Origin of the sequence: Maricaulis virginensis (assembly GCF_027922185.1) — a bacterium.
In the GTDB taxonomy this organism is placed as follows: Bacteria; Pseudomonadota; Alphaproteobacteria; order Caulobacterales; family Maricaulaceae; genus Maricaulis; species Maricaulis virginensis.
The window spans coordinates 223,923-278,218 of the sequence record NZ_BSFE01000002.1 but is presented as its reverse complement, the minus strand read 5'-3'; the positions used below and the strand labels follow the sequence as shown (position 1 = coordinate 278,218).

Annotated in this window: 60 protein-coding genes, 1 other RNA gene and 1 pseudogene (2 of these 62 cut by a window edge); 36 read left to right on the top strand and 26 right to left on the bottom strand. The window is 65.3% G+C overall.

What is annotated here, in order from left to right; all coding sequences use genetic code 11:
- Both PKE71_RS04775 and PKE71_RS04770 read right to left on the bottom strand, forming a co-directional pair.
- Positions 1–413 carry the 5' end (the start) of a DUF1254 domain-containing protein gene (locus tag PKE71_RS04775; RefSeq protein WP_271185819.1) on the bottom strand. The gene continues 994 nt to the left of window position 1, outside the view, so only the first 413 of its 1,407 coding nucleotides appear in the window; it begins with the start codon at positions 411–413; the stop codon falls past the left edge of the window.
- Positions 414–453: 40 nt separating this feature from the next.
- Complete coding sequence (locus tag PKE71_RS04770) at positions 454–1,125, bottom strand: outer membrane protein (protein ID WP_271185818.1); 672 nt, start codon at positions 1,123–1,125, stop codon at positions 454–456.
- Positions 1,126–1,267: 142 nt separating this feature from the next.
- Between PKE71_RS04770 and PKE71_RS04765 the strand changes: the two genes are divergently transcribed.
- The 5 genes from PKE71_RS04765 to PKE71_RS04745 all read left to right on the top strand — a co-directional run bounded on the left by PKE71_RS04765 (position 1,268) and on the right by PKE71_RS04745 (position 4,536).
- Positions 1,268–2,104, top strand: coding sequence for a metal-dependent hydrolase (locus PKE71_RS04765; protein WP_271185817.1), 837 nt, complete (start codon positions 1,268–1,270; stop codon positions 2,102–2,104).
- On the top strand, positions 2,005–2,808 hold the full coding sequence (locus PKE71_RS04760) for a TetR/AcrR family transcriptional regulator (RefSeq protein WP_271185816.1): 804 nt from the start codon (positions 2,005–2,007) through the stop codon (positions 2,806–2,808). The genes PKE71_RS04765 and PKE71_RS04760 overlap by 100 nt, the downstream gene beginning before the upstream one ends.
- Positions 2,809–3,023: 215 nt before the next feature.
- Positions 3,024–3,398: a transfer-messenger RNA gene (gene ssrA / locus PKE71_RS04755) on the top strand.
- A 155-nt stretch (positions 3,399–3,553) separates the two neighbouring features.
- On the top strand, positions 3,554–4,051 hold the full coding sequence (locus PKE71_RS04750) for an SspB family protein (protein ID WP_271185815.1): 498 nt from the start codon (positions 3,554–3,556) through the stop codon (positions 4,049–4,051).
- Positions 4,051–4,536, top strand: coding sequence for a PaaI family thioesterase (locus PKE71_RS04745; protein WP_271185814.1), 486 nt, complete (start codon positions 4,051–4,053; stop codon positions 4,534–4,536). The genes PKE71_RS04750 and PKE71_RS04745 overlap by 1 nt, the downstream gene beginning before the upstream one ends.
- 1,059 nt (positions 4,537–5,595) lie before the next feature.
- Here PKE71_RS04745 and PKE71_RS04740 read toward each other — a convergent pair.
- Positions 5,596–5,934 carry a RusA family crossover junction endodeoxyribonuclease gene (locus PKE71_RS04740; RefSeq protein WP_271185813.1) on the bottom strand — a complete coding sequence of 113 codons (339 nt, stop codon included), beginning with the start codon at positions 5,932–5,934 and terminating at the stop codon, positions 5,596–5,598.
- A 172-nt stretch (positions 5,935–6,106) separates the two neighbouring features.
- On the opposite strand from PKE71_RS04740, the gene fumC reads away from it, so the two are divergent.
- Complete coding sequence (gene fumC / locus PKE71_RS04735) at positions 6,107–7,501, top strand: class II fumarate hydratase (protein WP_271185812.1); 1,395 nt, start codon at positions 6,107–6,109, stop codon at positions 7,499–7,501.
- Here fumC and PKE71_RS04730 read toward each other — a convergent pair whose 3' ends face one another.
- Positions 7,502–7,738 (bottom strand): DUF3892 domain-containing protein, encoded by a 237-nt coding sequence (locus PKE71_RS04730; protein ID WP_271185811.1) that lies wholly within the window; start codon positions 7,736–7,738, stop codon positions 7,502–7,504.
- Positions 7,739–7,832: 94 nt separating this feature from the next.
- Here PKE71_RS04730 and PKE71_RS04725 point away from each other — a divergent pair, with 94 nt between their 5' ends.
- On the top strand, positions 7,833–8,015 hold the full coding sequence (locus PKE71_RS04725; protein ID WP_271185810.1) for a DUF4169 family protein: 183 nt from the start codon (positions 7,833–7,835) through the stop codon (positions 8,013–8,015).
- A 177-nt stretch (positions 8,016–8,192) separates the two neighbouring features.
- Here PKE71_RS04725 and PKE71_RS04720 read toward each other — a convergent pair whose 3' ends face one another.
- Both PKE71_RS04720 and PKE71_RS04715 read right to left on the bottom strand, forming a co-directional pair.
- Positions 8,193–8,498 carry a hypothetical protein gene (locus PKE71_RS04720; protein WP_271185809.1) on the bottom strand — a complete coding sequence of 102 codons (306 nt, stop codon included), beginning with the start codon at positions 8,496–8,498 and terminating at the stop codon, positions 8,193–8,195.
- A gap of 99 nt (positions 8,499–8,597) precedes the next feature.
- Entirely contained in the window at positions 8,598–9,266 is a 669-nt protein-coding gene (locus PKE71_RS04715) for a DNA-3-methyladenine glycosylase I (RefSeq protein WP_271185808.1), read from the bottom strand.
- Positions 9,267–9,371: 105 nt separating this feature from the next.
- Here PKE71_RS04715 and PKE71_RS04710 point away from each other — a divergent pair, with 105 nt between their 5' ends.
- Positions 9,372–10,385: a ribbon-helix-helix domain-containing protein gene (locus PKE71_RS04710; RefSeq protein WP_271185807.1), complete on the top strand. Its 1,014-nt coding sequence runs from the start codon at positions 9,372–9,374 to the stop codon at positions 10,383–10,385.
- Positions 10,386–10,391: 6 nt separating this feature from the next.
- Here the strand turns inward: PKE71_RS04710 and PKE71_RS04705 are convergent, their stop codons facing one another.
- The 3 genes from PKE71_RS04705 to PKE71_RS04695 form a co-directional block, all read right to left on the bottom strand.
- Entirely contained in the window at positions 10,392–11,006 is a 615-nt protein-coding gene (locus PKE71_RS04705) for a hypothetical protein (protein ID WP_271185806.1), read from the bottom strand.
- Between the two features lie 62 nt (positions 11,007–11,068).
- Positions 11,069–11,503, bottom strand: a complete 435-nt coding sequence (locus PKE71_RS04700) for an SRPBCC family protein (protein ID WP_271185805.1) — start codon at positions 11,501–11,503, stop codon at positions 11,069–11,071.
- Positions 11,496–11,810 (bottom strand): ArsR/SmtB family transcription factor, encoded by a 315-nt coding sequence (locus PKE71_RS04695; RefSeq protein ID WP_271185804.1) that lies wholly within the window; start codon positions 11,808–11,810, stop codon positions 11,496–11,498. The genes PKE71_RS04700 and PKE71_RS04695 overlap by 8 nt, the downstream gene beginning before the upstream one ends.
- Before the next feature lie 116 nt (positions 11,811–11,926).
- On the opposite strand from PKE71_RS04695, the gene PKE71_RS04690 reads away from it, so the two are divergent.
- The 9 genes from PKE71_RS04690 (at position 11,927) to PKE71_RS04650 (ending at position 20,354) form a co-directional block, all read left to right on the top strand.
- Positions 11,927–13,558: a chloride channel protein gene (locus PKE71_RS04690; RefSeq protein ID WP_271185803.1), complete on the top strand. Its 1,632-nt coding sequence runs from the start codon at positions 11,927–11,929 to the stop codon at positions 13,556–13,558.
- Between the two features lie 87 nt (positions 13,559–13,645).
- Positions 13,646–14,155, top strand: coding sequence for a hypothetical protein (locus tag PKE71_RS04685; RefSeq protein WP_271185802.1), 510 nt, complete (start codon positions 13,646–13,648; stop codon positions 14,153–14,155).
- A 124-nt stretch (positions 14,156–14,279) separates the two neighbouring features.
- Positions 14,280–14,687 carry a bacteriohemerythrin gene (locus PKE71_RS04680; RefSeq protein WP_271185801.1) on the top strand — a complete coding sequence of 136 codons (408 nt, stop codon included), beginning with the start codon at positions 14,280–14,282 and terminating at the stop codon, positions 14,685–14,687.
- Positions 14,688–14,967: 280 nt separating this feature from the next.
- Complete coding sequence (locus tag PKE71_RS04675; protein WP_271185800.1) at positions 14,968–17,253, top strand: ATP-dependent helicase; 2,286 nt, start codon at positions 14,968–14,970, stop codon at positions 17,251–17,253.
- 192 nt (positions 17,254–17,445) lie between these two features.
- A complete protein-coding gene (locus PKE71_RS04670; RefSeq protein ID WP_271185799.1) occupies positions 17,446–17,787 on the top strand; it encodes a GIY-YIG nuclease family protein in 342 nt (113 codons plus the stop codon).
- A gap of 373 nt (positions 17,788–18,160) precedes the next feature.
- A complete protein-coding gene (locus PKE71_RS04665; RefSeq protein WP_271185798.1) occupies positions 18,161–18,739 on the top strand; it encodes a DNA-3-methyladenine glycosylase I in 579 nt (192 codons plus the stop codon).
- A gap of 307 nt (positions 18,740–19,046) precedes the next feature.
- Positions 19,047–19,493, top strand: a complete 447-nt coding sequence (locus PKE71_RS04660) for a peptidase S1 (protein WP_271185797.1) — start codon at positions 19,047–19,049, stop codon at positions 19,491–19,493.
- Between the two features lie 2 nt (positions 19,494–19,495).
- The gene (locus tag PKE71_RS04655; protein WP_271185796.1) at positions 19,496–19,987 is read left to right on the top strand and encodes a peptidase S1; all 492 of its coding nucleotides are present in this window, start codon (positions 19,496–19,498) and stop codon (positions 19,985–19,987) included.
- 142 nt (positions 19,988–20,129) lie between these two features.
- On the top strand, positions 20,130–20,354 hold the full coding sequence (locus PKE71_RS04650; RefSeq protein ID WP_271185795.1) for a hypothetical protein: 225 nt from the start codon (positions 20,130–20,132) through the stop codon (positions 20,352–20,354).
- Positions 20,355–20,603: 249 nt separating this feature from the next.
- On the opposite strand, the gene fghA is transcribed toward PKE71_RS04650, so the two are convergent.
- The 4 genes from fghA to PKE71_RS04630 all read right to left on the bottom strand — a co-directional run bounded on the left by fghA (position 20,604) and on the right by PKE71_RS04630 (position 23,276).
- Complete coding sequence (fghA, locus tag PKE71_RS04645; RefSeq protein WP_271185794.1) at positions 20,604–21,443, bottom strand: S-formylglutathione hydrolase; 840 nt, start codon at positions 21,441–21,443, stop codon at positions 20,604–20,606.
- 32 nt (positions 21,444–21,475) lie between these two features.
- A complete protein-coding gene (locus PKE71_RS04640; protein ID WP_271185793.1) occupies positions 21,476–21,880 on the bottom strand; it encodes a type II toxin-antitoxin system VapC family toxin in 405 nt (134 codons plus the stop codon).
- Positions 21,877–22,104, bottom strand: coding sequence for a FitA-like ribbon-helix-helix domain-containing protein (locus tag PKE71_RS04635; RefSeq protein WP_271185792.1), 228 nt, complete (start codon positions 22,102–22,104; stop codon positions 21,877–21,879). The genes PKE71_RS04640 and PKE71_RS04635 overlap by 4 nt, the downstream gene beginning before the upstream one ends.
- 62 nt (positions 22,105–22,166) lie before the next feature.
- Positions 22,167–23,276 (bottom strand): S-(hydroxymethyl)glutathione dehydrogenase/class III alcohol dehydrogenase, encoded by a 1,110-nt coding sequence (locus PKE71_RS04630; protein ID WP_271185791.1) that lies wholly within the window; start codon positions 23,274–23,276, stop codon positions 22,167–22,169.
- A gap of 185 nt (positions 23,277–23,461) precedes the next feature.
- On the opposite strand from PKE71_RS04630, the gene PKE71_RS04625 reads away from it, so the two are divergent.
- Entirely contained in the window at positions 23,462–24,817 is a 1,356-nt protein-coding gene (locus PKE71_RS04625; protein WP_271185790.1) for an OmpP1/FadL family transporter, read from the top strand.
- Positions 24,818–24,911: 94 nt separating this feature from the next.
- Positions 24,912–26,027 (top strand): beta-ketoacyl-ACP synthase III, encoded by a 1,116-nt coding sequence (locus PKE71_RS04620; protein ID WP_271185789.1) that lies wholly within the window; start codon positions 24,912–24,914, stop codon positions 26,025–26,027.
- 17 nt (positions 26,028–26,044) lie between these two features.
- Here the strand turns inward: PKE71_RS04620 and PKE71_RS04615 are convergent, their stop codons facing one another.
- Together PKE71_RS04615 and PKE71_RS04610 are read right to left on the bottom strand one after the other, a co-directional pair.
- On the bottom strand, positions 26,045–27,457 hold the full coding sequence (locus PKE71_RS04615; RefSeq protein ID WP_271185788.1) for a serine hydrolase domain-containing protein: 1,413 nt from the start codon (positions 27,455–27,457) through the stop codon (positions 26,045–26,047).
- Between the two features lie 73 nt (positions 27,458–27,530).
- Positions 27,531–28,085: a MarR family winged helix-turn-helix transcriptional regulator gene (locus PKE71_RS04610; RefSeq protein ID WP_271185787.1), complete on the bottom strand. Its 555-nt coding sequence runs from the start codon at positions 28,083–28,085 to the stop codon at positions 27,531–27,533.
- 100 nt (positions 28,086–28,185) lie between these two features.
- Between PKE71_RS04610 and PKE71_RS04605 the strand changes: the two genes are divergently transcribed.
- Together PKE71_RS04605 and PKE71_RS04600 are read left to right on the top strand one after the other, a co-directional pair.
- Complete coding sequence (locus PKE71_RS04605; RefSeq protein WP_271185786.1) at positions 28,186–28,731, top strand: carboxymuconolactone decarboxylase family protein; 546 nt, start codon at positions 28,186–28,188, stop codon at positions 28,729–28,731.
- A gap of 56 nt (positions 28,732–28,787) precedes the next feature.
- Complete coding sequence (locus PKE71_RS04600; protein WP_271185785.1) at positions 28,788–29,327, top strand: peroxiredoxin family protein; 540 nt, start codon at positions 28,788–28,790, stop codon at positions 29,325–29,327.
- 190 nt (positions 29,328–29,517) lie between these two features.
- Here the strand turns inward: PKE71_RS04600 and PKE71_RS04595 are convergent, their stop codons facing one another.
- Entirely contained in the window at positions 29,518–30,729 is a 1,212-nt protein-coding gene (locus PKE71_RS04595) for an ammonium transporter (protein ID WP_271185784.1), read from the bottom strand.
- Positions 30,730–30,969: 240 nt separating this feature from the next.
- Between PKE71_RS04595 and PKE71_RS04590 the strand changes: the two genes are divergently transcribed.
- Genes PKE71_RS04590 through PKE71_RS04580 form a run of 3 tightly spaced genes read left to right on the top strand, consistent with a single transcriptional unit; the run spans position 30,970 to position 34,144 of the window.
- A complete protein-coding gene (locus PKE71_RS04590; RefSeq protein WP_271185783.1) occupies positions 30,970–32,085 on the top strand; it encodes a beta-ketoacyl-ACP synthase III in 1,116 nt (371 codons plus the stop codon).
- Complete coding sequence (locus PKE71_RS04585) at positions 32,085–33,074, top strand: TolB family protein (RefSeq protein WP_271185782.1); 990 nt, start codon at positions 32,085–32,087, stop codon at positions 33,072–33,074. The genes PKE71_RS04590 and PKE71_RS04585 overlap by 1 nt, the downstream gene beginning before the upstream one ends.
- 14 nt (positions 33,075–33,088) lie before the next feature.
- The gene (locus PKE71_RS04580; RefSeq protein ID WP_271185781.1) at positions 33,089–34,144 is read left to right on the top strand and encodes an acyltransferase family protein; all 1,056 of its coding nucleotides are present in this window, start codon (positions 33,089–33,091) and stop codon (positions 34,142–34,144) included.
- Positions 34,145–34,159: 15 nt separating this feature from the next.
- On the opposite strand, the gene PKE71_RS04575 is transcribed toward PKE71_RS04580, so the two are convergent.
- Together PKE71_RS04575 and PKE71_RS04570 are read right to left on the bottom strand one after the other, a co-directional pair.
- Positions 34,160–34,534 (bottom strand): TAXI family TRAP transporter solute-binding subunit, encoded by a 375-nt coding sequence (locus PKE71_RS04575; protein WP_271185780.1) that lies wholly within the window; start codon positions 34,532–34,534, stop codon positions 34,160–34,162.
- Between the two features lie 134 nt (positions 34,535–34,668).
- On the bottom strand, positions 34,669–36,552 hold the full coding sequence (locus PKE71_RS04570; RefSeq protein ID WP_271185779.1) for a CocE/NonD family hydrolase: 1,884 nt from the start codon (positions 36,550–36,552) through the stop codon (positions 34,669–34,671).
- Between the two features lie 189 nt (positions 36,553–36,741).
- On the opposite strand from PKE71_RS04570, the gene PKE71_RS04565 reads away from it, so the two are divergent.
- From PKE71_RS04565 to PKE71_RS04525, 9 genes are all read left to right on the top strand, one after another.
- Positions 36,742–37,362 carry an HD family hydrolase gene (locus PKE71_RS04565; protein WP_271185778.1) on the top strand — a complete coding sequence of 207 codons (621 nt, stop codon included), beginning with the start codon at positions 36,742–36,744 and terminating at the stop codon, positions 37,360–37,362.
- Complete coding sequence (locus PKE71_RS04560; RefSeq protein WP_271185777.1) at positions 37,362–38,333, top strand: NUDIX hydrolase; 972 nt, start codon at positions 37,362–37,364, stop codon at positions 38,331–38,333. The genes PKE71_RS04565 and PKE71_RS04560 overlap by 1 nt, the downstream gene beginning before the upstream one ends.
- Positions 38,334–38,412: 79 nt before the next feature.
- Entirely contained in the window at positions 38,413–38,736 is a 324-nt protein-coding gene (locus PKE71_RS04555) for a hypothetical protein (protein ID WP_271185776.1), read from the top strand.
- Positions 38,737–38,891: 155 nt separating this feature from the next.
- The gene (gene nadA / locus PKE71_RS04550) at positions 38,892–40,031 is read left to right on the top strand and encodes a quinolinate synthase NadA (RefSeq protein WP_373878789.1); all 1,140 of its coding nucleotides are present in this window, start codon (positions 38,892–38,894) and stop codon (positions 40,029–40,031) included.
- Between the two features lie 10 nt (positions 40,032–40,041).
- Positions 40,042–41,676, top strand: a complete 1,635-nt coding sequence (locus PKE71_RS04545) for an L-aspartate oxidase (RefSeq protein WP_271185774.1) — start codon at positions 40,042–40,044, stop codon at positions 41,674–41,676.
- Positions 41,677–41,682: 6 nt separating this feature from the next.
- Positions 41,683–42,531, top strand: a complete 849-nt coding sequence (nadC, locus tag PKE71_RS04540; RefSeq protein WP_271185773.1) for a carboxylating nicotinate-nucleotide diphosphorylase — start codon at positions 41,683–41,685, stop codon at positions 42,529–42,531.
- Between the two features lie 14 nt (positions 42,532–42,545).
- Positions 42,546–42,938, top strand: coding sequence for a VOC family protein (locus PKE71_RS04535; protein ID WP_271185772.1), 393 nt, complete (start codon positions 42,546–42,548; stop codon positions 42,936–42,938).
- A gap of 77 nt (positions 42,939–43,015) precedes the next feature.
- A complete protein-coding gene (locus PKE71_RS04530) occupies positions 43,016–43,261 on the top strand; it encodes a CopG family ribbon-helix-helix protein (RefSeq protein ID WP_271185771.1) in 246 nt (81 codons plus the stop codon).
- Positions 43,258–43,533, top strand: coding sequence for a type II toxin-antitoxin system RelE/ParE family toxin (locus tag PKE71_RS04525; RefSeq protein WP_271185770.1), 276 nt, complete (start codon positions 43,258–43,260; stop codon positions 43,531–43,533). The genes PKE71_RS04530 and PKE71_RS04525 overlap by 4 nt, the downstream gene beginning before the upstream one ends.
- 3 nt (positions 43,534–43,536) lie before the next feature.
- Here the strand turns inward: PKE71_RS04525 and PKE71_RS04515 are convergent.
- A pseudogene (locus PKE71_RS04515) lies at positions 43,537–44,093 on the bottom strand (phosphoribosyltransferase).
- 92 nt (positions 44,094–44,185) lie between these two features.
- On the opposite strand from PKE71_RS04515, the gene PKE71_RS04510 reads away from it, so the two are divergent.
- Complete coding sequence (locus tag PKE71_RS04510) at positions 44,186–45,196, top strand: alpha/beta hydrolase (protein WP_271185767.1); 1,011 nt, start codon at positions 44,186–44,188, stop codon at positions 45,194–45,196.
- Positions 45,197–45,201: 5 nt separating this feature from the next.
- Here the strand turns inward: PKE71_RS04510 and PKE71_RS04505 are convergent, their stop codons facing one another.
- The 6 genes from PKE71_RS04505 to PKE71_RS04480 form a co-directional block, all read right to left on the bottom strand.
- The gene (locus tag PKE71_RS04505; RefSeq protein ID WP_271185766.1) at positions 45,202–45,684 is read right to left on the bottom strand and encodes a hypothetical protein; all 483 of its coding nucleotides are present in this window, start codon (positions 45,682–45,684) and stop codon (positions 45,202–45,204) included.
- An 89-nt stretch (positions 45,685–45,773) separates the two neighbouring features.
- Positions 45,774–46,421 (bottom strand): hypothetical protein, encoded by a 648-nt coding sequence (locus tag PKE71_RS04500; protein ID WP_271185765.1) that lies wholly within the window; start codon positions 46,419–46,421, stop codon positions 45,774–45,776.
- Positions 46,422–46,520: 99 nt separating this feature from the next.
- A complete protein-coding gene (locus PKE71_RS04495) occupies positions 46,521–47,003 on the bottom strand; it encodes a response regulator (protein WP_271185764.1) in 483 nt (160 codons plus the stop codon).
- An 18-nt stretch (positions 47,004–47,021) separates the two neighbouring features.
- Positions 47,022–47,993, bottom strand: a complete 972-nt coding sequence (locus PKE71_RS04490) for a sensor histidine kinase (RefSeq protein WP_271185763.1) — start codon at positions 47,991–47,993, stop codon at positions 47,022–47,024.
- A gap of 36 nt (positions 47,994–48,029) precedes the next feature.
- The gene (locus PKE71_RS04485) at positions 48,030–50,357 is read right to left on the bottom strand and encodes a sensor histidine kinase (RefSeq protein ID WP_271185762.1); all 2,328 of its coding nucleotides are present in this window, start codon (positions 50,355–50,357) and stop codon (positions 48,030–48,032) included.
- Positions 50,358–50,579: 222 nt separating this feature from the next.
- Positions 50,580–51,050 (bottom strand): NUDIX domain-containing protein, encoded by a 471-nt coding sequence (locus tag PKE71_RS04480; RefSeq protein WP_271185761.1) that lies wholly within the window; start codon positions 51,048–51,050, stop codon positions 50,580–50,582.
- A gap of 183 nt (positions 51,051–51,233) precedes the next feature.
- Here PKE71_RS04480 and PKE71_RS04475 point away from each other — a divergent pair, with 183 nt between their 5' ends.
- Together PKE71_RS04475 and PKE71_RS04470 are read left to right on the top strand one after the other, a co-directional pair.
- On the top strand, positions 51,234–52,223 hold the full coding sequence (locus tag PKE71_RS04475; protein ID WP_271185760.1) for a calcium/sodium antiporter: 990 nt from the start codon (positions 51,234–51,236) through the stop codon (positions 52,221–52,223).
- A 95-nt stretch (positions 52,224–52,318) separates the two neighbouring features.
- Entirely contained in the window at positions 52,319–53,521 is a 1,203-nt protein-coding gene (locus PKE71_RS04470) for a DUF418 domain-containing protein (protein WP_271185759.1), read from the top strand.
- 20 nt (positions 53,522–53,541) lie between these two features.
- On the opposite strand, the gene PKE71_RS04465 is transcribed toward PKE71_RS04470, so the two are convergent.
- Positions 53,542–54,296, bottom strand: partial view of a LysR family transcriptional regulator gene (locus tag PKE71_RS04465; protein ID WP_271185758.1) — the 3' portion only. The gene runs 139 nt beyond the window's last position; the window shows 755 of its 894 coding nt (coding positions 140–894); its start codon lies beyond the right edge, outside the window; the stop codon is at positions 53,542–53,544.

Here is a 54,296-nt window from a genome sequence, read left to right as displayed (position 1 = left end):
GCGAAATTATTCGTCCAGGCATCGAGCATTGCCATCAGGTAGAAGCGGTCCTGCACTTCCGGCACGTCCAGCACCATCGCGTCAGCTGACAGATCGAGAAAAGCGGACGAATAGAGCGTATCGACATTCGGCCTGACGACGGCCCTGAAGTCAGGCCCCGGCGGATCGAGCAAATGCGTGAAAGCATTCTCCGGACCACCCAGACCGCAGACATAGGGTATCTCGGTCGCGGCACGCCGGGTTTCGTCCATGAGAAGGAGGGGAAACCCGTATACATAGCCTTCCGACGCAATGAATGTTGTGCGGACCGACAGGCGCGGACCCGTCGCATCGCCGGTTTGCGCCGCAACGCCGGCAACAGACGCCAGCGTCAGCACGATCGCCATGGCGCACGCCATGCGCATGTTTGTCATGATCGTCTCCTGAGGGGTTATTGTGTCGTGATGCAACGCGCTAGAAGCGATGGCCGACGGTCAGCGTCCCGGCCACGGTCGGGGCGTCCTCCAGGCCGAAATAGGTGGCTTCACCGCGAATGAAGAAGGCGTGGTTCAGCTGGTATTCCACACCGCCGCCACCGACCAGGCCGCTTCGCTCTGCCGTGTAGGTCCCGGTTGCGGAATAGGATCCGGGCAGGGTGAATTCGGTGTCGAAAAACGTGAAGGTCGGGGCTTCGTCCAGCTCTGCCGTAACGGTTCCGCCGGCCTGAATCTCGCTCGTCACAAATCCGGCCCGGGCAAACAGCCTCAGGCGACCGTCATCTGTCACCGGAACGTGACCGCGCACATAGACACCGGCGATGTAGTTGACGTCCACATCGCCGTTGAACTCCCCCTCGATTCCGTAAACCGACACGGTCTCGTCGAGAGTCTCACCGGACGCGCCGATTGCGATATCAGCCTCGATCGCAAGATATTCCGAAATACCCACTCCACCCCGCAAGGAAACTGCATTCAGGCTGACATTGTCCTCCAGCAGGAGATCGTCGATTTCGCCTTCCAGTTCCGTCAGCAGAAGCGTCGGGCCAACTTCCAGATAGGGGCGCCCCTCGAAGCCAGACTGCCAGGCGTTGACCGGTGCTGTCAGCACCGCACCCAGACACACACCGGATACCAGATACCTCTTCATCGAAATGTCCTTTCCCAATTCGGATGAGAGGCCGAGCTTACTGCCGAAAATATTTTCGACAAGATATATTGAAAATATTTTCTATAATTCTATGATGACTGCGTCGGCCGCTACCCGCGGACCCGAAACAAGGCTCAGGCACATGAAATCCAGAGACATTTCCCGATCGATCCGCATCACCCCCCGTGACCGGCACTTTGCGTTCTCCGATGTCCAGGAGCGCGACTGGCTTGGCGGAGACACGTTGAAATCGCTGATATTCAACGCACTCTCGATGACATTTCCGGCTGGAGAGCGCTTTTTTATCTCAAGCGTGAAACGCTTCCGGCCCCGTATTTCGGGCGAACCGCTCGACTCCCAGGTAGGCGCCTTCATGGCACAGGAGGCCATGCATACGCGCGAACATGTGCGCTACAACCAGCAAATGGAAACACAAGGGTGCCGGGCCGCAATGCTGCAGCGGGAGACGCAGGAACGCTTTGAATGGGCACAGCACAGGTATTCGGACCTCGAACAGCTCGCCGCGACCTGTGCGCTCGAGCATTTTACGGCCATTCTGGCCGACGAGTTGCTCTGCAATCCCGATCTTCTCAAAGAGGCCAGAACGGAATACCGGAATATCTGGCTCTGGCACGCCATCGAGGAAGCGGAACACAAGGGTGTCGCATTCGATGTGTTCCAGGAGGTCACCAACGGACGGGCCTACTGGGTCCGCGTCCGCACGATGACCATCGTCACCGTCCTTTTTCTGGCTCACATGAAAAGGCTGTTCTCAGTCCTGCTCGCCGATGCGGGGCGGGGCGGATCGGCCGCGTCCTGGCTACGGCTGAACTGGCTGTTGTGGGGCAATCCGGGTCTTTTCCGTAAAATGATGCTCAAATGGGCGGCCTATTTCCGACCCGGCTTCCATCCCTGGGACCGCGACAACAGGGCGAGAATGCGGGCCGCCGAGAATGCCTTGGCTCTCGAATTGGAATAGCGTACTCGGCCTGGATCAATGCGCGTTCTGCATCTTCACGCGCCTTCAATGCAGGCCAGGACCGGGGAGCAGATGTGACAAAACCGAAACGCAGGCGCCGCACCCCGGAGGAAGCACGGGAGGAAATCCTCCAGGCCGCAGAAATACTGATCCTGAAATACGGACCGTCAGAACTGAAATTCCAGTCTCTCGCAAATCAGGCGAATTTGGCTGTATCCAACGTCTATCATCATTTCGGCGGTGTGCTGGAGATCAAGCGTGCGCTTGCCGATCGCGTGCTTGGTGAGCTTCACAGGGATCTGCTTGCCGCGCTGGCAGAAGAGGCCGACAACACCCCCCTGATATTCGCACAGAACGTCATGGTCCGGATCCATTCAATCCTGCGAACGGAAAGATACGCCAAACTCATCGGCTGGATCGCGCTTTCGACCGAACTCGGCGACATGGATGACTTCGCCGCGCCTCTGCCGGCCATGACCGCCGTCGTGGCAGACCACATGTCCCGGCACCTGCCTGGAGAAACCGCGCAGAGGCTGGCCCAGCTGATCACCTATAATCTTGCCGTGACGGCGATCGGGGAAGGCCTCATCGGCCCCGCGATCCAGTCTGCGCTGTCCATGGCCGACAATGATGCCAATGGCGCCATCTGGCTTGGCGAGCATTGGAAAAAACTGCTGGACGACGCCCTGAACGATCACGGCTGACGCGTTCGGCTTGTTTCTGCATTCGCGGGCTAAAAGATGCTTCCCCATGCGGGGCGCGACGCCGGTGAAACCCGCGACCGCCACGGCTGCCATCGAGACGGTGATCGCGGGCCTTCCGCGTGGCACGGACCAAGCGCGGCAGACCGCTCCAAAGGTATCGAATGCCGGCCGCGCCGGCCGGACGCACCGCATGATACCTGCCGCAACCGCACCCGCCCCTTCAACTCGCCACATTTCCTGCCTATATTCCCCGGTGTCGGCTTGCCGACTATGGCGATAAACGCGCTCGTAATAACCGGACCGGACCCGGGGGCAGTACCCGGCGGCTCCACCATATCCTTCCCTGCACCACCTTCAGCAAGTGGCCGGGCTGGCATGGGGCCGAAACAGGATCGACGGACGGGTAAAGGGGATTGCTTTCGCCCGGGTGAGGCCCGTTACAGGCTCGCTTATGAAAGTTGCCAACGACAACTTTGCTGAAGAGGTCGCTCTCGCTGCGTAGTCAGCGCGGGTAATCTCGCTTTAAAGTCCTGGACCCTTTAGCCGGTCCAGGCGGGGTCCGGAGGCGCCTGGCAACAGAAGCCTCCACTTATCCTCATACAGACTTCACACACGGCGCCTGCAGGCGGGTTAGGCCATCCTTCACCACGCCGCGGCCCCATCTGCAGTCCAGCCGTTGATATCCGTTGACCTGCCCCGGGCTTGGGGTACCCTTTTTTCTACAGGGAGATCGGGGGAGATCGACATGGCCAAGGACCTGATGCGCTATGACTTGATGGCGCAGGACGCGCTTCGCGGCGTGGTCCGTCAGGCTCTGCTGAAAGCGGCCGGCCCCGGCGGGCTGCCCGGACAACATCATTTCTACATCACCTTCCGCACCCAGGCGCCGGGTGTCGATATCGACCCGACGCTGCTGGAAAAATATCCCGAAGAGATGACGATCGTGCTGGAACACCAGTTCTGGGATCTCGACGTCACCGAGACGGGTTTCGAGGTGACGCTGAAATTCTCCGGCGTACCGAAATACCTGAAAATGCCCTATTCGGCGATTTCGCGCTTCCACGATCCCAGCGTCGGTTTCCACCTGCAGTTCGAGCAGGACCCGGCCGAGGACGAGATCGATACACCCCCGCCCGAAAAGCCGAAGACGGCCGCCGGCGGCAAGGCAGGCAAGAGCGACAAGAAAGCCCCTGGCGGCGATGGCGCCGAAGTCGTCTCGCTGGACAGCTTCCGCAAGAAGTGATGTCCGGTCCCGACCTGGTCGCCCCGGATCTGGCCGGAACGCCGCGCGAGCCGATGACGGCGGACCAGATCCGCAATTATCTCGGCCAGCGCGCCAATCACCCCTATGCCTCCAAGCTGCTGGGCTTCCAGCTGGCCGATTTCTCGATCGAGGAGCGCTGGCTGGAGGCTGATTTCCATCCCACGCAGCAACTCGCCAATCTGCGCAATTCGGTGCAGGGCGGCATCGTCACCGCCATGCTCGACGAGGTGATGTCGCTGGCTGTCCTGGTGTCCGAGCGTTTCATGTGCGGCGTACCGACGCTGGAGATCAAGACCAGCTTCTTTGCGCCCCTGCCCGTCGAACCCTGCCGGGCCCGCGGTGTCGCCACGAAAATCGGCGGCCGGGTGGCTTTCATGGAAGGCACGATCTGGACCCCCTCCGGCGAAATCGCCGCCCGCTCGAGCGCCACCTGCCAGGTCCGGCGCGTCAAGGCGGCCGGGTAAGTTCCGGCGTTTCCCCTTTCCCATCACGCCCCACTTCCCCCGGCCTTGTGCCGAGGTCCGGCTGAGCCTCTTTCTGAAACGCCGCCAGACCCCGGAATAAATCCGGGGAAAGCGCCACACTCTCTTTCTTCCCCACATCGTGGGGAAGTGGGCCGCGGCGTTAGCCGCGGGTCGAAGGGGCCGGCGCGAAGCGCCGGGGGCGGTGGAGCCTGTCTCAAGCATAACGCCGCTGACGCGGCGCCCCTCCGTCTCGCCGCCTTGCGGCGATCCACCTCCCCATAAAATGGGGAGGAAAGGCGTGTCAGCATGAAACCCTCCACGAGCTTGCGCCCTGGAGCGATGAGAGGGGTGCGGGATGCACGGCGGACATCGTGTCCGGATTTGAAGGTTTGGTGGTGATGCCCGAGGCATCCCGCACGCGGAGATTTACCCGGGTCCCTTGCGGGCCCCGTCTCGAAACCTGCAGGCACGCTCCGGTCGAGCTTTGTGCCGGTGTCCCCGCAGATGGCCACGCCGGAGCCTGATGCTGTCACCCACCAGGCGCGGACGAGCTCCGCACGCTCCCGGGCACAAGGGACTGAGCTCATGCCTCCCATCCCGGAAACCGTCTGCGAGTATAGGGGCGCTGGAGCGGACGGGGATAAATTTCCAATATCCGCCCCACGCACCGTCATCCTGACGAAAGTCAGGACCCAGATCGTAAAGGGATATTTTCGCCAGGCGGGCTCGGTCTGCGTAATGGCGATGTGCGGGATAAGTGCGAGATCGCGGGCACCCAGCTTTATGAACTGGGCCCTGACTTTCGTCAGGGTGACGGTGCTTGTAGGGGCACTCTCACTTTCTTTTCCAACGCTCTCATTTTTCCCGGACGGAGGCCTGCGCAGGCAGGCCGCAGATCCGGGACCGACCGGAGATCAACTCAAGCGATGAGCTTCCGGTGGATCCCGGCACTCCGCCCGGCCTTCGCCGGGCGTGCGGCCGGGAAAAGCGGCGTGGTGTTTAGGGCGGGGGTGGCTTCAGCACCCTTTCTCCCCGGTCAGGGAGAAGCAGGAGCCCCGCCTACGCGTCTTCGAGCACTTTCACATCCTTCATCGGACGGGCAGTGACGCAGATACGGGGGCGCTCGCCTTCGGTCTTGGTGACCAGCAGGCGTTCGACCTGGCTGTCATCGTGGAAGACCACGCCGGTCAGCGCGTCCAGCACCGCCTTGGCGACATTGTCGACATCGTGTGTGGGGCTGTCGGGCGTACGCTGGATCTCGATCACGACCTCATAGGGCCCCCATTTCGGGCGCGCGCGCTTGAATTCGAGGCGGAAGAACTCCCCGATCAGCGCCTTGAAACGCCGCGACTGCGTGGTCAGTGCGTCCACGCGCAGATTGAGCTCATCGCCAGACATCGATGCCTGAACCTTCCCTCTACCGACCCAGTTTTGCACCTGCCCCCCGCGGGCACCCGATCTGCGGCCTTGCGCATCGCTATCTTGATCGTTCATCTGCCGGTGATACACGTTCCCCCGGATCACAGCCATATTCCTCCCGCACAATGCGGCCTGCAAGGAGCCTCCCCTGATGAGCGAGATGCGTACCGAGACCGACAGCTTCGGCCCCCTGGAAGTCCCGTCGACAAAACTCTTCGGCGCCCAGACCGCGCGTTCGCTGATCAACTTCCCGATCGGCACGGAAACCATGCCCAAACCGCTGATCCGCGCGCTGGGCATCGTCAAGCGCTCGGCCGCCCTCGCCAACAAGCGCCTGGACAATATCGAACCGGAGCTGGCCGACGCCATTGCGCAGGCGGCGCTGGAAGTCGCCGAAGGCAAGCTGGACGACCATTTCCCCTTGTCCGTCTGGCAGACCGGCTCGGGCACCCAGTCGAACATGAACACGAATGAGGTCGTCTCGAACCGCGCCATCCAGATCCTGGGCGGTACGGTGGGGTCGAAGGATCCGATCCATCCGAACGATCACGTCAACCGCTCGCAGAGCTCGAACGACACCTTCCCGACGGCGATGCATATCGCCGCCGCCGAGGAGATGGTGCACAGTCTCGTGCCCGCCCTGCAGACGCTGCACAACGCGCTCAACGACAAGTCGAACCAGTTCAGGGACATCATCAAGATCGGCCGCACCCACACCCAGGACGCCACGCCGCTGACCCTGGGCCAGGAATTCTCCGGCTATGTCGCGATGGTGAAGAACTCGATCCGCCGCGTGGAAGCGACGCTGCCGGCCCTGCTCGAACTTGCCCAGGGCGGCACGGCCGTCGGCACCGGCCTCAATACCAAGAAGGGCTTCGCCGAAGCCTTCGCCGACGAGGTCGCGGCCTTCACCAAGCTGAAATTCGTCACTGCGCCGAACAAGTTCGAGGCGCTGGCCACCAAGGACGCGCTGGTCGAGGCCCATGGCGCCCTCAACTCGGTCGCCGTCTCCCTGTTCAAGATCGCCAACGACATCCGCTTCCTGGGCTCCGGCCCGCGCTCGGGCCTGGGCGAGATCGCCCTGCCGGAGAACGAGCCGGGCTCGTCGATCATGCCGGGCAAGGTGAACCCGACCCAGTGCGAGGCGATGACCATGGTCTGCGCCCAGGTGATGGGCAATAACACGACGGTCAGCTTTGCCGGCAGCCAAGGCCATTTCGAGCTGAACGTGTTCAAGCCGGTCATCATCTACAATGTGCTGCAGTCGATCCGCCTGCTGGCCGACGCCGCCAACACCTTCACCGACAAGTGCGTTGTCGGCATCCAGGCCCGCGAGGACAATATCCGGGCACTGATGGAGCGCTCGCTGATGCTGGTTACCGCGCTCAACTCGACCATCGGCTATGACAACGCCACCATCGTCGCCAAGACCGCCCACAAGAACGGCACCACGCTGCGCGAGGAAGCCGTCAAGCTGGGCTTCGTGACGGAAGAACAGTTCGACGCCATCGTGCGCCCGGAAAACATGCTGGGGCCGAAGGACTGATCAGCGGTCTCCCGCTAGATCGTCCAGGTTGTTCGAGCGGCGCCCATCAGGGTTGGAACGCAAATGAGGTTTGGCGCCCGTGCGCCGAACTGTATGCGCATTGTCGATCTTGCCCTGATCGGCCATCTTCATAGCCCGTTCAACGCTGGTAAAGTTCTGGTTTCCCTCGAACCGCACATGAGTGATGTCGCCTTCACTGTCAGCGCGGGCGTCTACAATGTGTTTTTGATCTGCCATGAGTGCCTCCTACATCCACACAGAACATAATGAGAACAATTGAGCCGAATGTCAACATAATGTGCTCACAATAACTCAAGACACAAAATATGCCATGACCAAGCCCGTCAATCTCCGCCAGTATCGCAAGCGCAAACAGCGCGAGGACAAGGCCGCGGCCGCCGAGGCAAACCGTGTGAAGCACGGCACGCCGAAAGCGGTCTCGGACCTGGCGAAAGCGCGGGCGGAGATGACGGCGAAGACGCTGGACGGTCACAGGCTGGACGACGGGGAGTAGCGCTTTCTTCCCCACGTCAGTGGGGAAGTGGGCCGATGCGCAGCATCGGGTCGAAGGGGCCGGCGCGGAGCGCCGGGAGCCGGTGACGTGTAGCGCATAGACAACGCCGCTACGCGGCGCCCCTCCGTCTCGCCGCTTTGCGGCGATCCACCTCCCCACATCGTGGGGAGGAAAATCTCAGAACGGCGAGTTCAGTACCGGCACGCGGCCGTGCTTGCGGCGGTATTCGTTGATCAGGCGCTGGGCCTCTTCCGCATCGGCGCGGGATTCACGGAACATCATCGCGGTCGGGATTGCGGGCTGGCGTTCACCGGCGGGTTCGAGCTCGCGGGCGAAGGCGCGGCGGAGCGAGCGGGCCGGACCGATCTTCAACACCGAGGAAATGTCCCGCTCGTCCCGCAGCAGCACATAGACGCCCGGTACATCGGGGACCATCTCCGTGTTGAAGCGCGACAAGGCGACCGGCTTGTGCCAGCGGTTCATTCCGGCTTCTCCTGCAAGGCGTAGCGTCACGCCTCCAAATCGATCCCGACAAGTTTGCCCGATCCGGTAATCAGGAAATTAACGCTGCTGCACACGGTATCAACCGGTCGAGAGCGCGAGAATGCGGCTGATCTCGCTCTGGCTCCTGCCGCTCTCGTCCGACCAGGCCGTGATCGCCGCCTGAGCCCTTGCGATGGCCGCTTTCGACGTCGGCGGCTTGTCGACCACGCCTTCCCTCACCAGCGCCGCGCCGACATCCTTCGACAGTATCCAGGCGTCCCAGCCGGAAAAGCGCAGGAAATACTGCGCCGTCATGCCCGAAAGGCGCGAGCCGCGTTTCTTCAGCAGCTCCAGCAGGCCGGCCTGATCGCTCGCCGGCCAGTCCGCCATGAAGCGGCCGAACCCGCCATGCTCTCTCGAAATGTCGGCGACGAAGCCGGCATTGTGGACGGTGGCGAGTATCTTCTGGCCGTTGCGCACAATGCGTTCGTCCGAGGCCAGCCGGGCCACATCGTCGTCGGAATAGAAGCTGACCGTCACCGGGTCGAACCCGTCGAAGGCCGCCTCGAAACCGGGCCATTTCGCCTCGATCACCTTCCACACGAAACCAGCCTGGAAGACACAGCGCGTCATGGTGGAAAGCCAGCGATCGTCCGGGATATCCGCGATTTCCTGGGCGGTGCGAAGGTGGCCATGGGCCGCCAGACGGGCGTCCAGATCGGGATGATGCATCCGGGCCATCGCCTCGATCTCGCTGAAGTTTTTCATTCCGTATCTCCCCTCGTCAGCCAGATATGGCATCGTTTTTACCGCGCGCAACTTGTCCCCGCCCCTTCTGGCCCGGCCTAGGCTGGATGGAAACGGGAGACGGACATGCCAGAACTCAACCGCGCCGCCCTTGACGCCGTGGCGTCAGCGCGCCCGCAAAGCGCCGCCATCATCGCCGCCATCCGGCCCCATCTGCCGGGCGCGCTGGCGGCGGCCGCGATCGATACGCCCCTGCGGCAGGCGCATTTTCTCGCCCAGATCGCCCATGAGAGCGACGGCTTCGCCACCCTGACCGAATATGCCAGCGGGCGCGCCTATGAGGGGCGGGCCGATCTGGGCAATACCCGGCCCGGCGACGGCGTGCGCTACAAGGGGCGCGGCCTGATCCAGCTGACCGGACGGACCAATTATCGCCGAACGGGCCGCCGGCTGGGTATCGGTCTGGAGGCAGAGCCCCGGCGCGCTGCGGATCCGGATATCGCTGTGCGCACGGCCTGTGCCTACTGGCAGGACCGGCAGCTGAACATCCATGCCGATCGCGACGATCTCGTTGCCGTCACCTTTGCCGTCAATGGCGGTCTCAACGGTCTTGCCGACCGGCGCGCGCGGCTGACCCGGGTGCGCGCCGCGATGGACCGCAATCTCGACTGGAGCCCGGCGCCGCGGGCCGAGCTGCAGCGCGGCGCGCGCGGCCCGGCCGTCGCCAGCCTGCAATATGCGCTGCGGCAGGCGGGATGCGATGTGCGGATCGATGGCGATTTCGGTCCCGCGACAGAACGCGCGCTCCGGCAGTTCCAGGCGCAGACCGGACTGGCGGCCGACGGGATTTCCGGGCCGGCGGTCTGGGCGGCGCTTCTGTGGCGTCCCGCGCTTGCCAGCGCGCACGCGCCGGGCGACAAACCGGGCATGCCGCTCGTCAAACGCTCGCTCTCCCTCGCCGGTCACCGTACCAGCCTGTCGCTCGAACCGGAATTCTGGGAGGAGATCGACCGGGCCATTGCCGAGGACGGCCGCTCGCTGGCCGGGCTGGTCGCCGAGATCGACGAAGCGCGCGGCGAGGATCCGCTGGCCTCGTCCATGCGGGTCTGGGTGCTCGAACGCCTGCGCGCCGGACGTTAGTCGGATTTAGTGGCTGCGCGCCAGCCAGGCTCCAACGTCCGGATTGGTATCGTCAAAGAGGACTGGTTCCTGCGAACAATCCCAGCCCGGCGCCAGACGGTCGGCCGCCTCGCGGGCGACGAGATTGGCATTGCGCAGCGCCGAGGCGTCGACATGAGCGACGGCGCAGGCCGTGTCCGCACCGCGCGGATCGAGCGTGGTGACGATCAGCGTGTTGGGCTGTTCCAGCCCGCCGGACACTTCCAGCATTTCCGGCGGATTGTAGTGGATATAGCGATGGATGGTGGCGAAGGCCTCGCCATCGCGCAGCCGCCATTCGGCGACTTCGTTGAAACCGCCGAACAGGCCGCGCATGGGCGGTGCGATGAAGTCCGACATCGTCCCGCCGGCGCGGGCGTAAGCGATCGCCGCCCCGTGCTCGCCCGCCGCGATCTGAAACGACCAGTCATCATGACCGGCGCACCGGATCTCGACCCCGGGCTCGTCGGGCAATTGCCGCTCGGTGCAGGTCTCGTCGATGTGCGTATAGGCGCTGTCGATCGACTGGGCGGCTGCCCCGCCCGCCAGCGAGACCGCCAGCGATACGGGCAGCGCGGCCGCAAACAAGATCGTTCTGGACATTCCGCTCTCCCCCTGCAGGCACCGCAGCCTAGCGTGCCCGCAGGGAGAGGCAAGCAGCGCGGCTAGCCGGCCATGGCCGGTTCGGTGACGCGAACCCGCAGCTTGACGAAATGCTCGTCCCAGCCGGCGTCATGGCCGCACAATTGTTCGAACACATCGACCGGTGCACCCTCGAACCCGTCATGCACCAGCTTGACCAGCGTGCCCGAGGCGACCTCGCTCAGCGTCCATTCGACCCGTGTCTCGTGTTCGCCCAGCCATTGATGGGTGAAGGTGTAGACCAGCCGGGCCGGCGCCTCGGCCTCGACCACCTCGCCCCACATGCACCGCTCGGGTTCATCGAGGCTCTTGAGAAACATGTAGGGGCCGGGCCGGTCCAGCGACCGGTCGACGGGATGGAACCAGCGCGCCAGATTGTCCTGGCCGGTGAGGAAGTCCCAGACGCGCTCGCGCGGCGCCTTGAGGAACAGCGATTTCTCGATGCGTGGCTCAGCCATGCTCTTTCTCCACTTCTTGTTTCAGTTTGTTCAGCTTGTCGTCCCAGAAGGCGTCGAAGCGGGAGACCCAGTCGGCGACCTGCCGCAGGGGCGCGGCGTTGAGCCGGTTGAACCGCTCGCGTCCGCGCGCCTCGACGCTGATCAGCCCGCCATCGCTGAGCACTTTGAGATGCTTGGCAACGGCGGGGCGGGTCATGTCGAACCGGTCCGCCACATCCCCGACGGTCATCGCGCCTTCGGAAAGAAGCGCGAGAATTTCCCGCCGTGTCGGGTCGGCGATTGCCCTGAAGATATCCGGTCTGTCCATGCGGGGCCTCCATATGAAACCATCTGGTTTCTTTTATATGGAACCGATTGGTTTCATGTCAAGCATCGTCGCGGATCGGCTTGACGCTTGGCGCATTCCGCAGTGAAACCGGAGATGTGAGCGATTCAGATGGGCAATCCTGGCTGGGACAGATCGCCAAGGCCTTCCGCGACGGCCGGGGCCCGGCCCTGTGGGTGCTGGGCATCGGGGTCGGCCTCGTCGCCGGCTATGCCACCCTCGCCCTGAGGCTGGGGATTTCCGCCGTCGAGCGCGGCGCGTTCGGCGTCACGGAAATCCATCTCGCCTCCGCCGCCTCCCACCTGCCCGCCTGGCGCGTCATCCTGATCCCGCTCGCCGCCGGCTGCGTCATCGCGGCCATGCTGTGGCTGGGCAAACGCTGGAACCTGTCGCCGGACACACGCGGCAAGGGCGTCGCCGATGTGCTGGAAGCGCGCGCCGTGAATGCCGGACGGATCGACCTGAAATCGGGGCTCTATTCCGCCATCATGTCGGCGATCTCGCTGGGCGGCGGCGCCAGTGCGGGCCGCGAAGGCCCGGCCGTGCATCTGGGCGCCACCCTCGCCTCGCAATTCGGCAAATGGCTGGATATGCCCGCCCGCGGCAGCCGCATCCTGCTCGCCTGCGGCGCAGCGGCAGCGGTCTCGGCCAGTTTCAACGCGCCGGTCGCCGGCGCCCTCTTCGCCTTCGAGGTCGTGCTGGGCCATTACGCCCTGCGTACCATTGCGCCGGTCGCCTCCTCCTCCATCGTCGGCGCGCTGATCGTGCGGCATCATTTCGGCCAGGACCCGGTCTTCGGCCTGCCGGAGATGGCCGCGGCCAGCGTGTGGGACTTCCCGGCCGCCGCTGCCCTCGGCTTTGCCGCGGCCGGGCTTGCCATCGTGTTCAATCGCGGTGCCATCTTCCTGCCGGCCCGGCTGGGCCAGTGGATGGAACGCATGCATCTGCCGGTCTGGCTGCTGCCCATTCCCGGCGGGCTTCTGATCGGTCTCATCGCCCTCATCGCCCCGGAAATACTCGGCGTGGGCTATGAAGCCACCTCCAACGCCCTGCGCGGCGAATACGCCTTCCAGCAGCTCATCCTCTTCATCGTGCTGAAGACGCTGGCGACCGTGCTCTCGCTCGGCTTCCGTTTTGCCGGCGGCGTATTCTCGCCCTCCATGTATCTGGGCGCCATGCTGGGCGCGGCCTTCGGCATCGCACTGAGTGCGATACTGGGCGAACACACGGCGGGGCCGGCCTTCTTCGCGGTGATCGGCATGGGCGCGGTCTCCGGCGCCGTGCTGGGCGCGCCGCTCTCGACCACGCTGATCGTGTTCGAACTGACCACGAGCTATGAAGCCTCGGTCGCGGTACTGCTGGCCGTCTCGCTCGCGACCGTGCTGTCGCAATCGGCGCTGGGCGGCTCGCTGTTCCAGCTGCAGGTCCAGCGCAAGGGCTATGACCTCTCCGGCGGATCGAGCCGGCTGGTGCTGCAGACCGTGCGTGTGCGCGACGTGCTGGTGCCGCTGGACGACTGGGGCAAGTCGGAAATCCCCGACAAGACCTGCGTGTTCGAGGACGACACGCTGGGCCGGGCGCTGGGCGTGCTGGACGCCGAACAGGTCGATGGCGCTGCCGTGCGCCAGCGCACGGGAGAACAGGCCATCATCGGCTGGATCGCCAAGGCCGACGCCCAGGCCGCCTATGCCCGCCGCCTCGCCGAGATCAGCGAGGAAGAACACCGTTAAGACAGTTTTCGCCTGTCGCGCGAACCGGTTAGCGCTCTGGAAAGGATGTCGCGCTAAGGTGGCAGGATGACACTGGGCGGGCTGCATATGACAACGCAGGACGAATCAGCCCTCGGCACGGGCGTGCTGGGTGCGGACGCGCTCGCCGCTGCCAATATCAATCCCGTCACCGGTCTGGCGACCGACTATCTCAACCACTTCAACGAGGTGGTGATGCTGATGGAAATGCTGCCGGACATGCCCGATTGCGCCGGGGATGTGCTGGACTGGCAGCCGCTGGATTATTGCGGCCATTTCCGCCAGTCCGCCTTCAAGGACAAGGACCTCGCCATCCTCGCCTATGCCGCGGCCCCGCGGGCCGTGCGCGCGCATCTGGAGACGCTGATCCTGCAGATCGACAATGCCGTGATCGAGGCCCAGGACCGGCTGCGCGCGGGCAGCGACGAGGCGACCTGCCGGGCCGTCGCATCCCTGGCGACCGAAGAGATCAAGCCGCTGATCGCAGCGGCCTCCGGCACGATCCACGGCCGTGAGGAAGGCGAGGACGACTTCGCCGACGAGACCGCCCAGGCCGGTATCGACGCCCTGTTCGGCTGAGCCCGCCCACCCCGCATCATCATATAATATTGACGGATCCGGCCGGTTTTGCCGCGCCGGGTTAACCGTGTCTTGGCCGCCGGCAGGTCATAGCTCGGGCGAAGACAGACACCGGAGACCGACCATGCCGATCATGAACTGGGATGCCTCGCTCGATGTGGGCGTGGAGTCGATGAATGACGATCACAAGCAGATTCTGGACCTGATGAACGCGATCCACGATCGCGCTGCCACCGGCGAGACCGGTGCGTCCATGATCGCGCTCGTCGACGCGCTCGCCCGCGTCACGATCGAGCATTTCCGCGACGAGGAAGCCTATATGGCCAGCGTCAATTTCGCCGGCCTCGCCTCGCACAAGCTGATCCATGCCGACCTCTTGAAGACGTTCTCGGACCACGCCGGCACGATCCGCGCCAATGGCGGCGAGGTCCCGTCCGGCTTCCTGATGTTCCTCAAGCTCTGGCTGACCGCCCACATCAAGGGCATCGACATGAAATACGCTCCCACCATGCCGCTGAAGATGGCGGGGTAGCGAGGAGCCGACTCACCCCCTTCGACCTCACCCAGCCCCTGGCCGGGTTCGGCCACTTCCCCCGCTTCGCAGGGGAAGCCTTGGCACAGGGCTCGCCCCGCTTGCGGGGGAGCTGTCGGCAAAGCCGACTGAGGGGGCGGTGCGCAGCACCGCAGAGCGCGCAGCGCGCACAAAGACCCCGAACAAAATACGAACAATTGCACATCCCGGTCTTGGGATTGCGGGCCAATCGGTCCAGACTGACCAGTCATTGCGACTCGAAGGCGGCACCCAAGACACGATGTCCAACCTCTCCATTTCCGACATGGCGCGTCCGGCGCCGCCGACGCCCTATCTTGAAGGGCTGAACGAGCAGCAGCGCGCCGCGGTGGAAGCGCTGGACGGGCCGGTGCTGGTGCTGGCCGGGGCCGGCACGGGCAAGACGCGCGTGCTGACGACCCGCCTTGCCCACATCCTCGCCACCGGCCGCGCCCGGCCGTGGGAAATCCTCGCCGTCACCTTCACCAACAAGGCGGCGCGCGAGATGAAGGAGCGTGTCGGCCAGATCATCGGCGAGGCGGTCGAGGGCGTGCCCTGGCTGGGCACTTTCCACTCGGTCTCGGCCCAGATCCTGCGCCGCCATGCCGAACTGGCGGGCCTGAAATCCAGCTTCACCATTCTGGATACGGACGACCAGCTGCGCCTGCTCAAACAGATCATCCAGGCGGAAAATATCGACGAGAAGCGCTGGACGCCGCGTCACCTGGCCAGCCTGATCGACGGCTGGAAGAACCGCGGCCTCAAGCCCGAGCAGCTGGGCGAAGAGGACAAATGGTCCTTCGCGGAAGGCCGCGGCCAGGGTCTTTACACCCTCTACCAGGAGCGGTTGCAGACGCTCAATTGCTGCGATTTCGGCGATCTCCTGCTGCACACGCTGCACATCTTCAAGGACAATCCGGATGTCCTGAAGATCTATCACGACAAGTTCCGCTACCTCCTCGTCGACGAATACCAGGATACCAATGTCGCCCAGTATCTCTGGCTGCGGCTGCTGGCCCAGGGCACGGGGAATATCTGCTGCGTGGGCGATGACGACCAGTCGATCTATGGCTGGCGCGGCGCCGAGGTCGACAACATCCTGCGTTTCGAAAAGGACTTCCCCGGCGCCGAAGTGATCCGCCTGGAGCGCAATTACCGCTCCACAGCCCACATCCTGGGCGCCGCCTCGGGCCTGATCGCCGCCAACCGCTCGCGCCTGGGCAAGACGCTGTGGACCGAGGACGAGGCCGGCGAGAAAGTCGCCGTGCGCGGCATCTGGGACGGCGAGGCCGAGGCCCGCTATGTCGCCGAGGAGATCGAGAACTGGGTCTCCTCGGGCCGCGCCTATTCCGGCAGCGCCGTGCTGGTGCGAGCCGCCTGGCAGATGCGCGCTTTTGAAGACCGTTTCATCATGCTGGGCCTGCCCTACAAGGTGATCGGCGGGCCGCGCTTCTTCGAGCGCGCCGAAGTGCGCGATGCCCACGCCTATCTGCGCCTGGTGCGCTCGCCCGAGGACGATCTCGCCTTCGAGCGCATCGTCAATATGCCCAAGCGCGGCATCGGCGACACGACCGTGCAGAAGATCGCCGTCACCGCCCGCCAGATGGGCGTGCCGATGACCGAGGCCGCCCGCGTCATGGTCGGCACGGACGAGATCCGCGGCAAGGCCCGCACCGCGCTGCAGGTTTTCCTGCGCGACGTGGAACGCTGGCGCGACCAGGCCGGGCAGAGCCGGCTGGACGAGCTGGCCGAGATCGTGCTCGACGAAAGCGGCTATACGGCGATGTGGCGCGAGGACAAGACGCCCCAGGCCGCCGGCCGGCTGGAGAACCTCAAGGAACTCGTGCGCTCCATGGGCGAGTACGACACGCTGGAAGCCTATCTGGAACACGTCGCCCTGCTGACCGACGCCGACCGCGCCGCCGACGAGGACGAGGTCTCGCTGATGACGCTGCACGGCGCCAAGGGGCTGGAATTCCCGCTCGTCTTCCTGCCGGGCTGGGAAGAGACCGTCTTCCCCTCCCAGCGCTCGCTGGACGAGGGCGGCACGCGCTCGCTGGAGGAGGAACGCCGTCTGGCCTATGTCGGCATCACCCGCGCCCGCGAACGCGCCATCATCACCTTCACCGCCAACCGCATGATCTATGGCCGCTGGCAGACGGTGATCCCCAGCCGCTTCATCGACGAATTGCCGATGGATCATGTCGAGGCGCGCTCGGAGACCGGTTATTATGATGGCGGTCCGGGCTTTGAAAGCGTGCGCCAGCAGCCCGACGCCATGGCCTCGAGCTATTCCAGCCCCGGCTGGAAGCGCTACCAGGCCAGCCAGACCGAAGGCCGCCGCTCGGCCCCGCCCACCATCAACGCCAAGGCCACCCTGATCGAAAGCGGCGACACAAACGGCCGCTGGAAATCGGGCGACCGCGTCTTCCACGACAAGTTCGGCTACGGCACGGTCAAGAAAGCCGACGGCGCCAAATACACCGTCCGCTTCGACAAGGCCGGCGAGAAAAAAGTGGTGGAGAATTTCTTGCGGGAATTGCCTTAGGCTTTTTCTTCTCCAATCGCAGGATTTTTCCCGGCCGAAAGCCCGCAAAGGCGGGCTGAAGACGCCGGGACCGACCGAAGATCATTTCGAGCGGTGAACCTCCCGCAGGCCCCGGACAGCGGGACAGCGCTCCCGCAAAAGCGGCTCAGGAACGAGTTGCACCGAAAAGATTATAAACCTATAATTGCACTCATGAGCAATGCACCCGAAGCCGTCTACATCATGGCGAGCCGGCCGCGCGGAGCGCTTTATGTCGGACGGACGACGAATCTGATCTGGCGCATCTGGCAGCATCGCACCGGTGCGATGCGCGGATACACGCGCCGCTACGCGATCAAACAGCTCGTCTGGTTCGAATGGCATGAGGGGTTCGAGACCGCCGCCCGGCGCGAATATCTCCTCAAGCGCTGGCGCCGTGCCTGGAAGATCAATCTGATCGAGGCGATGAACCCCGGCTGGAAAGACCTGTGGTTCGACATCCGCGGCGATTTCGACGAAGCGGCACCCGTTCTCGCCTCAGCGCCCGACACCTGAGCGCGTCTCCTGGCTGGAAGCCCGCCAAACCGGACCATTTTTCCCGGCCGTAAGCCCGCGAAAGCGGGCTGAAGAAGCCGGGATCGACAGAGCGCGATGCCAAGCGATGAGTCTCCCGTAGATCCCGGACAGCGCTGCACGCTTCCGGGAAAAGACAGCGCTCTCGCGCTTCCGGGAAAAAATGACGCTTTGGGTTTCCCGGGAAGTACGGCGCTCCGGCCGCGCCTTCCCCTTCTCCCTCGATCCCTCTCCCAAGGGAGAGGGAGGTTGGAGCCACTCCTGCCACGACGCTGTCAGCACGCTCTGCCATCCTGGCTTGGCAGGCGGGCGCAGGCAGGGTGGAGTGTGGCGGACACGAAAACGAGGCCAGGCCATGCTCCAGCGCTGCGGATGGGTGAATATCGACGATCCGATCTATGCCGAGTACCACGACACCGAATGGGGTGTGCCCGAGTATGACAGCCGGGCCCTGTGGGAAAAGCTGATGCTGGACGGGTTCCAGGCCGGCCTCGCCTGGATCACCATATTGCGCAAGCGCGAGACGATGCGGGCCGCCTTCGACGGTTTCCAGCCCGAGATCATCGCCCGCTATACCGATGCCGACCGCGAGCGCCTGCTGGCCGATCCGGGCATTATCCGCTCGAAGTCTAAGATCGAGGCCGCCATCGGCAATGCGCAGGCCTGGCTGGACATGCGCGAGCGCGGCATCGATTTCTCGGACCATTTGTGGAGCTTTGTCGGCGGCGCACCGATCCAGAATGCCTGGCCGTCGCTGAAGGACACGCCCACGAAGACCGCCGAGAGCGAGGCCCTGTCGAAGGACCTCAAGAAACGCGGCTTCAAATTCGTCGGTCCGGTGATCGTCTACGCCTTCATGCAGGCCGTCGGCATGGTCAATGACCACGAGCCCCGCTGCCACCGGCATGAGCCGGTGAAACGGCTGGCGCGCTAGCCCCCTCTCCCCCGAACGGGGGATCGTAGGGCTGGCCGCGCAGGTCTAGTCGTGATCGTGCGGCCACCACCTCATCCCGGTCCCGGTGGCCGTGCGATGCGGGACCTCCAAGGCCGCACCAGCCCAGCGTCCTCGCACCCTCGCAAGACTGGTGCGGTGGGTCCCGCATCGCCTCCCCATCTCTTTGCAGACGGACTTTTCGCCACGCCCGGCGGCCCTCCCCTGAACCGGGGATACCGGCCTCACAGTCCCGCTCCTAGGCTTTCCTTCGTTGTGAGGGACCTGAACGCTCCAAGGAGGGGACACCATGAAACGCCTTGCTACCTTCGCCATGATCGCCGCCATCGGCCTTGCTGCGCCGGCCTCGGCCCAGACTTTCGGTTCGGTCAATCTGCGCGCCGGCTTCACGCCGGACCCGTATCGCACGACGGTCACGTCCGGCGGTTCGATCGCGGCCAGCAGCCTGTTCAACAACTGCACCGGCTGGGTCGCCGACAATGTCGACTTCGCCGTCTACTACACCGCCGGCAGCTTCAACCTGACCTTCTCGGCCAGCTCGAACGCCGACACGACGCTGATCATCCAGGCGCCGAACGGCAACTGGTATTGCGACGATGACAGCGGCAACGGTCTCAACCCGATGGTGACGATCGGCAATCCGACCTCGGGCCGCTACTCGGTCTGGATCGGCTCCTACCGCCAGGGCGAATTCGCCCAGTCCACGCTGTCGGTCTCCGAGATCGGACGGCAGTAGTGATGAAGGCGCATCATCTTGCACTCATCCCGGCGCTGGCCCTCGCGGTCAGCGCCTGCGCCAGCACGTCGGGCAGCGGCGGTGGAGGCGGCGGCGGCCGGGTCAATGGCGTGTTCGGCTCGGTCAACCTGCAGGCGGGTTTCACGCCGGATCCCTACCGGGTCAATGTCGTCGCCGGCGGCACGTATGAATCCGCCCGCGAACTGGGCACGCAATGCCGCGGCTGGACGACGGGCGACGGTACCTATGTGCTCTACTACACGGCCGGCCAGTATCCGCTGACCATTTCCGCGACCTCCGACACAGACACCACGTTGATCGTGGGCCTGCCCGGCGGCGGTTTCCTGTGCGACGACGATTCCGGTCCGGGTCTGAACCCACAGGTCACGATCAACCGTCCGGGCAGCGGCGGCTATGCGATCTGGGTGGCGACCTATTCCAGCGGCCAGATGGCTCCGGCCACCCTGTCGATCTCCGAGATCGGCCAGCGCTGATCCTGTGTGCCGGGGTCAGGACAGGCCGTCCTGCCCCCGGCATGCCATCCGCCCGCCGGTGTGACGCGGGTTTCACGTGACAGACGTGCCGGCGCGGCGCTAGTTTTCCGGCTCCTTCATCCGATGAACCGGAGCCGCCCCCGTGACCCGTCTTCTCATCCTTCTTGCCGCCAGTTTCGCCCTCACCGGCTGTGCCTATCTGGAAGGCGGCCGCAATGAGGACCTGCCCTCGGCCTCCGAACTGGGCGCCGGCGATTGCCGCCAGGCCGGACCGCAGGACGCGGCCGCGCCGGGCGAGTGGATCTGCGACAATGGCGACAGCCCGTTCCAGCGCACCCGGCCGCGCCATCGCGTCGAGGACAACTGATCCGGCTGGCCCGCGCCCTCGAACTCCACCCATCCTTCCCCTTGATGGGGAAGGTGGGCCGAAGCGGAGCTTCGGGTCGGAAGGGGTGAAACCCGGTGGCGCTTTCGAAGAGCGAAATGGAAGGCATCTCGCTCCCACCCCATCCACCACGCCTGCGGCGCGGTCCTTCGTTGCGTCGAACATGCCCCCGGCATGTCCTTTGGCGCCTCAGTCCCCATCAAGGGGAAGGATTGGGGGCGTGCGTGGGCCCTACGCTTTCAAAGCCTTCGCGTGATGGCGCAGATGGTCTTCCATGAAGCTGGCGATGAAATAATAGGAATGGTCGTATCCGGGATGCCGGCGCAGGGTGAGTGACTGGCCCGCCTCGCGGCACGCCGCCTCGAACAGTTCAGGCTTCAGCTGTTCCTCGAGGAACTGGTCGGCCTCGCCCTGGTCGATCAGGATATGGGCGTCCGAGGGCTGGCGCTTCACCAGCTCGCAGGCATCGTGCTCGCCCCAGGCCGGGCATTCATCGCCCAGATAGGCCTGGAAGGCCTTGCGCCCCCACGGCACTTTCGACGGCGCCACGATGGGCGAGAAGGCCGAGACCGAGCGATAGCGGGCGCGCTGCTTGAAGTGCAGGGTGAGCGCGCCATGACCGCCCATGGAATGCCCGAAAATCCCCTGGCGCTCCATGTCGGCGGGAAAGGCCGAGCCGATCAGGGCGGGCAATTCCTCGGTGATGTATTGCTGCATGCGGAAATGCGGCGCCCAGGGCATTTCCGTGGCGTCGATATAGAAGCCCGCCCCCTGGCCCAGATCATAGGCGTCGTCATCGGCCACGTCCTCGCCGCGCGGCGAGGTGTCCGGCGCCACCACCATCAGGCCCAGCTCGGCGGCCATGCGCTGCAGGCCGGATTTCTCCATCACATTCGACCAGTTGCAGGTCAGCCCGGAGAGATACCACAGCACCGGAACCGGCCCGTCCTTGGCCCGGGGCGGCGTGAAGACGGCAAACCGCATCGGGCAGCCGCAGGCCTCGCTGTCATGATCGTGGACCGACAACGTGCCGCCGAAAGACGTCCAGCTGGAAACGGGTTGGAGGGTCAAGGCGATGTCCTTTCGGATGAAGGGATGGGCGGTCAGGACGGGTTGATGGTCTCGATACCAAGCCTGTCGCGCGCCAGCGAGAGAAGTTTGCGGTCGACCGAGACGAGCGGGAACTGCGTGCGCAGCGCCAGGGCCAGATACACGCAGTCATAGACGGGATGCTGCAACCGGCTCGCCAGCGCGAGGGCTTCGGGAAAGATCGTCCGGTCCGGCCGCAGATCGGCAAAACCGGACAGGTTCCGGATCGCCGTCAGACAGTCCTCGAGCGGCACCAACCCCTTGTTGACATACTTCCAGAACGCATTGGCGCTTTCTACCAGAACCAGTTCCGGCGCCACCATGGCATGGGTTTTGGCGACGGCCTCCGCAGCATCGGATCCGGCAACCGGCAGGAAGACTTTCACGGCCACGCTGGCATCGAATACCGCCGGCTTCACCGGTCCCGGTCCTCGCGGATCAGGTCTGTCGGGTCGATATCGATGGGCTTGCACCGCTCGCGCATGCTCCGCGCGAATTCGAAAAAGCCCTGCCTGTCACGCATGGCCGTTTCCGACAGCACCTCCCGCAGGAATTGCTCCAGCGATTTTTCCTCACGCGCCGCCATGCGCTTGAGGTTGGCGACGACAGAATCGTCGAGACTGCGGATGATAACCTGGCCCATGGCGCGCTTCCTGATATCAAAGTGATATCATAGCAGATCCGCAGACCAGGCCCAAGCGTGGATCAATACTCCACCACGCTGCGAATACTCTCCCCGGCATGCATCAGGTCGAAGCCCTTGTTGATGTCTTCCAGCTTGAGCTTGTGGGTGATCAGGCTGTCGATATCGATGCGGCCTTCCATGTACATGTCGACGATTTTGGGCACGTCGGTGCGGCCCCTCGCCCCGCCGAAGGCCGAGCCGCGCCAGTTGCGGCCGGTAACCAGCTGGAAGGGACGGGTGGAGATTTCCGCGCCGGCCGGCGCCACGCCGATGACGATGGAGGTGCCCCAGCCCTTGTGGCTGCATTCCAGCGCCGTGCGCATCACATTGACATTGCCGATGCATTCGAACGTGTAGTCGGCCCCGCCGCCGGTCAGCTCCACCAGATGGCCGACGAGATCGCCTTTCACATCCTTGGGATTGACGAAATCCGTCATGCCGAACTGGCGCGCCATGGCTTCCTTGGCCGGGTTCATGTCGACCCCGACGATCTGGCGCGCGCCGATCAGCTTGAGACCCTGGATGACGTTGAGACCGATCCCGCCGAGACCGAAGACGACCGCGGTGCAATTGGGCTCGGCCTTGGCGGTGAACATCACCGCGCCGATCCCCGTCGTCACGCCGCAGCCGATATAGCAGATCTTGTCGAAGGGCGCGTCCGGGCGGACCTTAGCCAGCGCGATCTCGGGCAGGACGGTGTAGTTGGAGAAGGTCGAGCAGCCCATATAGTGCAGGATTTTCTCGCCCTTGTAGGAAAATCGCGACGTGCCGTCCGGCATCACGCCCTGGCCCTGGGTCGAGCGGATCGACTGGCACAGGTTCGTCTTGGGATTGAGGCAGTATTCGCACTCCCGGCATTCCGGCGTGTAGAGCGGGATGACGTGATCGCCCGGCTTTAGCCCCGTCACGCCCGGACCGCACTCCACCACCACGCCCGCGCCCTCATGGCCCAGGATCGCCGGGAAGGCGCCCTCCGGGTCGGCGCCGGAGCGGGTGAACTCGTCCGTATGGCAGATCCCCGTCGCCTTGATCTCGACGAGCACTTCACCGGCCTTGGGGCCTTCCAGGTCGACCTCGACGATCTCGAGCGGTCTTCCGGCTTCGAAGGCGACAGCGGCACGCGTTTTCATGGGGCTCTCCCGGGGTTTTCCAGACCGATTGCAGACCTGTCTTTCGCACTCCGGGACCGGGAGGTCAAAGGCGCACGCAGCTGCGAAGAGCAGATTTTGCTGCGCAGCAAACCTCTTGAAACGCGGAGGGAACGAAACGACGTCGCATCCCGTTGGGTCACCGGGGAGGGCGCAAGGAGTATGTCATGTTTCCGTCTCTTCCCCCCGCCGGCTGGCGCGTCTCCGCGACCGCCATCCTGATCGCCCTGTCCGGCACAGCCGCCCACGCCGAGGGTTTCCGCATCCAGGAATACAGCGTGCGCGATCTCGGCCTCGCCAATTCGGGCAATGCCGCCTACGCCGCCGACGCCTCGACCGTCTTTTCCAATCCCGCCGCCCTGCCACAGCTGGACGGCCGCCAGCTCAATGCCGGCCTGCACGGCATTCTGGGCCGCGGCGAGTTCACCGATACCGGCTCGACCGATGCCACCGGCGCCCCGCTGAGCGGCGGCAATGGCGGCGATCTGTTCAACGATGCCATCATCCCCAATGCCTACTACGCCCAGCCGGTCGGCGACGGGCGATTCTGGTTCGGCATCGGCCTGACCGCGCCCTTCGGCCTGACGACCGACTATGACAATGGCTGGAGCGGCCGCTACCAGACGCTGGAATCCGAGCTGACGGTGATCGACATCAACCCCTCGCTCGGCTTCGTCGTGAATGACTGGCTGTCGCTGGGTCTCGGCGTGAGCGCGCAATATGCCAGCGTGAAACTGACCAATGCGATCGATTTCGGATCCCTGTGCCTGGGCCAGATCGAACCGGCCGCGCCGGGCACGTGTTCCGCCATCGGCGCGCTGCCGCAGCAGGCCGACGGCTTCGTCAAGCTGGACGGCGACGACTGGACGCTGGGCTATAATCTGGGTGCGCTGATCACGCTGAGCGATGCGACCCGGCTGGGTCTCGCCTACCGTTCGGGTATCGATCACGGCATCGAGGGCGATGCGCAATTCTCCGCCCCCGCCGCGATGGGCGCCCTGCTCGATCCCGCCTTCACCGACAGCCAGGCTTTCGCACCGCTGAACCTGCCGGCCCGCTTTTCGGTCAGCGTGCACCACCAGGCCACCGAACGCCTCGCCCTGACCGGCGATGTCAGCTGGTCGCAATGGGAGCGGTTTGACGGGATTTCCGTCGACTTCGACAATCCGGCCCAGCCGGACACGGTGGAAACCCTCAATTACGACAACACGATCCGCTATTCCGCCGGTGCCGAATACGCCGTGAACACGGCCTGGACCGTGCGCGGCGGTGTTGCCGTCGAGGAAACGCCGACCGATCCGGACTTCCGCTCACCGCGCGTGCCCGATGCCGACCGCACCGTCGCTGCGCTGGGTGCTTCCTGGACCCCGCGCGAGAACATCACGCTGGACGCCGGCTACCAGCACATCTTCTTCGAGGATGCGCAGATCGACGAGACCGGATCGGGCGGTGACACGCTGGCCGGGGTCTATGACGAGAACGCCGCGGACCTGGTCGCCCTGGGCCTGAGCTGGCGCTTCTGACGCCTGCCGGACCGGACAACCGCGCTAGAAGGGTGACGCCGCGGGATTGCCGGACTAGTTTCGCGCCTCTTGCGTACGTCCCGGAGTGATGTGAATGAGCGCGGTTATCCGGTCCACCGGTCTTTGGACCCCCGACGAGTCCGTTTCCAACGATGAACTCGTCGCCTGCTTCAACGCCTATGTCGAACGCTTCAATGCCGAGAATGCCGACGCCATTGCGCGCGGTTCGGTCGAGGCGAAGAACCCCTCCTCCTCCGGCTTCATCGAGAAGGCCTCCGGCATCAAGTCGCGCTACACGATCGACAAGGCCGGCGTGCTCGATGTCGATCGCATGCGCCCGCGGGTGAAGCCGCGCGCCAATGACGAGCTCGCCCTGACCGCGGAAGCCGGCGTTGCCGCCGCCCGCGACGCGCTGGCCCGCGCCGGCCGCGACCCCAGGGATGTCGACGCGGTGATCTGTTCGGGCACCTCGATGCAGCGCACCTATCCGTGCATGGCGATCGAGATGCAGGACGCGCTGGGCATCGAAGGCTTCGGCTTTGACATGACGGTGGCGTGTTCCTCCGGCACGTTCGGCATGATCAATGCGATCAACATGATCGATACCGGCATGGCGAAGTCCGTGCTGGTCATCGTGCCGGAAATCACCACGCCGCAGCTCAATTTCCGCGACCGCGACAGCCATTTCATCTTCGGCGATGTCGCCGTGGCGGTGCTGATCGAGCACGAGGATGCCGCCGGCGGCCAGGGCTGGCGTGTGGTCGGCCGCAACATGATGACGAAGTTCTCGAACAATATCCGTTCGAATTTCGGCTTCCTCAACGCCTCCGAGGATCCGGAACCGGATTTCGACGACCGCTATTTCGTCCAGGAAGGCCGCAAGGTCTTCAAGGAAGTCTGTCCCATGGTCGCCGAGATGATCCTCAACGACATGGCGAGCTTCGGTCTCAAGCCCGACCAGATGAAACGCCTCTGGCTGCACCAGGCCAATATCAACATGAACATGCTGGTCGCCAGGAAAGTATTCGGCCGCGATTTCGAGCCGGACGAAGCACCGGTCATCCTCGACGAGTTCGCCAACACGGCCGGGGCCGGCTCGCTGGTCGCCTTCCACCGTCACAATGACGGGTTCGAGACCGGCGAAAAGGGCCTGATCTGCTCCTTCGGCGCGGGCTATTCCGCCGGCACGGTGTTTGTCGAGAAGCTCTGAACCGGTAACTCAGCGGCCTATCTGCGGCCGCTATAGGCCACCGCCAGCCTGAAGACCGCGAAACCCACGCCGCACACCGAACCGGCGATCAGCAGGATCGTCATGTCCGGCTGGTAGAGATTGAACGTCGCAAGCGGAACGCCGAAGAGTCTGGGGATCAGGTCCACAAACACCCAGGCCATCGCCAGGGTCGCGACCAGGGGGAAGAAAAGGCTGAAAGCGCCGAAAGCACCCGACTTCGCCCGCAGGCCGTCCCGTCTCACCCACGCCGTCGCGATGCCGGCCAGGAAGAGAGCGGGCAGCACCAGCAGCATGATATAAAGGCTCTTCGCCCCCAGATGATTGCCGCCGTTTTGCGGCGCGTCCCCGAGTGCAAGCGCCGCAACGCCCGCAAGAATGTCTCCGGTCACGCCAAACCCCATGCCGCTGTTGGCATTGACCAGAACCACCCCGCCTCTGGGCTCCGAGCGGGACAGGACAGCGATGGTTTCGACCCCGGGGGTCAGTCCTGTGTGGTAGGCCGCATCGGCCTCGGCATCGAGAAACCAGCCGAAGCCGTAATGCGGTGAGGCGGCACTGGCCGGGCTCAGCATCAGGGCCTTGTGGTCCGCGCGGATCAGATCGTCCTCGCCATTCATCATCATCGCCAGATAGCGGGCCATGTCGGCAGCGCTGGCCATCACACCACCCGCTGGCGCCATGCCGCGCACGGTCCGGCGATCGGCGACCGGGCGCCGGCCGCCGAACCAGGGTGTATGGCCGATCGCCATGGCCTCATGCACCTCGCCATCGGCGACGAAACTGTCCTCCATCCCCAGCGGCTCAAGGATCCGCGTCTCGATATAGTCGCCGTATTCCAGACCGCTGACCGTCTCGATCAGCCTGCCCAGAATGAGATAATTGGCATTGGAGTACTGCCACTGGCTGCCGGCCTCGCTGGCCGGCGCGATCATCGCCAGCTGCCGGACCCGGTTGGCCAGCCCGTCAGTCTCGCCGGCCCCGTCGGTATGGGACTGGTTGCCCTGCAGTGTGGAATAGCCGCTGGTATGGCTCAGCAGCTGGCGGATCGTGATCGCCCCGCCGGGCTGGCCGTCGAACACATCCAGATAGTCGCCAATGCCATGATCGAGCTCGATCCGGCCCGCTTCGACCTGCTGCAGGATGGCGAGCGCCGTGAAACTCTTCGAGATCGAGCCGAGCGCGAAGGGCGTGTCTTCGGTGACCGGCAGGCCACTGCCCGCCACGCGCTCACCCCGTTCGCCCAGCTGCACTTCGCCATTCTCGAGAAGCGCATAGGCCAGCCCCGGCGCTGCCGCTGCCGGCGCCGCCCGGTCGAGAAAGGTCTCGATCCCGCCGGATTGCGGATCGTCTTGTGACAGGGCCGCTGCCGTCAGACACAGCAGACCCAGGATCGCCAGATAACGCCACATTCGATGTCCCCCCGTTTGTCTTTACCTGACCTAGCAGGCACCGGTTGCCGGCACCACCGTCAGGCTTGTGTCCCTAGCCGTCATGCTCGACGCAGATCGCCTCGCTGTCGGCAGGTCCCAGCGCTTCGTTCAACAGGGCGCATCGCGCCCGGCCTGCCGCGCCCGGCTCCGGCCGGTAATGGCGGCAGGTCCGGCACACGCCGAAGGCCCGCCCGCCGCGCCGGCGCAGAAGGTCTGACAGCACCGCCCGCAATCCGCCGGACATATCCTCGCCGCGCGCCGCCTCCACGCTGCGCACCGCGGCATCCAGCGCGTCCATCGGATCGCCGGCCAGCATCTCCCGTCCTGCCACCGTCAGTGCCAGCGTCAGGCGCCGCCGGTCGCCGGCGACCGGCTCCTTCGTCACGAGCTGCTTGGTCTCCAGCGCATTGAGCGATTGCGACACCGTGCCCTTCGTCAGGTTGAGATAGGCGGTCACGGCCGAAGGTGTGCGGGAAAACCGGTTGGCCAGCCGCAGGAAGCGCAGGATTTCCCATTGCACCGGTTTCAGCCCGTGAGCATGCGCCTCGTTCTGGATGAGGCGGGACAGGCGTTCGAGCAGATGCGTGGTCGGTGAGTGTCCGGACATGCCTGAACGTATCGAGTCAAAACAGGTCTTGCAAACCCCGGATGCGATCCCTAGCTTTTAAATGTATCGAGTCGATACTTTTTGAGCGAAAGGACACCCAATGCCCCATCTCACCCCCTTCCCGCACGCCGACGCGTCGGGCGAACGCAAGCAGCTGATGGACGCCGTGAAGGGCCAGTTCGGCGCCGTCATCAACATGTTCGGCACCGTCGCCCACTCGCCCGCCGCGCTGAAATCCATGCTCGGCAGCTTCCAGGCGCTGGGCGGCGGACGCATCGATGCTGCGCTGGGCGAGAAGATCGCCGTGGCGATCGCCAACCGGAATGATTGCGAATACTGCCTCTCTGCCCACACCGTGCTGGGCACCAAGGCCGGCGAAACGCCCGCCGCGATGGAGGCCGCCCGCACCGGCAAGGCCGCCGATCCGCGCACCCAGGCCGCCCTCGACTTCGCGCTCGCCGTCGTCGAACAGCGCGGCCATGTCGGCGCCGGTGCCGTCGAGCGGCTGCGTGCGGCCGGGTTCGACGATGAGGAAATCGTCGAGATCGTCGCCCATGTCGCGCTCAACCTCTTCACCAATTACGTGAATGTCGTGTTCGGCGTCGAGGTCGACTTCCCCCGCGTCAAACCCCGCCAGGCCGCCTGACAAACGGATGCCCGCCGGCGCGGCCGCTGGCGGGCATCCATCCCGAGGATACCGAGATGAAGCTGAAACCCGCCCCCGAACTCACCGTCTCCGGCTGGCTGAACACTGCGGAGCCGACGAGCCTGGCAGACCTTCGCGGCCGGATCGTGCTGCTGGAGGCCTTCCAGATGCTGTGCCCGGGCTGTGTCTCGCATGCCCTGCCCCAGGCCCGGCGCGTCGCCGAGCATTTCACCGCGCACGGCGTCGCCGTGATCGGCCTGCACAGCGTGTTCGAACATCATCAGGCCCAGGGCAGCCGCGAGGCCCTGGCCGCCTTCCTGCACGAATACCGGATCGCCTTTCCCGTCGCGATGGATGCGGCCGGAGATGGGGGCGGCCTGCCCCGCACCATGGCCGCCTATGCCATGCAGGGCACGCCGACAACGATATTGATCGACCGTCAGGGCCGCATACGGCGGCACAGTTTCGGCGCGGTCACCGATCTCGCACTCGGTGCCGCGATCGGCGCGCTCCTCGCCGAGGGCGATCCCGGCCCCGCACCGGACGGGAGCGATCCTGCGATGGCATGCACGCCCGAGGGATGTCCTGCGCCCTGATCCTCTTCCCGCGGCCCGGGCAAAAAAGACCCGGTCCGCCGCAGCGAACCGGGTCAGTCTGACGTCTCGAGGCCGGGGAGGACATGGCCTGGACGCGAAACGGTTCAAAACGGGTCGGGGGTAAGCGCCGCAACCCCTTACAGCGCTCACCCCCGTTCCGGCCCCCAACCGGCCGAACCATGAGCCGGTGTCAGCCGCCGACGGACTCGCCGTGGAGGCTGGTATCGAGACCGGAGACTTCGGATTCCTCGTCGACGCGCAGGGGCATCAGCTTCGAGAGAACAAACAGGATGGCGAAGGTCACGGCGCCGCAATAGACCGCCGCGGCGAGCGCCCCCCAGGTCTGGGTCCAGATCTGCAGCAGATTGCCCTCGATGGCGCCCGGCGCGCCGCCGATCGCTTCGCTGGCGAAGACACCCGTCAGGATAGCGCCCACCAGGCCGCCCACACCGTGCAGGCCGAACGCATCGAGCGCGTCGTCGATCTTCAGCGCCTTCTTCAGCGCGGTGACGCCCCAATAGGCCGCAAAGGCGCCGCCGGCACCGACAAAGAAAGCCGCCCAGGCCGGCACGAAGCCTGCGGCCGGGGTGATCGCGACCAGGCCGGCCACGGCACCGGAGGCGGCGCCGAGCACGCTGGCCTTGCCGCGCAGGATCCATTCCAGCCCCATCCACACCAGCACGGCGGTCGCGGTCGCCAGCTGGGTGGTGACCAGGGCGTGCGCGGCCGCGCCGTCAGCCGCCAGCGCGGAGCCGCCGTTGAAACCGAACCAGCCGACCCAGAGAATGCCGGCACCGGCAACCGTCAGCACCAGATTGTCCGGCGCCAGGTTCGATCCGGGATAGCCCTTGCGCGGACCGACGAATTTCGCGAGCACCAGGCCGGCCACACCGGCATTGATGTGCACCACGGCACCGCCGGCAAAGTCGAGCACGCCCGCCTCGCCCAGGAAGCCGCCGCCCCATACCCAGTGGCAGATCGGTGCATAGACCAGCACCACCCAGACGGCCGAGAACACCATGAAGGCGGAGAATTTGATCCGCTCGACCGCCGCACCCGCGATGATCGCAACGGTGATGATGGCGAAGGTCAGCTGGAACATCAGGAAGAGGTTTTCCGGCAGGTCGCCGGACATGGTGTCCGGAGCGATCCCCGCCATGCCGATCCGGCCCAGCCCGCCGACAAAGGCATTCAGCGCGCCGCCGTCCGAGAAGGCGAGCGAATAGGCGATCAGCGCCCACAGCACGGTAACGATGGCGGCAGCACCGACACTCTGCATCAGCGTGGAGAGTACATTCTTGCGGCGCACCATGCCGGCATAGAAGAGGGCCAGCCCCGGCAAGGTCATGAACAGGACCAGGGCAGTCGAGGTCAGGATCCAGGCATTGTTTCCAGTGTCCATGCGGGGCCTCCGGCGAGCGCTTGTTTGCTTCTTGCTATCTCGTCAAAAGCTAGGCGCCGGATTTTCCGGGAGTCGACTTCGCCGCAAGAATTTCGCGGTTTTGCGCCGTGTGCGCTGCACAATCGGGCAGGTTTGCCCGTTTTTCGGGCGGCAGCCCGGGCCCGGCAATGCGCGCATGGATTGATCGGGGGCGGGCATGCTTTACGCTGGCGAAAAGTCGGGAAGAAAGAGTCGGGAACCGTGACAGACAGCGTCATCCGGGCGACCGGTTACTGGGCCCCTCCCAGTGTCATCGACAATGACGAGCTCGTCGCGAGCTATAATGCCTATGCCGGGCGGTTCAACGCGGAACACGCCGCAGCCATTGCGGCTGGCGAGATCGAGCCTGTCCCCCTGTCCAGCACCGAATTCATCGTCAACGCTTCGGGCATCCAGCGGCGGCATGTCTACGAGAAGTCCGGCATTCTGGATATCGACCGCATGGTGCCGCAAATCCCGCCGCGCCCGATCGAGGAGGTCTCGGTGCAGGCCGAGTTCGCCATGAAGTCGGTGACGCCCGCGCTCGAGGCGGCCGGCTATGACGGGTCGGACATTGACGGCGTGATCGTCGCCTCCTCGGCCCAGCAGCGCAATTTCCCCGGCGTTTCCTGCGAGATCCAGAACATCATCGGCTCGGACGGCTTCTCCTTCGACCTGACCATGGCCTGTGCCTCGGCGCTCTACGGGCTGCACATCGCCAATGGCATGATCCGCTCGGGCCAGGCGAAACGCCTGCTGATCTGCTCGCCGGAGCTGATGACATGCATCAATGTGCATTCGCGCCGCGAGGTCCACTTCATCTTCGGCGACGCCTCGGCGGCGATGATCGTCGAGGCCGATGACGGACGGCCGGGCGGCTGGGACGTGCTGGGCACCCATGCGCAGAACAAGTGGTCCTCGGCGCTGCGCTCGGATTTCGGCTTCATCAACATTGCCGAACGCCAGGTCGATCCGGACTATGAACCGCATCTCGACCAGGACGGCCACCGCGTCTTCAAGGATGTGGTCGGCTTTGCGCCCACGGTCGCGCGCTCGATGATGGACGATATCGGTCTGGCGCCGGAGGATGTGCGCCGCACCTGGCTGCACCAGGCCAATATCCGCATGGTCGACATGATCGCCAAACGCATTCTCGGCCGCGACCGGACCGAGGAGAATGCGCCGGCCATCCTGACCGAGTACGGCAATACCTCGTCCTCGTCCGTCGTGATGAATTTCCGGATGCATTCCGACGATATGAAAGCCGGCGAGACCGGCGTGATGTGCGCCTTTGGTGCCGGTTACGGTGTCGGCGCGGCTGCCGTGAGGAAACGCTGATGCGCCCGATACACACCCTGGCCGCACTGGCCGGTCTGAGCCTGATCGCCGCCTGTTCCGACCCCGCGCCCGAACCGGAAACCGCGCCCGAAACCGCGCAGCAGGCAAGCGAGGAGACCGCGCAGGCGGACGCTGAGGCCGAAGCCGCCGGCCTGCCCGGTGTCGACATCTATATCGCGCCGCTCAGCTGGGTCGGCAATATCCCGGCCATCGGCGCGCTGACCAACGCCACCGCCCGGCCCGGCTATGACAACCAGCCGGCTTTCACCGAAGACGGTACCGGCTTCTACTTCACCTCCGGCGACAGCGAGCACACCGATATCTGGCGCTGCAGCCTGGACTGTTCGGTGCGCACGCAGATCACCGACACGCCCGATGCCGGGGAATACTCCCCGCGGCCGACCCCGGCCGGCGGCGCGCTGTCCTATATCTACCAGGCGCCCGGCGGGTATGGCGGCGAGGTCTGGCTGGACGCACCGGATGGCGGCAATGCCCGCCCGGCCTCCGATGTCGGCCCGAACGGCTATTACGCCTTCAATGCCGACATGACCCGGCTGGCCGTGTTCAGCCTCGACGAGGGCTTCCCGCTGAAAGTCTTCGGCCGGTTCGAGGATACGCAGATCGTCACCGCCGCCGAAGGCATCGGCCGCGCGCTCTATGCGGCGCCGGATCATGACAGCGTCTATTTCACGATGCCGCGCGAGGATGGCGGCTTTGCCGTCTTTGAAACCGGCTTCGACGGCACCGCGCCGGAGCACCGTTTCGACCTGCCCGGCGAGACCCAGGACTATGCCGTCTTCACCCTGCCGGACGGCACGGACGGTTTCTTTGCGGTCGATGAGAATGTGCTGATGACGCGCACGCTGGATGCACCCTGGCACTCGGTCGCCGATCTGGCCGTGCACGATATCGACGGGGTCACCCGTCTCGCCGTCAGCCCGGACCGCCGCCATATCGCCCTCGTCGCGAACGATCCGGCCGGCGAATAGCCGGCGCCGCGATCATGCAGGAACACGGGCGGCACACGACCATCGTCGAGATTCAGCACCTGCGCATGGTCGCGGTCCTGCTCGTCGTGCTCGCCCATATCCACCAGGCCGATGCGCGCTTCCTCACCACCACGCTGCTCGACCAGACGGCCTATTTCGGCTTTGCCGGCGTCGACGTCTTCTTCGTCCTGTCCGGCTTCATCATCCACCATCTCTACCGCGACCGTCGCGGGCTGGATGTGCGCTATTTCCTCAAGCGCCTGAACCGGATCTTCCCGCTCTACTGGATCTTCACCGGGCTGACGCTCGCGGGCTATCTCGTCTTCGCCGGCAGCCTGACGCGCTCCTTTGCCGAGCTCGACCTCATCGCCTCGCTGACCCTGATCCCGCATCACGACCTGCCCGTCCTGCTGGTCGGCTGGACGCTGACGCACGAGCTCTATTTCTATGCCCTGTTCGGACTGGCGCTGGCCCTGCCGCCCGTCTGGCGCACCGGTGCGGCCGGGCTGTGGGCAGCGGCAACGATTGCCGCGACTGCCCTCATGCCGCGGGATGTCTCGCCCTGGCTGAGCGTCGCCTTCAGCCCGTTCAACCTGCTTTTCCTGTCCGGCATTGGCCTCTCGGTGCTGCGCAACCGGCTGCCGGCCTGGCGCTGGCCGCTCGCGGTCGTCGCGCTGGCCGGCGCGATCGGCGGACTGATCTGGACCCATGGCGGCGGGCTGGAGGCCATCGACGCCGCCGCCCTGCGCGTGCCGGTCTTTGCCCCCTTCGCCATCGGCATCACCGCGGCCTGGCTGGCCTGGAAGCCGCACCTGCCCGCTCTCGCCGCGCGCATTGGCGACTGGTCCTATGCGATCTATCTGGGCCATCTGCTGGCGATCAGCGCGCTGGCGCGCGTCCTGCCCGAGAGCCTGTGGAGCCCGCTCTTCTACCTTCTCGCCCTGGCCGCCTGCATCGCCCTGGGCTGGCTGACCCATATCGCCGTCGAGATGCCGCTCCTGAAAGCCGGCCGGCGGCTGATCGACAAAATAAAACCGCCCGCTGACACGCAGCGGGCGGCCAAGGACTAGCGAAAGCGGATCCGGTCAGACCGCGACCGCCTCCGTGATGCGGTAGGTCAGGTCGTCGCCATCGGCTTCGTGGATGGTGAGATAATCGCCGACGCGCATGGTGTGGTCGCCGAGGCGGAAGACCGGCTCGTCCGGACCCTCGTCTTCCTCGTCATAGCGGAAATACCAGTGCGAACCGCGATGGGAGAGCCAGCCATCGGCCTTCTCGTCCGGATCGGGCGAGAAGCGGTCGACGGTGCATTTTTCCTTGTGGGCGCGCCACAATTCGAGGTCCAGCTTGCCGTCCTTGTCGAGCGGCGCGACGATCACATAACCATGCTGCTCGTCGCCATCGGGATAGCCGGCGTCAGGATTGCGGCCCAGCCGCATCACAACACGTGTCAGACCCATCTCGGTCTCCTGTTCCAAGTCGGTGTTATCGCACCCTGTTTTTGCGGGCGGGTCAATCCGCCCGGCCGGGATGCGGCGATCTCACGCACGCGCCCGTCCAGCCCCTTGATGGGGCAGGACCGACATTCACGTCCCTATCGCGAGCGCACGACCGGCAGTTCGATATAGGAGGCGCGCCCGGACGAATGGTGCACCGAATTCGTCGCCACACGCCCCTCGCTCTCGTCGTAATTATTCCCGCCCGTATTCAGGTTGCGCACGAATTTCGGGAAGTTGGACGAGGTGATCTCGACCTGGATGCGATGGCCCGGCTGGAAGACGATGCTCGACGTCATCGGCGTGAAATCCAGTTCGTAAACCTCGCCCGCCTCCATCATTTCCGGCGCATCATAGCCATTGCGATAACGCGCCCGCAGGATGGTGTCGTCGACGATCCAGGCCGTGCCGTCCGGCGCGACATCGACCAGCTTGACGGCAAAGTCGGTATCCGGCGCGTCCGAGGAGACATAGAGCACGGCATCGATGAAGCCGGTCACGTCCAGCGGTTCGGTGAGCACGTCGGAGGTGTAGACCAGCACGTCGTCGCGCACCTGGACCGGCCGCTGGTCGCGCGCGCCGGGATGCACGATACCGCCATTGCAGCAATCGCCGCCGCCAATGGTCTGCACGGGTACCATGGGATCGTAGACATAGGTATCGGCGGGCTGCTCGCCGTCCGGCGCCTCGAAGCTCAGACGGCCGTCGCCATAGCGGCTGTTGGCATCGCCGCCGGAATGCAGATAGAGCCGCACCGGTTCGGCTTCGGCCGGCGGCCATTCCTCCGCGCCGCGCCACTCATTGGCACCCATCGCGTAGTACTGCACGCGCGGCGTGTCGCGGTCCCAGGCATTGCGCTCGCCCTTCAGCCAGCGGTCGAACCAGGCAAAGATCAGCCCCGTCGTGTCGAAGCTGGTGTCGCCGATATTGCGCTCGCCGACGACGGTATCCGGGCCGTAATTGAAGAAGTTGCAGTGCACATTGGGCCCGGCGACGACATACTGGTTGTCGCGCACCTCGCGGTCGGAGGCGCTCTGCCGGACATGGTTGTAGAGCGCCATGTTCGGGCCGATCGACACATCATACCAGGAATTGAACCAGAGCGCGGGCACGCCCCAATCCTCATTGTCATGATAGAGGCCGCCCTCATACCAGCCCTCATCGGCCGGACCGCGGACGATGAATTCCTCGAAGGTCGCCGGCGGCTCGCCCAGCGTGGACAGCAGTTCGGAGACCGGCAGGAAGGAGATATGGCTGGCCCAGTCGACATCCGGCTTGTCGGTCGCCAGATCATTGTACTGCGCGATGCGGCTGCGCATCTGCGGGTCGAGACCGGCCGGGATCTGCGCGCGCAGCGGATTGTCGACATTGTAGAGCCAGACAAAGAAGAGATTGCGCGGCACGCCGCCGGTATACCAGTTGCCCTGTTCGTGAAACTCGCCGACCCGGCCGATGCCCGCGCCGGAGGCCATCGGCACCATCGCGGCATGCGCCGGGTGGTCCATCGCCGCCAGCGCCAGCTGCCACTCCGCCGAGGACGAACAGCCCCAGGTGCCGACCCGTCCGTTCGACCAGTCCTGCGCGGCCAGCCAGTCGAGCGCGTCATAGCCGTCGGTGCGCGGATAGCCGAGAATCTCGAACTCGCCCTCGGAGAAATAGCGGCCGCGCTCGTTCTGGATCACGAAGGCATAGCCGCGATTGACCGCTTCCACGGCCATGCGCAGGCGGCTGCCGGACAGGGTGTTGAAATTATAGGGGGTGCGCCAGAAGATCACCGGCACGTCCCCATCGGCCTCGCGCGGGCGGTAGATGTCCGTCGACAGGCCGATCCCGTCGCGCATCGGCACGAGGACTTTCGTCTCGGCCGTCGCGATCCGCGCCAGCTCGGCGCGCAGCGCGTCCTCGGAATAGTTGGAATAATCCTGGGCCAGGGCCGGCGCCGTCAAGGCTGCCAGCGCGGCAATCATCGCAATGAGTCGCATGTTTTCCCCCGGAGTTCCGGTCTCACGAACCGTTTGGCCGGCGCAGAGTGAACCCCCTGACCGCGCGGTGCAAGACAGGCCGGCGCGGCGGTCTCTACAGCGCAAGGCCCGGGCTGACAGTGCGCAGAGTGGAGTGATGGCGGCATCGGTGCTATCTCCGCTCTCCGCCAAACCGGAGGTCCGACCCGCATGCCCGCTGCCGCCCGCAAGAAAGCCGTTGCACCGCGCGCCTGGCAGCGCATGATTTCCGGCCGCCGGCTCGACCTGCTCGACCCCTCGCCCTTCGATGTGGAGATCGAGGACATCGCCCACGGCCTGGCCCGGGTGGCGCGCTGGAACGGGCAGACCCATGGCGATCATGCCTTTTCCGTCGCCGAACACTCGGTCGTCGTGCTCGATATTCTCGACCACCTCTATCCGGATCTCGAGCAGAAATGGCGCCTGGCCGCGCTGCTGCACGACGCCTCCGAATACGTGATCGGCGACATGATCAGCCCGTTCAAGGCGGCGCTGGGCGTGAACTATCGCGAGTTCGAGGACCGGCTGGAAGCGGCGATCCATCTGCGCTTCGGCCTGCCGCCGAAACTGCCGAAGGAAACCAAGCGCAAGATCAAGCGGGCCGATGTGATCTGCGCCTATTTCGAGGCGACCCAGATCGCCGGCTTCAGCCATGACGAGTCGCTGAAATTCTTCGGCCGGCCGCCGGCGGAGCTGGAAATCGAGATCGTGCCGAAACCGGTGAAGCAGGCCCAGACGCTCTTCCTCGACCGGTTCGAGACCGTGCTGGGCCAGTTCGAAGGACGGCGCTGATGCAGCCGGCCGGCCAGTCGATCTCCGTCGGTCTGAACGCGGTCATTCTCTCGGTTGACGGCGACACGCCGCAACTCCTCATCGTGCCGCAGGAGGGCGGCGGGGTCGCCCTGCCCTTCGGTCCCTTCGATCCCGCCAGGCACCGCACGTTCGAGATCGGCCTGCGCCGCTGGGTGGCCGAACAGGCCCACTTCCAGCTGGGCTATGTGGAACAGCTCTACACCTTCGGCGATCGCGGCCGCGAAGCCCCGGTCGCCGCGATGTCGGGTTCCGGGGACGCCCGCATCGTGTCGATCGGCTATCTCGCCCTGACGCCCGACAAGAGCACCCCGCCCGACGGCGGCGGCCGCTGGCGCGGCTGGTATGATTTCTTTCCCTGGGAAGACTGGCGCGACGGCAAGCCGGCCCTGATCGACACCGAGATCATTCCGCGCCTTTCGGCCTGGGCCGACGAGGCCGGCGTGCCCGGCCGCCGGGCCTCGCGCCACGACCGGTTGAAAACCGTTTTCGGTGTCGGCGGCGGCGGATGGAACGAGGAACGCGTGCTCGACCGCTACGAGCTGCTCTACGAAGCCGGGCTTGTCGCCGAGGCGGCGCGCGACGGCCAGGTGGAAAACCCGTCGCAATGCCCGGCCTTCGGCTTGTCCATGGCCTCGGATCACCGGCGCATCCTGGCGACGGCGATCTCTCGCCTGCGCGGCAAGATCAAATACCGCCCCATCGTCTTCGAGCTGATGCCCGACCTGTTCACACTGTCCGCCCTGCAACAGGTGGTCGAGGCTATTGCAGGATACCGGCTTCACAAGCAGAACTTCCGCCGCGCGCTGGACCGCACGGGATTCGTCGAGGGGACGGGCCGGATGGAAAGCCGCACGGGCGGCCGGCCGGCCGAACTTTTCCGCTACCGCCGCGAAGCACTGGCGGGCCTGCCCTCGCTGGGCCTGGCCATTCCCAGGTTGCGAGACGGGTAAATTGAGTTGCAGCCGGGAGTTGTTCCGGCTTACTATGCAGGTGTCTGACGACAGCATGAGTACACTGAGGGGGTTGGTTTTGAGCGGGACGGCGATCCGTAACGCCTTTGTGGCATTGGCGATTTGCGCGGCCATTGTGATCGCCTTGCGCCTGATTGCCGCCGAGCTCTACCTGCCGGCCATTCCGGTGATTTTCGTTATCGCCGCCATCGTCGGCGTCATTCCCCGCAACCGCCTGATCCAGATTCAGATCCTGGTTCCCGCCGCGCTCGGCGTGGCTGCGGTTGAAGTGCTGACCGTCAACGGCATCCCGCTGGCGCCCGCCTTTGCCCTGGCTTTGGGCCTGGCCTCGCTGGGGACCGGCGTCTGGCTGTCCGGCCTGCGCCCCCACGCCGCGCACTGATCGCCTTCATTCCGGAATTCGCATGGCGAGGCATCGCGCCGCACGCCTGTGGCTTGCACTGTGCTCAGGGTGAGCATATATACGGGACACGTTAAAGCTCATTTCGAGCATAAGGGCGGCACCGGAAAACAGCCGCCCATTTTCGGGCCCCAATATTGCTCATATTGAGCAAAAGGGAGGAGAGAATGGACCGATTGAACTGGGACGGCACGCCTGAAGGCTTTGAACAGTCCCGGCCGGAACTGGCGTATACGGATGAGGTCAAGGCCGCGACGGACCATCTCTACGAGAAGGTGAAGGACATCATCACCCCGATGGAATGGCCGGCCAAGGCGCCGCTGATCCACGCCATCAACCAGCTGAAGGCGGAAAAGAACGCCGTCATTCTCGCCCACAACTACATGACCGCCGACATTTTCCACTGCGTCGGCGATCTGATGGGTGACAGCCTGGCGCTGGCCCGCATGGCCGCCGAGAGCGAGGCCGACATCATCGTCCAGGCCGGCGTCCACTTCATGGCCGAGACCGCCAAAGTGCTCGCGCCGGAAAAGAAGGTGCTGATCCCGGACACCCGCGCCGGCTGCTCCCTCGCCTCCTCGATCACCGGCGAGGATGTGCGCCGTATCAAGGCTGCCTATCCCGGCGTGCCCGTCGTCACCTATGTGAACACCTCGGCCGATGTGAAGGCCGAGTGCGATATCTGCTGCACCTCCTCCAACGCCGTGCAGGTCGTCGAGAGCCTGGGTGCCGAGACGGTGATCCTGCTGCCCGACCAGTATCTCGCCAGGAATGTCGCCGCCCAGACCGATGTGCGCATTCTCACCTGGGCCGGCAGCTGCGAAGTGCACGAGAAATTCACCGCCCAGGACGTGCAGGACCTGCGCGACGCCCATCCCGGCGTGCTGATCATCACCCACCCGGAAAGTCCGCTGGAGGTGGTCCAGGCCGCCGACTATGCCGGCTCCACCGCCGCCATGGCCGACTATGCCCGCAATTCGGGGGCGAAAAAGGCCGTACTGCTGACCGAGTGCTCGATGAGCGACAATGTCGCCGTCGAAGTGCCCGAGGTGCAGTTCATCCGGCCGTGCAATCTGTGCCCGCACATGAAGCGGATCACGCTGGAAAACATCTATGACTGCCTGCGTCTGGAACAGCATGAAGTGACCGTGCCCGACGATGTGATCGACGGTGCCCGCCGCTCCGTCCAGGCCATGCTCGACCTGCCCAAGCCCGACAAGCCCGCCAGCTTCGACCCGGCCAGGCAGGAAAAGCCCGTGGACCTGGTCTCGATCTAGGAGGACGGCCATGACCCGTCCCGTTCTCATCTGCGGTGCCGGGATCGCCGGGCTGTGGGCGGCGCTGAAGCTGGCGCCGCGGCCGGTCGTGCTGCTGACCGGGGCGCCGCTGGGTGAAGGCGCGGCCTCCGGCTGGGCCCAGGGCGGGGTTGCGGCTGCCCTCGCAGATGATGACAGCCCCGCCCTGCACACCGCCGACACGATCACCGCCGGCGCCGGGCTGGTCGACGCGGACGCAGCGCGCGCGCTGGCCGAAGGTGCGGCACAGGAAGTCCGCGAACTTGCCGCCCTGGGCGCGCCTTTCGAGCGCCGGGGCGAGACCTGGTCGCTCTCCCGCGAAGCCGCCCATGCCCGCCACCGGGTCGCCCGGGTGAAGGGCGACGGCGCCGGGGCCGCGATCATGGCGACGTTGATCGACGCCGTTCGCCGGGCGCCGCACATCGAGATCCGCAATGGCTGGAAAGCGGCCGCGCTGCTGGGCGATGCTGCCGGCTGTACCGGCGTGCTGGCCCGCTCGCCGGACGGGCGCACCGAAGCGATCGAAGCCGGCGCCACCATCCTCGCCATGGGCGGGGCGGGTGGCCTGTTTGCGCTCACCACCACACCGGCCGGCGCCCGGGGCCAGGCCATGGCGATGGCAGCCCGCCTGGGTGCGGTGATCCAGGACCCGGAATTCGTCCAGTTTCACCCGACCGCCCTCAATGCCGGTCTCGACCCGGCACCACTGTGCACCGAAGCCCTGCGCGGCGAAGGCGCGACCCTGGTCGACCGCACGGGCCACCGTTTCATGAAAGCCGTCCACGCCGATGCCGAACTCGCCCCGCGCGATGTCGTCGCCCGGGCGGTGCACCGGCAGAACCTCTCCGGCAAGGGCGCTTTCCTCGATTGCCGCACCGCGATCGGCGAAGCTTTCCCGGAGGAATTCCCTGCCGTTTTCGCGGCTTGCATGCAGGCCGGCATCGATCCGCGCCGCGAACTTATCCCCGTCGCCCCCACAGCCCATTATCATATGGGCGGAGTGATGACCGATATCGACGGAGCGACCAGCATCCCCGGCCTCTATGCCATCGGCGAATGCGCCTCGAGCGGCCTGCACGGCGCCAACCGCCTCGCCTCCAACTCGCTGGCCGAGGGCCTGGTGAGTGCGGCACGGGTGGCCAGGGCACTCCCATCCTCCCCCTTGATGGGGGAGGGGGACCGCGCCGCAGGCGTGGTGGAGGGGGTGAAACCCGGTGATGCCCAGCAAGCCAGACGCTCGCCCCCACCCCTTCCGACCCGCGGCTCCGCCGCGGCCCACCTTCCCGATCAAGGGGAAGGATTGTGTCCTCCCGAACTTCCCGCCGACGCACTCGCGACACTCCGCGCCGCCATGAGCCGGGCCTGCGGAGTGGAGCGCAATGGTGCAGCTATGGTGCAGCTATGTGACCTTATTGACGGTCTTATGAGCACGCATGGTGACGCGGACGCACTGCTTGCGGCACGCTTCATCGTCACCGGCGCCCTCAACCGGAATGAAAGCCGGGGCGGGCATTTCCGCACCGATTGCCCCGCCACCGACACCGTGGCACAGCATACCCGGATGACCCTGGCCGACCTTGCTGCCGGCACCGAGATTCCGGCCCGCTACCGCGAACCCGCCGAATAGGACGCCATGCCCGTTTCCCCCCTGCCCCGCTTCGTCGTCACCGATGCCGTCACCCGTGCTTTCGCCGAAGACCAGGGCGGCCGCGGCGATGTGACATCGCTGGCCTGCATCCCGGAAATCCAGGAGGCGAAATTCTACTTCGTCGCCCGCGAAACCGGTGTGATCTGCGGCCTGCAGCCGGCCGTGGAAGCGATCTGGCAGATGGACCCGGACGCGCTGGTGAATGTCCAGGTGTGCGACGGCGACAGCGTCAAGGCCGGCGAGGTGCTCGCCGCCGTCAACGGCCAGGCCCGCGCGCTGCTCTCGGCCGAGCGGATTGCCCTGAACTATCTGGGCCGGATGAGCGGTATCGCCACCTTCACCCGCCGCTATGTCGACGCCGTCGCCGGCACGAAAGCCCGCATCGTCCATACCCGCAAGACCACGCCGGGCTTCCGCGCCTTCGAACTCCAGGCCGTCCAGGCGGGCGGCGGCGCGCTGCACCGCTACGGGCTGGATGACGCCATCCTGATCAAGGACAATCACGTCGCCGTCTGTGGCGGGGTGGCCGAGGCCGTGAAGGCCGCCCGCGACCATGCTGGCCACATGACCCGCGTCGCCGTCGAGATCGACCGGCTCGACCAGCTCGACGCCGCCATCAATGCCGGTGCCGAAAGCGTATTGCTGGACAATTTCTCCCTCGAGGATCTGCGCGCCGCCGTCGCGGCCGCCAGCGGCAAGGTCACGCTGGAAGCGTCCGGCGGGGTCAATCTCGACACGGTGCGCGATATCGCACAGACCGGCGTCGATGTAATCTCGGTCGGCGCACTGACCCATTCGGCGCCCAATTTCGACATCGGCCTGGACGAGGCCTGAGGGGAGGACACCGCATGTTCAATCACATCATGGTCGGCGCCAGCGACATCGAGCGCGCCAAGCGTTTCTACGATGCCGTCCTGGGCACGCTGGGTGCCGGCGAGCCCCTGCGCAATGAAGCGCCGACGGGGCATGTGCGGTATTTCTACCGGCATGACGGCAACACGTTCGGCATCTCCGAGCCGATCAATGGCGAGGCCGCCTGCGGCGCCAATGGCGGCACGATCGGTTTCAAGTGCTCCTCGCCCGAGCAGGTGAAGGCCTTCCACGATGCCGGTATCGCCAATGGCGGCACCTCGATCGAGGACGCGCCCGGCCTGCGCGAGACCAGTATGGGACCGATGCACCTGGCCTATGTCCGCGATCCCGACGGCAACAAGCTCTGCGCCATCCACCGGGTGAAATAGGGAGGCCGGACGACACGCCTTTTGCGGGTTCCGGCGGCGTGGTACACTTCATCAGATGTGATTACAAAGCCGGGATTATGAAAAATATCTCCATCCGCATCGACGATGCCGCCATCGACAAGCTCGACACCCTGGCCAAGGCGCAGGACCGGTCCCGCAACTGGGTCGTCAAGGACGCCCTGCAACAATATTTCGATCAGCAGGACTGGATGGTTGAAGCCATCCGGGACGGTATCCGCGATGCCGATGCCGGCAAGACGGTGCCGCACGACCAGGTCGTCGACGAGATCGATGCCTTGATCGAGGCGGCCCGCAAGGCATGACGATCGCGTGGTCGGCCCGCGCGAAAGACGACCTCGTTACCATTTTCACCCGGATCGCCGCCGACAATATCGACGCCGCCGCCCGTCTTCGCGATCACATGTTCAAAGCCGTCGGCATGCTGGGCACCTATCCCTCAATGGGCCGCACCGGGCGTGTCGCATCGACACGGGAACTGGCCCTGCCGGGAACGGCCTATCTCGTCATCTACCGGCAGAACGGCGACGGCATCGAGATCCTGCGCGTCCTTCACGGTGCCCGCGACTGGCCGTGATCGCTAGTCCAGCACCGCCGCGCCGGCTGCGCCCTTGGTGCGGATCTCGTCGTCGGTGAGGCCGCAGATCTCGTGCGGGAAGACCAGCCAGTCGTCGGTTTCCTCGACGAAGAAATCCGGCTTGCCGCCGGTCCGGTTCCGGGCGGGCTTGTAGTAGACCGTGGCCACCTTCACCTCGCCGGGATAGTTGCGGCGGCATTTCTCCTGCAGCACACGCTGCAAGGCCTCGATCGAGCGGCCGCTGTCGAACACGTCATCGACGCGATGAGCAGGCGGTCCTCCGCATTCAGCGTGTCCACCAGATAGCCCTCGCCGAACACGCGCACGACCGGCGCCTGCCGGTCGATCCCGGTATAGGAGGCCGTGCGAACGGCGATGTGGTGGGTCTCCAGGCCGCGGTATTCGAGATATTCCTGCACCGCGATGCCGACCGGTGCCCCGCCCCGCCAGACGGCGACGATATGGGTCGGCCGGAAGCCGGCATCGTGAATCTGGCGCGCCAGCCGGATGCTGTCGGCCAGCAGCCCGTCGGCGGAGATGAAGCGCTTGTCCTGGACCATGCGGAAGGATCACCCGCTTCGCACAACATCTCAAGCACTTGCCCGCGAGCGCATGCACTCTAGTGTGGCCGCGCAAGCCAATGGGGAAAGCCATGCGCCGAGAACGTCACCTGCCGGCCGGAACGGTCACCACGCACTTCGTGAAAAGCCAAGCGATCGCCAACAACATGCTCGGCGAGGACCTGACCCGGCGGATCGATGTCTACATCCCGCACGGCCACGATCCGGCCGGCCTGCCCCTGCTCGTCGATCTGGTCGGCTTCACCGGCGGCGGCCCGGCGCACACCAACTGGAAAAGCTTCGGGGAAAGCGCGCCCAGCCGCGCCCAGCGGCTGATCGATGACGGCGAAATGAAGCCCTGCGTCATCGCCTTCCCGGACTGTTTCACCCGCCTGGGCGGCAATCAGTACGTCAACTCGGCGGCGATGGGGAATTGGGACGATTTCCTGCTGCAGGAGGCCGTGCCGTTCATCGAGCAAACCTTCGGCTGCGGCGGTCCCGGCCGGCGCGGCGTGTTCGGCAAGAGCTCCGGCGGTTATGGCGCCATGGTCCACGCCCTGCTGCACCCCGACTTCTGGTCGGCCGCGGCCTGCCATTCCGGCGATATGGGGTTCGAGCTGATGTTCGCCGCCGACTTTGCCTTCACCCTGCGGCGTCTCGCCAGGCATGGCGGCAATATCCAGGATTTCGTCGAGGCCTTCGAAGCCTCCGACAAGGTCAATGGCGACGATCTGCACGCGATGATGACCCTGGCCATGGGCGCGACCTACGACCCCGATCCCGACGCCTTCCTGGGCATCCGCCTGCCGGTGACGACCGATACCTGCGAGCGCATTCCCGAACGCTGGGCCGAGTGGATGAAGTGGGATCCGCTGGAAATGCTCGACGCCCATGCCGAGGGACTGAAATCCCTCAAGGGCCTGTTCATCGATTGCGGCGATGTCGACCAGTACAATCTGGTCTATGGCGCGCGCCGTATGAACAAGGCGCTCGCCGCCCGCGGCATCGACCACGTCTACGAGGAGTTCCCGGACAACCACTCCTCGATCGACTACCGCATGAACCGCTCCCTGCCCTTCCTGGCCGAACGCCTCAGCGCGTAGGGCGGTCAGACGATCAGCGTATCGCACCGTGCGGCAAGCGGCTCGCCGGTGTCCGTGGTCAGCACCTCGAGATGACTGGCGGAAGCCAGCCGCATCTGTGTCTGGAAATAATAGCGCCCCGTCGGCACACCGCCATCGTAGAGGTTTATCTGCACCTGCCGGACCGGCCCGAAGACAGCGATCCGCTGTCCGCGCAGCACAGCAACCGGATCGCCTCCCAGGCGCTGCTCCAGCCGTGCCCGCACGGTTGGCAACAGCTCGACATTGAGGGAGTCCCGGCTGCGATAATCGCGCACGGAATTGAGAAAGCCGCGTCCGCTGTCCTCACCGGATCCACACACATCCATCTCGATCCACTGAGCCTCGAGCGGCGTGTGCGGCCGTTCGATCGACCGGCGAACCGCCTCAAGCGCACTGAGCGCTCCATCGGCGAACGCCGCCCCGGAAACCGCCAGCATGGCAGCAAGACACACGACGCGGACGAACATGAAAAACTCCGGAGCAAGGGACGCATCCGCAAGCTTGCCCCGGAAAGATGACAACCGCATTTAGCCGGTGCACCCAGCGCCGGGACGAACTATGCCGGAACCCTGATCGTCTCGGTCTTGCCGCCGGTTATCGAATTCCACGCCGCCGTGAACCCGGTCGCCACGAGGGCGATCAGGACGCGGGCGATGATGGTGAAGAAGAGCAGCAGGATCTTGTCGTCCGACACGGCAAACCGCACGCCGGAGCGCCAACGGCCGGCCAGCGGCAGGCGTGCAAGCTGATCCTCTACCCAGTCGGCCATATCGAGCATGGAATGCAGCACGTGCTCCATGGTCAGTGCGATAAAGGCCAGCATCAGGATCGCCAGCACGAAGGACAGGAAAAGCGTGGCGATCATCGAGGAGATGCGGCTGATGAAGGGTGGCTCGGCCACACGGATTTTCGCGACCCGGGTCGCGGTCGTGAAAGCCGTGCCGAAGATCGCCAGGATGAAGCGCGCGATGACCGTGAAGATCAGCAGGACGATCTTGTCGTCGCTGGCATAGATGCGGACGAGATTGTTGTATTGCTCGGGTATGGGAATGGCCGACACGCCGTCCTCGACGAGATCGGCGCCATCCTGCACCCAGCCCAGCCATTCAGGCAGGTAGAACCAGAGCAGGACCAGCATGCCCATCGCCATGAGCATGGATACGAACAGCGTCGCCGAAATCTTGGACAGACGTGCAAACAGCATGGAACTCCCCTCCCCCCGAAGGCCGCCAGGAGGGACACTAGACAATAATTGCGTCGAAGTCGCGACCGCTCGCGCGAAAGGCGATTCGCCGGAGCGGCGCTATTCCTCGTCGTCCAGACCCTCGGACGAACGTTCCGCCGCCGGCACCTCGACGATCTGCACCCAGTACTCGCCGATCGAGTTCACCACCCGCATCAGCCGGTCGAGCGAGATCGGCTTGACGATATAGGACGAAGCCCCCAGCCCGTAGCTCGACAGGATATCATCCTCATCCTTCGAGGTCGTCAGCACGATGATCGGGATGTGCCGCAGCTCGCTGTCATTCTTGATTTCTTCCAGCGCCTCGCGCCCGTCCTTGAGCGGCATGTTGAGGTCCAGAAGGATGATCCCCGGATAGGGCGTGCCCTCGAGGTTCGCATACGCGCCGCGACGCTTGAGATAATCGACAAGCTGTTCGCCGTTCTCGAGGAATTCCAGCGGATTGCGCAGGCGCACCTCCTCGCAGGCTTCCTTGAAGAGCAGACGATCATCCGGATCGTCGTCGACCATGAGAATGGTGAAAAGCCGGTTGTCCTGGCTCATGATGAAAGCCTCGTCGAATTAGTCGGCCCTGCGGGCCGGGTCGGATAACAGGTTCGCCCGTCGGCGGGGCAAGATCAAGGTGAAGCAAGCGCCCGAACCGGGTTCTCCACGGGCTGAAAGCGACCCGCCGTGACGTTCGGCAATCTTGCGGCTCGTGGCAAGCCCCACACCGGCCCCCGGATAGGCGTCGCGCGAATGCAGGCGCTCGAACAGGCCGAATATGCGCTCGGCATGGCGCGGGTCGAAGCCGATCCCGTTATCGCTGATCTCGATTGTCACGCGCCCGCCTGCCTCGTTGTCGTCGGCCTGAGTGGAAATAAGAATATTCACACTCGCGTCCAAACGCCGGTATTTCAAGGCATTATCGACAAGATTTTCCAAAAGCGTCCGCATCTGGACGGCGTCGGCCTCGACCGCTCCCAGCGTGCCGGCCTCGATCTTCGCCTGCGCCGCCTGGATATCGGCCGCACGATCCTCCAGAATCCCGGCCAGGATCGCGTCCAGATCCACGGATGTGATAACCGTCCGGTCATCGCGCACCCGGACATGCACCAGCAGCGCATCGAGCAGGTCGCGCATGCGCCCGGCCGCGGCGGTCATCCGGTCCAGCGGCTGCGCGAGTGCAGGATCGGGCAGGAGGCCCAGCTGATCGCGCAGCCGGTCGCCGAAAACCTGGATCTTGCGCAGGGGTTCGTGCAGGTCGTGGGTCGCCGCGTTGACGAAGATCTCCAGATCCGCCTTCTCCGCTTCCAGCCGCGCGATCCGGGCACGGTCCGAGTTCTGCCGGGTCAATACCCGGTCTGTCTGCCGCCAGCTGATGATAACCACCGCCAGCAGCAGGGCGACGAGCGCCAGCACAATCGTCAGCGCCGCCGGGGTTGCCCGGGCCAGTGGCAGGCCCGCACCAGCGGCCAGCAGAAGACAGATCGCCGCCAGCACGGGCACGATACGCTGCTGCAGTCCTGCCCTGTCCGGGTCCGGCTGGCTCATGAACATGTCACGGGACGCGCCGCCCCGCGCCTCCCGTCAGGTTACACTGCCCTGGCGCACCGGCAGCAACAGGGTGAAGACCGCGCCGGCATCCGGCTCGCCCCAGGCCGTCAGCTCACCGGCATGGCGTTCGGCAATCTTGCGGCAGGTCGCCAGACCGACACCCGTTCCATCGAACTCGTCGCGGCCATGCAGGCGTTCGAACATGCCGAAGATGCGCTCGGCGTGGCGCGGCTCGAAGCCGACACCATTGTCGGCGACCGCAATCCGCGCCATGGCCCCGTTCTCGCCGACCTCGACACTGCCCTCGATGGAGATGGATGGCTGGACGCCGGGACGGCGGAACTTCAGGGAATTGGCGATCAGATTGAGGAAGAGCTGGTGCATCTGGCCCGGATCGGCCTCGATCGCCGGCAATTCGCCGACACGGATTTTCGCACCCTCTGCCGCGATCCGCGGCTCCAGATCGGAAAGGACATCCGCCAGCACGGTCGCCAGCTCGACCGGCAGGAAGGACGTGGTCTTCGAATTGACCCGCGAATAGCTCAGCAGATCGTCAATCAGCCGGCGCATCCGCGTCGCCGCATCGACCATGCGCTCCAGATAGTGCCGGCCGGTATCGTCCAGCGCGTCATAGCACTTGTTGTTCAGCCGTTCGCCGAAAGCCTGGATCTTGCGCAGGGGCTCCTGCAGGTCGTGCGAGGCGGCATAGGCAAACTCCTGCAGCTCGGAATTCGACCGTTTCAGCTCCTGGGCGTAGCGGCGCAGGGCCAGCTCGTCGCGCTTGCGATTGGTGATATCGCGGAAGGTGATCACCGCGCCCTTGGCCGGATCCGACGGATCGAGCGGCGAACTTGCCGATTCGATCGGGATGGGTTGTCCGCTCTTGGTCCAGAACACATCGCCGTCCACCGTCTCGGCTGTGGTGCCGGGATGGTGTAGCGGGCACTCCTCGCGCGGATAGAGCGAACCGTCGCGGCGGGAATGGTGGATCACCGCATGGACATCCCGGCCGATCAGCTCACTCTCGTCATAGCCCAGCATCTGGCAGGCCCGCGGGTTGATGAAGGTGAGCACACCCTGCCCGTCGATGCCGTAAATGCCCTCGGCCGCTGTCATCAGGATCTGCGACAGGCGCTGGTTGGCCGCAGCCGTCGCCTGCGCCCGGCGCCGGGTAATCGTCCTGTGTGCACTGAACAGGACCGCCAGCAGGATGAAGGACAGGGCCATCGCCACGGCAAAGACCCGCAGCACGGCGCGGGCCTGGTTGGCCCCCGCCAGCGCGTCGATGACCTCGATCTCGGTGATGACGCCGATGTCACGGCTGTCATCCCATACCCACGCGCCCATGACGAGAACGCCGCGTGCATCGCGATAGCCGCGCAGATTATAGCCCCGCCCGTTTGCGATCACGTCCTGCGCCGCCTCGGTCAGGGGCCATTCGGCGTAGGGACGGGACGGGATCGCGCCACGGGTGACATTGACCCCGGGGTCACGTACTTCCAGATGCAGCATCGAGGGATGCCCGTCTGCCAGCAGCCCCGCCTCGACGAATTCCTCGCTGTAGCGGGTCTCGGTCAGGAGCCGGCCCGTCCGGTCGATCGCATAGGTCTCGCCGGACACGCCGGTACGCCCCACGCGGAAGGTGGCGGAGTACTCGGCCAGCGGATCCACCCGCAGGGCCAGATAGCCCACGACCTCGCCTTCATCGCGGATCGGCGCGACCGAGTACATCAGGATTTCCTCGTCGATCGGCGCACCTTCCATGTCCGGGGACGGCAGGGCCAGATCGACGATGTGGGGACGCGTGAGAACCGAGCCGCTGCGCTGGAAGCGCCCCTCGGGCAGAAGATCGAGGACCAGGGCCGGCTGCGCCAGCACGCTGTCGCGCATCGAGGACAGCGTCGTGCCGTTGGACGAGATCAGCAGATAACCGCGATAGCCGTATTCGGTGAGCCAGGGCCCCAGCGTCTCGCGCAGGCGGGCCTGGGCAGGCGAACGTTCCAGCTCGGACCGGACGGGCGCACGCGACAATTCCGCCAGGGCTTCGACGACGACCTCGTTTTCCGCCCAGACCCGGACATCGTTCTCGCGATCCTGGGCCCAGTCCTCGAAGCGCTGGATCGTGTTGCGCAGCACGGTCTGCAGCGCGGACAGGTTGGTCGAGCGGGCCGACGCCATCAACGCGCCCTCGCCCGCCATCACTGCAAGCGCAACAACGACAATGAAGGATACAGCGACGAGGCCGGGCAGGACCTGTCCGACCCAGCCGTCAATATCGGCAAGGCGCTGCAAGGCAGACCGCGCTACGGCCTGCTCCGGTTCGTTACGGAGATAGGTATCTTCGTCCGCATCTGCGGTCATTCGAATCGACCCCGCCTGAACGCCCGAAGTCCATGTTAGCGATTTTGTGGCGCTTGTCGCGTAAGACCGCCAAATTCATGGCACAAATTGGCCCGCTCCGGTCAGCCCGGGTTCACCGCCACGCCCATAATGTCCTCAGCGTGCGCCCGCGGTGTATCGGTCCGGACCGGGCAACAACCCTCGCTTTGCTCCGGGCCGGGCCGGTACACCGCACCTTTTTTCTCACCACTCATCCGACGGATTGGCCGTTCCCGCGTATTCGCGAAGCCGGCGCAGCGTTGCCGGCGATGTGCCGTGCGGCAGGTCGTCCGGATGGAACCAGTCCACCGCCTCGATCTCACCGGCATGATCTGTCGGACAGACCCGCCAGTCGCGAACCGCGAACAGCACGACGTGATCGCCGCGAAAGCTCGCATGATTGCTGTAGATTCCAAGCAGATCGGCTGGTCCGGTCACCTCCACGCCCGCTTCCTCGGCCAGTTCGCGGCGCAGGGCCTCGCGAACAGGCTCGCCCCGCTCCACCCCGCCGCCGGGCAGATACCAGCCATGGACATAGGTGTGACGGACCAGCGCAACGCGCCCGTCGCGGTCCGTGACGATCGCCCGGACCCCGAGCGTGGTTCCCCGCGACAGACGCCACCAGGACTGCAGGATCGGGCGTACCGCCGGCTCGATGCGTGCGCGCCAGCTCATGCCGCTTCCACCGCTAGCCACCGCCTGTTCGTCACGCTATGTACGGGGCATCTGACTGCCATTTTCGGGAAAATGATCATGTACGCTCTTGTTGCCATCCTCGGCGTCGCGGCAATTTTCGGACTGCTCAACCTTATCGAATACCGCCGCCTCGACTAGTCCGCGTTTCCAGAGGTTACCGGCATGGCTGCACCCGTGTTCATCGCCCTGATCCTGGGCGGGATCGTCGTTCTTTTGTTCGGCGGGGACCTGCTGGTCCGGGGCAGTGCGGGCCTGGCCCGGATCTGGCGGCTGCCGCCGCTTCTGGTCGGCCTCACCATCATTGCCTTCGGGACATCTGCGCCCGAGCTGGTGGTCTCGGTGCAATCGGCCCTGGAAGACGTGCCCGGCCTCGCTCTGGGCAATATCGTCGGCTCCAACACCGCGAACTTCCTCCTGATTCTCGGCCTGCCGGCGATTTTCGGCGCCATTCCCACAACCACGCCCGGCGTCCGGCGCAATGCGATCATCGCACTCCTGGCCGCCCTCGCCCTGGTGGCGGTCAGCTGGGACCGCACCATCGACACGGTCGAAAGCGCCGTCCTGTTCGCCCTGATCGTCGCCTATGTCGGCCTGATGGGCGTGCTGGCCGGCAAGAAAAGCGACGATCCCTCGCTCGCGGAACTCACAGATCTCGAACACATGGAAGGCCTGCCGACCGGCGTGGGGCGCAGCGTTGCCGCCGTTCTCATCGGCCTTGTCGCGCTGCCCGTCGGCGCCCAGATGATCGTGACCGGCGGCACCGAAGCCGCCCTCGCCCTGAATGTCGACGAAGCCCTGATCGGCCTGACCGCCGTCGCCTTCGGCACCTCCCTGCCCGAACTCGCGACCGTCGTGATGGCGTCGATGCGGCGACAGGCCGACATGGCGATCGGCAATGTGCTCGGCTCGAACATTTTCAACGTCTTCGCGGTTGGCGGCGCCACCGGTCTCGCCGCATCGGCAGTGGGCGACGATCTTCCCGTTCCCGAGGGCTTCTTCGCCCTCGATCTGTGGGTGATGGTCGGCGCGAGCGTTGCGATCGCCGCGATCATCCTGGCACGCCAGCCGATCAGCCGACTGTTCGGCCTTCTGCTCTTCATCGCCTATGTCGGCTATATCGTCGTACTGGCGAGGTCAGCGCTGGGTGCCTGATCGCCGCAGGGGACGATCCGGACGAAAGTCCCGCAGACATTCGCCCTGTCCCATCGTAACCTCCCGCCGAAGGCTGTAATTCCGAGGGGGGACACATGGCTTCACCGAACACCGAGCGTCTGATCAGTATCGACGCGCTGCGCGGCATCGCGGTCCTGGGCATTCTGATGATGAATGTGCAGGGCTTTGCCATGTCGCCCTTCGCCTACGACAATCCGACCATGCAGATGGATCTGACAGGCGCCAACCTGTCGGTCTGGGCCATTGCCCACACCTTCTTCCATCTGAAATTCATCACGATTTTCTCGACCCTGTTCGGCGCCGGCATCGTCATGATGGCGGGGACCGGCGACGATACCGGCCGCCATTATCCGCGCATGCTGTGGCTGCTGCTGATCGGCGCGATCCACGCCTACCTGCTCTGGTGGGGCGATATCCTCGTCAGCTACGCCCTGCTGGGCATGCTGGCCGTGAAGGCCCGCCGCATGTCGCCGGGCGCACTGGTCACCTGGGGCATCGTGCTGATCGGCGTGAGCGCCCTCATGATGGTCGGCGGTGCCTGGCTGGCTGTTCCGTTCGCGGGCATGTCCGAAACGCCGGAACAGGACGCCATGATGGCCGAGATGATGGCCGGCATGACGCAGGCCTACCAGGCCGGCTATCTCGAGCGCCTGCCCTGGAATGCCGGCTTTGCCGCGATCGGCCAGATCGGCGGGCTGATCGCCTTCGGACCGCGCCTGATGGGCCTGATGTTCATCGGCATGGCCCTGTTCAAGTCCGGCTTCCTGTCGGCGAGCTGGAGCCTGGGACGCTATGCCGTTCTGGCAGCCGTGACGCTGGTGGCCGGTTATCTGCTGTCGCACATGGGCACGCAGTCGATGATCGCCGGCGAATTCGATACCGAGGCTATGGCCCTGGGCACGAGCTACAGTTATTTCGGCAGCCTGGTCCTGTCCTTCGGCTATGCATCCGCCGTGATGCTGCTGGCCAAGCTCGGCGCTTTCCGGCTCCTGCTGATGCCCTTCGCTTCGGCCGGCCGGATGGCCTTCACCAACTATATCGCCCAGACCCTGATCATGACCTTCATCTTCGTGGGCACGCCGGGTCTCGGCCTGTTCGGCACGGTCGAACGGGTCGACCAGGCCAAGCTGGTGCTGATCGTCTGGGCGGTGCAGCTGATCTGGTCGCCGCTCTGGCTGTCGGTCTTCCGCTTCGGCCCGCTGGAATGGGTCTGGCGCTCGCTGACCTACAAGCAGGCCCAGCCGCTGCTGAAGCGGCGCGAGCCTGCCGCCGGTTAGACTCGGGGCGCTGCAGCCGGTCAGGCCAGCTGCGGCGCCCACTCTTCCAGCAGGAAATCGAGAAAGGCCCGTCGAACGGGCGAGTCGGTCCGCGTTGCCGGCCAGACCGCGTGCAGGTCGATGGGCGGGACGGTCCAGCCCGGCGCGGGGTCGATCAGACTGCCGGTCTTCAACCTGTCCTCCACCAGATGGGCGGGCGGGGTAGCCAACCCCATGCCGGCAAGCGCCAGCTCGATCATGGCATCGATACTGCCCACCACGACATTGCCGGGTGTCTCGACATCCACCGACTGGCCACCCGGTGTGATCAGCGTGCGCCAGGCCGGCATGGCATCCAGCCGGATCCAGCGCCGTTGCGCCAGCATTTCAGCGTCGACAGCGATGGTGTGGGCAGAGAGGAACGCCGGCGCACAGACAAGCTGGCGCCGGATATGTCCGATCCGGCGAGCCTTCAGAGCACTGTCAGCCAGACGCCCGGCGCGCAGGCCGAGATCGAACCGGCCGGCGCCGAGATCCGCAACCGCGTCGGAAACATCCACCCGCATCTCCACGCCCGGATGGGCGCCGGAGAACGCCGCAACCGCCTCCCCCAGCCCGGCTCCGATCACCGCCGATGTACAGGTCACGGCAAGGCTGCCGCGCAGCTGACCTGTATGACGGCTGGCGAGCGCGAAAGCATCGTCGCAGGCGGCGGCGATCGCGGCGGCATGGCGGCCGACCTCTTCACCCAGTGCCGTGGGAGACAGGCGACGGGTGGTGCGGTTGAGCAGCGGAG

What these genes read in the sequence shown, in the direction of transcription:
- PKE71_RS04470 (WP_271185759.1), top strand. Translation starts at nt 52,319, where the DNA reads ATGGCTTCACCGAACACCGAGCGTCTGATCAGTATCGACGCGCTGCGC.
- PKE71_RS04535 (WP_271185772.1), top strand. Translation starts at nt 42,546, where the DNA reads ATGTTCAATCACATCATGGTCGGCGCCAGCGACATCGAGCGCGCCAAG.
- PKE71_RS04505 (WP_271185766.1), bottom strand. Translation starts at nt 45,684, where the DNA reads ATGTTCGTCCGCGTCGTGTGTCTTGCTGCCATGCTGGCGGTTTCCGGG.
- PKE71_RS04715 (WP_271185808.1), bottom strand. Translation starts at nt 9,266, where the DNA reads ATGAAAAACTTCAGCGAGATCGAGGCGATGGCCCGGATGCATCATCCC.
- PKE71_RS04750 (WP_271185815.1), top strand. Translation starts at nt 3,554, where the DNA reads ATGGCCAAGGACCTGATGCGCTATGACTTGATGGCGCAGGACGCGCTT.
- PKE71_RS04575 (WP_271185780.1), bottom strand. Translation starts at nt 34,534, where the DNA reads ATGGGTCTGACACGTGTTGTGATGCGGCTGGGCCGCAATCCTGACGCC.
- PKE71_RS04700 (WP_271185805.1), bottom strand. Translation starts at nt 11,503, where the DNA reads ATGGCTGAGCCACGCATCGAGAAATCGCTGTTCCTCAAGGCGCCGCGC.
- fumC (WP_271185812.1), top strand. Translation starts at nt 6,107, where the DNA reads ATGAGCGAGATGCGTACCGAGACCGACAGCTTCGGCCCCCTGGAAGTC.
- PKE71_RS04765 (WP_271185817.1), top strand. Translation starts at nt 1,268, where the DNA reads ATGAAATCCAGAGACATTTCCCGATCGATCCGCATCACCCCCCGTGAC.
- PKE71_RS04510 (WP_271185767.1), top strand. Translation starts at nt 44,186, where the DNA reads ATGCGCCGAGAACGTCACCTGCCGGCCGGAACGGTCACCACGCACTTC.
- PKE71_RS04595 (WP_271185784.1), bottom strand. Translation starts at nt 30,729, where the DNA reads ATGGACACTGGAAACAATGCCTGGATCCTGACCTCGACTGCCCTGGTC.
- PKE71_RS04560 (WP_271185777.1), top strand. Translation starts at nt 37,362, where the DNA reads ATGCAGCCGGCCGGCCAGTCGATCTCCGTCGGTCTGAACGCGGTCATT.
- PKE71_RS04740 (WP_271185813.1), bottom strand. Translation starts at nt 5,934, where the DNA reads ATGTCTGGCGATGAGCTCAATCTGCGCGTGGACGCACTGACCACGCAG.
- PKE71_RS04625 (WP_271185790.1), top strand. Translation starts at nt 23,462, where the DNA reads ATGTTTCCGTCTCTTCCCCCCGCCGGCTGGCGCGTCTCCGCGACCGCC.
- PKE71_RS04760 (WP_271185816.1), top strand. Translation starts at nt 2,005, where the DNA reads ATGGGCGGCCTATTTCCGACCCGGCTTCCATCCCTGGGACCGCGACAA.
- PKE71_RS04585 (WP_271185782.1), top strand. Translation starts at nt 32,085, where the DNA reads ATGCGCCCGATACACACCCTGGCCGCACTGGCCGGTCTGAGCCTGATC.
- PKE71_RS04665 (WP_271185798.1), top strand. Translation starts at nt 18,161, where the DNA reads ATGCTCCAGCGCTGCGGATGGGTGAATATCGACGATCCGATCTATGCC.
- PKE71_RS04620 (WP_271185789.1), top strand. Translation starts at nt 24,912, where the DNA reads ATGAGCGCGGTTATCCGGTCCACCGGTCTTTGGACCCCCGACGAGTCC.
- PKE71_RS04570 (WP_271185779.1), bottom strand. Translation starts at nt 36,552, where the DNA reads ATGCGACTCATTGCGATGATTGCCGCGCTGGCAGCCTTGACGGCGCCG.
- PKE71_RS04675 (WP_271185800.1), top strand. Translation starts at nt 14,968, where the DNA reads ATGTCCAACCTCTCCATTTCCGACATGGCGCGTCCGGCGCCGCCGACG.
- PKE71_RS04710 (WP_271185807.1), top strand. Translation starts at nt 9,372, where the DNA reads ATGCCAGAACTCAACCGCGCCGCCCTTGACGCCGTGGCGTCAGCGCGC.
- PKE71_RS04475 (WP_271185760.1), top strand. Translation starts at nt 51,234, where the DNA reads ATGGCTGCACCCGTGTTCATCGCCCTGATCCTGGGCGGGATCGTCGTT.
- PKE71_RS04720 (WP_271185809.1), bottom strand. Translation starts at nt 8,498, where the DNA reads ATGAACCGCTGGCACAAGCCGGTCGCCTTGTCGCGCTTCAACACGGAG.
- PKE71_RS04670 (WP_271185799.1), top strand. Translation starts at nt 17,446, where the DNA reads ATGAGCAATGCACCCGAAGCCGTCTACATCATGGCGAGCCGGCCGCGC.
- PKE71_RS04695 (WP_271185804.1), bottom strand. Translation starts at nt 11,810, where the DNA reads ATGGACAGACCGGATATCTTCAGGGCAATCGCCGACCCGACACGGCGG.
- PKE71_RS04545 (WP_271185774.1), top strand. Translation starts at nt 40,042, where the DNA reads ATGACCCGTCCCGTTCTCATCTGCGGTGCCGGGATCGCCGGGCTGTGG.
- PKE71_RS04660 (WP_271185797.1), top strand. Translation starts at nt 19,047, where the DNA reads ATGAAACGCCTTGCTACCTTCGCCATGATCGCCGCCATCGGCCTTGCT.
- PKE71_RS04480 (WP_271185761.1), bottom strand. Translation starts at nt 51,050, where the DNA reads ATGAGCTGGCGCGCACGCATCGAGCCGGCGGTACGCCCGATCCTGCAG.
- PKE71_RS04580 (WP_271185781.1), top strand. Translation starts at nt 33,089, where the DNA reads ATGCAGGAACACGGGCGGCACACGACCATCGTCGAGATTCAGCACCTG.
- PKE71_RS04565 (WP_271185778.1), top strand. Translation starts at nt 36,742, where the DNA reads ATGCCCGCTGCCGCCCGCAAGAAAGCCGTTGCACCGCGCGCCTGGCAG.
- PKE71_RS04630 (WP_271185791.1), bottom strand. Translation starts at nt 23,276, where the DNA reads ATGAAAACGCGTGCCGCTGTCGCCTTCGAAGCCGGAAGACCGCTCGAG.
- nadC (WP_271185773.1), top strand. Translation starts at nt 41,683, where the DNA reads ATGCCCGTTTCCCCCCTGCCCCGCTTCGTCGTCACCGATGCCGTCACC.
- PKE71_RS04635 (WP_271185792.1), bottom strand. Translation starts at nt 22,104, where the DNA reads ATGGGCCAGGTTATCATCCGCAGTCTCGACGATTCTGTCGTCGCCAAC.
- PKE71_RS04605 (WP_271185786.1), top strand. Translation starts at nt 28,186, where the DNA reads ATGCCCCATCTCACCCCCTTCCCGCACGCCGACGCGTCGGGCGAACGC.
- PKE71_RS04680 (WP_271185801.1), top strand. Translation starts at nt 14,280, where the DNA reads ATGCCGATCATGAACTGGGATGCCTCGCTCGATGTGGGCGTGGAGTCG.
- PKE71_RS04685 (WP_271185802.1), top strand. Translation starts at nt 13,646, where the DNA reads ATGACAACGCAGGACGAATCAGCCCTCGGCACGGGCGTGCTGGGTGCG.
- PKE71_RS04730 (WP_271185811.1), bottom strand. Translation starts at nt 7,738, where the DNA reads ATGGCAGATCAAAAACACATTGTAGACGCCCGCGCTGACAGTGAAGGC.
- PKE71_RS04770 (WP_271185818.1), bottom strand. Translation starts at nt 1,125, where the DNA reads ATGAAGAGGTATCTGGTATCCGGTGTGTGTCTGGGTGCGGTGCTGACA.
- PKE71_RS04485 (WP_271185762.1), bottom strand. Translation starts at nt 50,357, where the DNA reads ATGACCGCAGATGCGGACGAAGATACCTATCTCCGTAACGAACCGGAG.
- PKE71_RS04725 (WP_271185810.1), top strand. Translation starts at nt 7,833, where the DNA reads ATGACCAAGCCCGTCAATCTCCGCCAGTATCGCAAGCGCAAACAGCGC.
- PKE71_RS04600 (WP_271185785.1), top strand. Translation starts at nt 28,788, where the DNA reads ATGAAGCTGAAACCCGCCCCCGAACTCACCGTCTCCGGCTGGCTGAAC.
- PKE71_RS04500 (WP_271185765.1), bottom strand. Translation starts at nt 46,421, where the DNA reads ATGCTGTTTGCACGTCTGTCCAAGATTTCGGCGACGCTGTTCGTATCC.
- PKE71_RS04655 (WP_271185796.1), top strand. Translation starts at nt 19,496, where the DNA reads ATGAAGGCGCATCATCTTGCACTCATCCCGGCGCTGGCCCTCGCGGTC.
- PKE71_RS04530 (WP_271185771.1), top strand. Translation starts at nt 43,016, where the DNA reads ATGAAAAATATCTCCATCCGCATCGACGATGCCGCCATCGACAAGCTC.
- PKE71_RS04745 (WP_271185814.1), top strand. Translation starts at nt 4,051, where the DNA reads ATGTCCGGTCCCGACCTGGTCGCCCCGGATCTGGCCGGAACGCCGCGC.
- PKE71_RS04610 (WP_271185787.1), bottom strand. Translation starts at nt 28,085, where the DNA reads ATGTCCGGACACTCACCGACCACGCATCTGCTCGAACGCCTGTCCCGC.
- PKE71_RS04490 (WP_271185763.1), bottom strand. Translation starts at nt 47,993, where the DNA reads ATGAGCCAGCCGGACCCGGACAGGGCAGGACTGCAGCAGCGTATCGTG.
- PKE71_RS04615 (WP_271185788.1), bottom strand. Translation starts at nt 27,457, where the DNA reads ATGTGGCGTTATCTGGCGATCCTGGGTCTGCTGTGTCTGACGGCAGCG.
- PKE71_RS04495 (WP_271185764.1), bottom strand. Translation starts at nt 47,003, where the DNA reads ATGAGCCAGGACAACCGGCTTTTCACCATTCTCATGGTCGACGACGAT.
- PKE71_RS04705 (WP_271185806.1), bottom strand. Translation starts at nt 11,006, where the DNA reads ATGTCCAGAACGATCTTGTTTGCGGCCGCGCTGCCCGTATCGCTGGCG.
- PKE71_RS04525 (WP_271185770.1), top strand. Translation starts at nt 43,258, where the DNA reads ATGACGATCGCGTGGTCGGCCCGCGCGAAAGACGACCTCGTTACCATT.